Source organism: Mordavella massiliensis (genome assembly GCF_016901695.1).
GTDB classification, from domain to species: domain Bacteria; phylum Bacillota; class Clostridia; order Lachnospirales; family Lachnospiraceae; genus Claveliimonas; species Claveliimonas massiliensis_A.
Genome location: NZ_JACJKS010000005.1, coordinates 112,510 through 168,629, shown reverse-complemented (window position 1 = coordinate 168,629; position 56,120 = coordinate 112,510). Strand labels below are relative to the sequence as shown.

Genomic DNA, 56,120 nt, shown 5'->3' with positions numbered 1-56,120 from the left:
TCTCCCTCATTCATGCCGGAGGGGAGCGGATAGCCGGCGATCATGGCGATGGCCGGGTCGACGCCCAGGCAGAGCGCAAAGGGCATCTCCTTCCCGATCTCCTTCCACTGGGCATAGATCTTCCCCATGTCCTGGGTGGGGATCACAACGCCGGCGATGGTGCGCGGGCCGTCCAGCATGGCCCGGGAGATGGCCCAGTTCACCCACTTTCCGTCCGGCGTGGCTGCGATAAAGATGCCGTATGTATTGATGTAGCGCCCGCCGTCCCCGTAATGGATCCAGGGGATGGGAAGCTTCGTCAGGTCGATCTCCTCCCCGGACAGCTTATTCTCCTTGCAGGCTCCCGTCTCCACCTGTCTGGGCGGGATGGGCGTTACGTCCGGCAGCCCGGACCACTCCTCCACCAGCTTCGGGCCGGCCATATCCGCCGGAAGCCCAGGGACAGCGCCACCCTGCGGAAGGGATGCTCCCTGTCCGGGCTCAGTCCAACAGGCGCCCCCAGCACCCGGAATCCCGGCGTGCAGCCCTTCACGTTTGTAAACAGCGGCGCGGGGGCCGGCAGGTCGTACGCATGCCTCGTGATGGCGCTCATCTCCAGATTCCAGTCCACCTCTTTTTCCACTGTCACGATCTCGCCGCAGGCCTGCAGCTTCTCCACGTATTCTCTGAAACTTTTGATCATCGGTTGTTCCTCCTTCTGACATTTCCAAATCGTATCTCCAGCATACCACAGGATCCTCTTTTTTCCAGCCTGCTTTCCGGATAATACGGCACATATTTCCCGTCCGCGCCGCATATGCTGGAGCAAACGCATCACAGAAAGAAGTCCTTCCATGATCCCGCGAAAACAGCTCCTGTCCCTTCTGAAGATCCCCCTCCTCCTCGCCGCCGCTTTCTTCGCCGGCCATACGGCAGCCCAGGTCACAGACTTTGTCACCGCCGGGGAGGCGGCCGCCTCCGCGGAAGGGAACTGGGGGCTCGGGTTCCGGGAGGAGGGCCAGCCGCCGGCGGGAAACGCCGCCCCCGGGGAACTGGCGGAGTACGACGCCCATTACCTGGGGGATACGGGGAAGAAGACCATCTACCTGACATTTGACGCAGGCTACGAGAACGGAAACACAGCCCCCATCCTGGATGCGCTGAAAAAGCATCACGCCCCGGCCGCCTTTTTCGTGGTAGGCACCTTCATCAGGGATCACCCGGAGCTGATCCGGCGCATGGAGAAGGAGGGACACACCGTGGGCAACCACACGTCCACGCACCCCGATATGTCCCGGATCTCCACACTGGAAAGCTTTCGCGGGGAACTGGAAGGCGTGGAGGATGCGTACCGGGAGGTCACGGGAAAAGAGATGACCAGATTCTACCGGCCTCCCAGAGGGATCTACAGCATACAGAACCTGAAGATGGCCCGGGAGCTCGGCTACCACACCTTCTTCTGGAGCCTCGCCTACGTGGACTGGAAGCAGGACGCCCAGCCCACAGAGGAGGAGGCCTTCGATAAGCTGCTGGGGCGCATCCATCCGGGCGCCATCGTCCTGCTGCACAGCACCTCCTCCACCAATGCCCGCATCCTCGATAAGCTGCTGGAAAAATGGGAGGAGATGGGATACGCCTTCGGCTCCCTGGAGGAGCTCACACGCAAGACAGCCCGCGCCGGCACAGCGTGATGCTGTCTGCCGGCGCGGGCCGCCTTCTCATGTATGTCTCGTTTGAAAGTCCCTACAGGATGTCGATGTACTCTCCTGCCAGCGCCTTGTTCATGCTGCGCACGGCACAGAATTTGCCGCACATGCTGCAGGTGTCGCTGTGATCCTCCTCCGGGCTTCTGCTGTCCCGGATGGCTTTGGCCGTCTCCGGATCCAGGGCGCAGGCAAACTGCTCGTCCCAGTCCAGCTTCCGCCTCGCCTCGGCCATGCGGTCGTCGATGTCCCGCGCGCCGGGAATGCCCTTGGCGATGTCCGCCGCGTGGGCCGCGATCTTGGAGGCGATGATCCCCTGCTTGACGTCCTCCACATTGGGCAGGGCCAGATGCTCGGCAGGCGTCACATAGCAGAGGAAGGCCGCGCCGTTCATGGCCGCCACCGCGCCGCCGATGGCGCCTGTGATGTGGTCGTAGCCGGGGGCGATGTCCGTCACAAGGGGCCCCAGCACATAGAAGGGCGCACCCATGCAGATGCTCTTCTGCACTTCCATGTTGGCCGCCACCTGGTCCAGCGGCACGTGGCCCGGTCCTTCCACCATCACCTGCACGTTGTGGTCCCAGGCACGCTTTGTCAGCTCGCCTAAGCGCACCAACTCCTCGATCTGGCACACGTCCGTCGCGTCCGCCAGACAGCCGGGACGGCAGGCGTCGCCCAGGGAGATGGTCACATCATACTCCTCGCAGATATCCAGGATCTCATCAAAATATTCGTAGAAGGGATTCTCCTCCCCTGTCATGCTCATCCAGGCAAAGACAAGGCTTCCCCCGCGGCTTACGATGTTCATTTTCCGCTTGTGCCTGCGGATCTGCTCGATGGTCTTGCGGGTGATGCCGCAGTGCAGGGTCACAAAGTCCACGCCGTCCTCGGCGTGCAGGCGGACTACATCGATAAAGTCCTTCGCCGTCAGGGTCGCCAGGTCTCTCTGGTAATGGATCACGCTGTCGTACACGGGCACCGTGCCGATCATGGCCGGGCACTCCCGCGTCAGCTTCTGCCGGAACGGCTGGGTGTTGCCGTGGCTGGAGAGGTCCATGATGGCCTCCGCGCCCAGGTTCACCGCGCTCATCACCTTCTGCATCTCAATGTCGTAGTCCTTGCAGTCCCTGGACACGCCCAGGTTGACATTGATCTTTGTGCGGAGCATGCTCCCCACTCCCTCGGGATCCAGGCAGGTGTGGCGCTTGTTGGCGCAGATCGCCACCTTTCCCTCTGCCACAAGCTGCATCAGCTTCTCCACCGGCATATGTTCCTTTTCTGCCACCGCTTTGATCTGCGGTGTCACAATGCCCTTGCGGGCGGCATCCATCTGTGTGGTGTACGTTCCCATTTGTCCTACCTCCGTCTTTTTCTGTTTTTTCTGGCGCCGGCCATGGAAACAGGACAAAGGGGCAACGTACCTTGCTCCCTCATCCGGATGCCGACGCCTTCACCCATGTGCGACATGGTGATCATCATAGCTGTATCTCTCCTTTTATTTACAACCAGATTTTTCTATAGCGGCGGAAAGTGGTGTCCCCGGTCCGCCGCTTTGTCAGAGGGATACCCCCCTGATGCGCGTGTTTAATTCGCCGCCCGAAGCTGGCCCATCACGCCGCCCTTCTCCAGCACCGTGATCAGGATAAACGCAAGGATGCTTCCTGCCACCGTGGATACAAGGAACGGGACGACATAGACGAAAAGTCCCGCCGGCTCCATCCCCATCAGCAGCTTGGCTGCCGGATAGGCGCACAGCCCGCCGAGGATGCCTGTCCCCAGCGCTTCGGCCACACAGGTAGGCGCGAGCTTCTTCCAGGCCGCATAGACAAGACCGCAGCAGAGCGCTCCCACCATGCTTCCGGGAAAGGCGAGCAGACTGCCGATCCCCAGGATATTCCGGAGCAGGCTTGCCGTGAAGGCGATGCCCACGCCCCAGCCGGGTCCCAGCGTCACGGCTGCCAAGATGTTGACCATGTGCTGTACCGGCGCGCACTTGCTCCCCGCGATGGGGAAGCTGATCAGACTCCCGACAACGGCCAGAGCCGTCAGGACTCCCGCCATGACCAGTTTCTTTGTCGCTGTATTCTCTCTCATAAGTACACAGCTCCTTTCTGAAATTCTGACCGGAAAAACAGTTCCTGCCGGATAATCACCGGAAGTGCCAAAAGGCACATTCCGGGATTGTAAGCGGTCGCCAAGGTCTCGGGCAGGCCCGGACTTTGGCTCGTCGCCAATACAAAAAAAAGAGACGCCGCAGGGCATCTCACTCATATCTTCCATATGGCTTCGCATATGGCTCCATCCCTACGTTGGCATTATCCAAATCAGGTTGCGGGTCGGGACCATGCAGTCCCCTCTCAGCCGGCTCCAGGCCAGCTCCCCGTGTCGTATTTATTTTTCCGATCGCTCTCTATTATAGACCTGTCCGTTTCCATTTGCAAGTCTTTTCGCGCGCGGTCGCCTGTCCATCCCCTGTCTATCCTCTGTCAGCCCCGCTCTCCTCCACCCGGATCCTCGGCAGGTTCCAGCGGTACCGCGCCGCCAGACAGCGGATCAGCACAACAACGGCAGCCCCTGCAAACATGGCGGCCGTCATGCCTGTGACCCGGCCAAGCGCGGTGCAGAGCACAGCGCCCGCGATCGACGCGCAGGCGTAGATATGCCTCACAAAGATGTATGGAGGGACGCCGGCCATGACATCCCGCAGCAGGCCTCCTCCCACGCCGGTCACTGTCCCGGTAAAGATGAGGAGGAAGGCGTTGCCGCCATACCCCTGCTGTATGCCCGCGTTCACCCCCACCACCGTGAAGATGCCAAGTCCCACTGCGTCCATGAGCAGCATGGCTGTCTCGTACAGCCTGCCAAGCCGCTCGTCCGAGAGCCGCCTCCGGAAGCACATGGCGGCAAAGACCAGGCAGGAGACCGCCACCGCCAGCAGCGCGTAGACCGGGTCCCGAAACACATTGGGCGGGATGACGCCCATGACCACATCCCGGATGGCGCCGCCTCCCACTGCGGTGATCACGCCCAGCACGCACACGCCGAATATATCCATGGATTTGCGGATGCCCACCAGCGCCCCGGAGGCCGCAAAAGCCACCGTACCTATGATCTCAAGCGCAAATACCACACTGTCCTGTACACTCATCATTCAAGTCCTCGCTTCTCGTTTTTTAAACCGCTCCGCATTATAACACATGCAGTGCGCCAGTGTACACAAATAATGCCATAAAAAAACCTTATACATACTGCTCTGTTATTGACAAAGGCAATATACATAAGGCTGATAAGACAATGTCAGTCTGTTTTCCCCCGGATCGCCCGAATGTTATGAAGCCCATAAAGGATAAGAGATAGGAGCATCATACCCACGCACACGGTGATCACGCCTGCCGACACGGATCCCGGGATGTCGTACCAGAACACATGCAGGATCATCATGGCGTAGAGCAGCCAGGTCGTGACTTTGCCATGCCAGTCAGCGCCAAAGACATGACCTGTCCTGCGGATGACCATAAGTCCGGTGATGCCCATGAAGCACTCCTTGACCACCATGACGGCCAGCGGAACGGCCATGAGCGGAAAGCGGGTCAGCAGGCAGAAGAGCATCGACGCCTGGGTCAGCTTGTCCGCCACCGGATCCAGCACCTTGCCGAGATTGCTGGTCATATGGAAATGCCTCGCCACGAATCCGTCCACTGTGTCTGTCACACCGGACAGGATCAGGATCACGCCTGTCCACACAAAATTTTTCTCTGCACAATACAGCCAGACAAAAACCGGGATCAGGCAGAGCCGGAAAAGCGACAGGATATTCGGTATCGTCACGATCCTGTTTTGGGAGTCATCTCTTTTATCTCTGTATTTCTCTGCCCGGATCATACGCATCTCCTCCTTATGTGCTATCATAACACGGTTCCTGTTTTCCCGGTAGCCCAAAATGGCCGGTTCAGCTGATCTGCCACCGGACATGGCTTCCCTCCTCGTCCCTCGTGACGATGAGCTGATCCTCGATCTCCTGCTTCAGCTCCGTCACGTGGGAGATAATGCCGATGAGCTTCGACCCTTCCGCCATATCCTGCAAAACGCGTACGGCCTTGTCCCTGGCATGCTCATCCAGGGAACCGAAGCCCTCGTCGATGAACATGATGTCCAGATGCACGGCGGAGGCGCCTGCCTGGATCTGATCCGCCATGCCAAGCGCCAGGGAGAGCGCCGCCATAAAGGACTCGCCGCCGGAGAGCGTGCGCACCTCCCGCTTTTTCCCTGTCACCGCGGACCATACCATCAGGTCAAGCCCCCGGTTCCTGCCTTTGCCCGCCCGGTCCAGATCGCACATGCAAAGCTCGAACTGACCGCCCGACATGACGCGGAAGCGGCGGTTGGCCGCCTGCAGGATCTGTTCCAGGTAATAGCGCTGGACAAAGGTCTCCAGATCCATGCGGGAGCCGGAGACATTCCCCGCCAGCAGGCTGTAGAGGCCATCCAGTTTCCTGTACTCCTCCATCACTTTCCCGCGCTCCGCGAGTACAGGTTCCAGGGCCCGCCGCACAGCCTCGTTGCTGCTTTTGCAGGCGCTGACTGCCTGCAGGGCGGCATTGCGCCGCTCCATCTCCTCCCGGGCTGCGTCCTGCTCCTGCTTTGCCTTCTCGGGATCCGGTCTTTCTCTTTCTCCCACTGCCTCCTTCGCGGCGTGGTAGCGGCTGGCCGCGGCGGCCTTCCGGGTCTCCCATGTATGGACCTGCTCCTGCAGGCGGTCTGCCTCCTGCCGGCCATAGCGTTCCGTCAGCTCCCTCCAGGCTGTTTCCTCCGCCTGTTTCTCCTCCAGAAGAGCCTCGTACTCCTGCCGCCGCAGGGCGGACTCCCGCTCCAGATCCGGAAGCTGCTGCCGGTACTGCTCCGCCCGCGTCAGGGCCTGCTGCAGGGCGGTCCCGGCCTTCTCCGCTTCCTCCTGCGCGCCGGCGGCCGCCTCTTCCGCCTCCTTCCGGCGCGCTTCTGCAAGGGCGAGACACTCCTTTGCCTCCTCCGCGCTCTCGTACGCGCCGGAGGTGTCCATGCTCTCCAGGGCCGCCCGGCCGGCGGCAAGCTTCTCTGCTGCTTCGCTCTCTCTTTTGGCCGCCTCTTCCGCCTCCTTCCGGCGCGTCTCCTTTCGCCTGTCCGTCTCCTCCAGCTCCTTCTCCAGCTGCCGGAGGGTGCGCACATCCCGCTGCGCGCAGTCGCCTTCCCGGGCAAGGGCCGCCAGGTGGTCCTGCAGCTTTTCTCCTCCCCTGGCCAGTTTCTCTTTCACCGTCCACTCTTCTGCAGACGGACTGTCTTCCTCCTGCCCGGACACGTTCATCCAGATGCTGTCCGCCATCGCCTGCAGCCGCTCCTTCTGCTGCGCGGCCAGCGCGCCCGCCTCCCTGGCCTGCAGGGCGGACTGCTCCTGCCGGTCGCGCAGTTCTCTTGTACGGTCCTCAAGCTGGTCCAGATAGTCCCGGGTGATCTCCCGGTGCTCCTCTTCGATCCTGCAGGGGGCCGGATGGTCGGTGGAACCGCAGACCGGACATGGCTCCCCGGGCCGCAACTGCTCCCGGGCGATCCACCCCGCCTGCAGGTTGAGGAAGATCCGGCGCGCCCCCTCATACTCCGCAAAGCTCTGCTCATAGGCGGCGCTTTGCGCCCCGTAGGCCTGCTGCAGATCCCGGAGGCGCTCCTCCTGCTTTTCCAGCTCCTGCTCCAGCCGCCGCGCCTGCGCCATTTCCTTCTCCAGGGCGTCCGCCTTGTCCTTTGCGGCCTTCCACGCCTCCAGCCGGGCGTCTGCCGATGCAAGCCGCCGGATCTGCCGGCCCAGCTCCCGCCCGGCCTCCTCTTCCTCCGCCAGCTTCTCTTTCGCTGTGCGGGCTGCGGCGGACGCCTCCCTCGCGGATGTCTCGGCCTCTTTTACCTGCTTCCTGGCCGTCTCGATCCTGGTAAACAGGGCAAGCGCCCGGGCTGTCCGCTCTGAAATCTTTGCGTGCTCCCGCACGCAGGCATCGGCGCTCTCCCGCGCCGTCTCCTGCGTCTTCTTCGCCTCCCGGGAGGCCTGCTCAAGACCCGGCAGCGCCGCCTCCTGGACCTGAAGGGCTTCGGCTGTCTGCCGGCGCCTCTCCTTCGCCTCCTCGTACTGCCGGAAGACGGAGCGGATCTCCCAGGCGCTGCGGATCCGGCCGGACAGGTCCAGCGCCTCCCGCATCTCCTTTTCCCGGGCATCCAGGGCGGCGGCCTCCTCCCCGGCCTTCTCCATCTGTCCGAACAGGGCGGCCAGCTGCTGCGCGCCGGTGCAGGCGTCCCGCCTTGCAAGATAGCGCGCTTCCGCTTCCGCATATGCTTTTGCGGCCTTTTCTTCCGCCTCCTCCAACACGGCAAGAAGGCCGGACAGGGCGCCAAGGAACGCCTCCATATCCGACACGGAGAGCCGGTCCGACCGGAGGATCTGCTCTTTGAGCTCCTCCAGCTCCCCGGCGGCCTCATAGTCTGCGGGAGCCTGCGCGTGGGAGACCTCGTTCTGGCAGACCGTGCGGATCCGCGCCATGTCCTGCTGCTTCTCCCTGCGCCTGCGCCCCAGCTCCTCCACGATCTTTTCGTACAGTTCTGTGTGGAACAGTTTCCGGAAAATGTTCTTCTTGTCGTCAGACTTTGCGCGCAGCAGCTCCATAAACTCCCCCTGCGCGATCATGGCCACCTGCATGAACTGGGCCTTGGTGAGGCCTACGATCTCCTCCAGCTTCCGGTCCGTCTCCTTCGGCGGGTACTCGGTGCCGTCCGGCAGGATGAGCGAGACCTTCCCGCTCTCCTCCCGGAACCCCTTCCCTCTCTTTAAAGGGCGCACATGCCGGGGCGAGCGGCGCACCGTATACACGCCGCCCTCCTCTTCCTGCCCGTCTGTAAATACGAGCTCCACGAAGGGCTCCGCGCCCGCCTCCGCGAACTGGCTCTGCAGCTCTGTCCCGTCCTTCCGGTTGACGCTGGATCCGGCCTCCCCGTACAGCGCGAATACGATGGCGTCAAAGATCGTTGTCTTGCCGGCGCCCGTGTCTCCGGTGACAAGGAAGAGATTCTGGTTCGTCCGGTCAAAATCGATCTGCGTCTTCCGTCCGTATGACCCGAAGGCCTGCATGGTAAGTCTGCGCGGTCTCATCCTACATCACCTCCTGCACCGTGCGGATCACGTCCGCCAGGAGCTTTTGCTCCTCCCCGTCCGCACCACCCAGAAACGCGCAGCACAGCTCCAGGGGATCCAGATCTCCCGGACGGCCTCCTCCCGCCTCCGGCTTTGCCCGGCGCTGCGTCTCCCTGCGGATCTCCAGCAGCTTAGGGAACGCGTGCCGCAGCCTGTCCTGCACATCCGGTATATCCAGTTCCCCCCGGTCTGTCAGCACCACCGTCACATAGTCGCCGCATGCCTGCCCGAGGATCTGCGCAAAGTCCCCGCGCAGCAGCCGCACCTGCCGCAAAGGTTTCAGGGGGAGGACGGTCACCTTCCGGTCCCCCTTTTGCCCCAGCTCCACCATGACAACGACCTTCTCCTGCCCCGCCTCGCTGACCGAGCAGGCCAGGGGCGTGCCGCAGTAGCGGCAGAAGGGACTGCCCACCTCCATGGGCTTGTGGATGTGTCCCAGGGCCGCATAGTCGAACCGCTCCAGGAAATCCCCCCGCACCTCATCGATATTTCCCACCGTGCGGATCTCGGAGTCCATCCGTTCCACCTCCGCTGCCGCCTTTCCGGCCGGCAGATAGAACTGGTGGCTCACCAGGACAGCTCGCCTGGACGGGTCGATCTGCTCCCGCCCGATCAGCCGGTGCAGGGCGTCGTTGTAGGAGAGGGGGCCCTCCTGCTCCCCCGCCACGGCCCGGCGGACCATGGAGGGCCGCACAAACGGCAGAAGATAGAAATCCACCGGCCCCCAGGCGTCCGTGAGGGTCACCCGTTCCAGGCGCTCCTCCTCCGTCTGGGGCGGCGTGCCGACCATATAGACATGCTGCCTGGACAGGATGCCCCGGAAGCAGTTCAGCCTGGGACCGCTGTCATGGTTGCCGCTGATGAGCATGATGGCCGTGTCCGGCAGCGCCTCCGCGAGCTCCCGGATGAAGCGGTCAAACACCTCCACCGCCTCCGCGGACGGCATCGCCTTGTCGTAGACATCCCCCGCCACCACGACGGCGTCCGGTCTCTCCCGGACGGCCAGGTCCGTGATCTGCCGGAGGATGTACTCCTGGTCTTCCTTCAGGTCCCGGTTCATGAGCCGCAGTCCTATATGTAAATCTGAAAGATGAAAAAACTTCATGGAGAACCTCCCTTGTCCGATGTAGCTTCATTCTACTACACCGGACAGGGAAGGCGCAAGGGCCGGCTCCGGGTCCAGCACGATCACGCAGTCGTAACCGTCCGCCCCCTCGGCCGTCTCCTTCACATCCACGTGCTCCGCCCAGAGGAAATAGCGGAACACGTAGCCCGCTTCGCCGCTGGATACCTGCCCTCCCGCATCGGAGGCCACTACCAGATACCGGCGCGGATCCGCCCTGCCGCCCGCCGGCCAGCGGTCCCCCACAAGGGCCCGGGCCCGACCCGGAAGGGACGCCTCATAACTGCTGCGGATGACCAGCAGGCCGCTGTACTCCGAGTAGAGGAAATTGACGCCCACAAGGATGGTCGCCAGGACGGCGTACTGGTACCTGCGCTTGGCAGCCGGGGACGAGTAGGCCCGGTATGGCCCTCTCTCATCGATGTCCACCGCAAAGGACCCCTCCATATCTGTCACGGCGCACAGAAGAAGAAGGCCGGCAAAGAGGGTCGCCGCGCTGCAGGCATACCGGTCAAAGCCGGCCAGCTGCAGGGCCTCCTCCTCCGGCATGGTAAACAGGTACATGTACAGCATGCCTCCGTAGTAGGCTGCCACGGCAGCCAGCGCCGGCAAGAGGACCCATCCCACCTTCCACCTGCGCCGCAGCGCAAGCCGGGACCAGAGGGCTGCCGCTAGGGCAAGGAGGACGGCAAGGGCGATCACCTGAAAGGCCCTGTCCGCGGGATCAAGGAACGCCCGCAGGAAATCCTCCGCGATCTGCGGGCGGAGCCGGGCCCTTGCAGCCTCTCCCGCGCCTGTGCCCGCGCCGGCCTGAAACTTTCCCTCAAAATCGGCCAGATCCGTCTCTACATGCCGCTGCCACAAAAGCGCAGGGGCAGCGGCTCCCGCCAGCGTAAGCAGGGCGGCAGGCAGGCATACTGCCATCCTTCGCCCCCGTTTTCCCCCTGTCCCCCGCGCATTTTGAAACAGCCGCCATACGGCGTACACGCCGGCCACACCGGCAAAGAACAGCCCGGTCCCCTTCACGATCCCCGTAAACCCCAGAAGCGGAATCTGCACCGCGCACAGCCTCCGGTTGTCCGTCTCCCTGTAAGCGCACGCGACCGATGCGAGGGCGAGAAGCGGAAGCAGAAAATCCACCAGCAGGTTGTTGATGCGGATCGTCAGGTTGAGGTAAGAGAGCATGGCGCAGCCCATCCCCAGAAAAGAGTACAGAAGAAACCGGCGCCTTTCTTTCACGATGCCGAACATCGCCAGAAAGCAGGACAGGATCACACTGTTCTGGGCCAGCAGCATCATGCCCTGGGAATGCCCTGCATACCGGCATACATAGAAGAGAATTAGGCTCATCCCCGGCGGATAGTCCCGGAACGCAAGGAGCGCATCGCCCGCCTGCGGCAGCTCCTCTGCAAGGAGCAGATATTTGACGATCAGCGCCCAGTGGGAGAAATTGTCGTAGTGGGTCAGCCGCAGGCGCAGGCTAAGAAGGGCAAAGACCGCCATCCCCGCGCCGATGCACACGACCTCGGCCCGCCAGCCCGGCAGCCGGATCTTCCCTCTCCACGCACAGGCAGAAAAATACAGAAAACAGAGAAGGCCGCCTGCCAGCACAAGTCCGGACATGTCTGCCAGCCGCCCCGAAAGCGCGCCGCCAAACAGCGCAAGACTGATCCCGGACGCGCAGACAAGGGGCGCCCACCAGAACGGAACGCCTCCTTTGCGGCACAGGACAAAACAGTAGCCCCACAGGGACAGGACCATCAGGATCCCCACCGTCTTCTCACCTTCCTTTCTTCCAGCGCACAAGCGCGTTCTGCCGGATCTCATCGTAGACCGTCATCCATGGATCCAGCTCCCGGGGCAGAGAGTGCTCCCTGTCATGGATGATCTGCAGCCAGTGCCGGCGGCTCTCCTCCCCTTCCGGCTCCACCGTGGCCGTGAGCTTCCCCTGCCCCGCATACACGCACACAGCCTGCAGGCTCGCCCGGTAGTGGGCGGTGCAAACCCGGATCCGGAACCGGCTGCCCTTCTCCGGCAGGTGGGGAGGCGTCCCGCCAGCCTCCTGCCCCGGAAGCCGCAGCGCGATCCCCTCCTCCGACACGTCTTCCGTCACAGCCGGAAAGCTTCCCCCGTCCGTCTCCACCTGTGCCTTCTCCCTGGCGCCGATCCGGTCCGAGATCCGCCTGGACTCCCGCCCCAGCATGAAGAAGACCGCATAGAGAAGCCCCAGCAGGTTGTAGCCGAGCCAGAAGAGGATCACACTGCTGTACACAAGCGCCATCCCGTATTTTCCCCGGATGAAGCGCAGGATCGCCGCCACCGTTAAGACGATCAGGATGCCGTGGGGGATCAGGTACCAGAAGGAGGCCGTCCGCTCCCGCCGCTTCTTTTTATCTGTCACCTTGAACGTGCGCTGGCGGATGCCGGCGGACTCCAGCAGCACCGGCCAGATCAGATACGGCGCCAGGATCGTGTCTATGATCTGACTCCACCTGGCGCTGCGGATGTTGGTACCAAGATACAGCATGGCAGCCCGGTTCGAGAGAAAGGCCGGCAGCCAGAAGAAAAGCAGCTCCCAGAACCCGCACACCACCAGGCGGACGTCAAAGAGGGCAAAAAGGACAGGCGCGAGGATGAAGATCATCCGGCACAGAAACGACCACCAGTAGAGCCAGGCGTTCAGATAGGACAGCCTGGCCGGAAGGGACAGCTTCCCCGTCCGGAGCGCCCCGGTGTTCCGGATGCTCTGGATCACGCCCCTGGCCCAGCGGATCCGCTGGCTGATCATGCTGGCCACCGTGGTGGTGGACAGCCCTGCCGCCAGCACTTCCGATGTGGCGTAGGTGATGTACCCCGCCTTCTGGAGCCGCAGGCTCGTCTCAAAATCCTCCGTCACCGTATCGCAGGGAAAACCGCCGATCTCCTCCAGGGCGGACCTAAGGATCACCGTGTTGCTCCCCGTGTAGGCCGCCGTGTTGGTGGCGTTGCGCAGGATGTTGATCTCCCGGGAGAAAAAATCCTGCTCGTTTGGGATGCCTTTCTCCGCATAAAGGTTGAACTGGAACAGGTCCTGGTTGTAAAAGCTCTGGGGCGTCTGCAGAAGCCCCAGTCGCACATCCGGGAGGAGGAAATAGGGAACCGTCCGCAAAAGGAAGGTGCGGCGGGGGATCATATCCGCGTCAAAGGTGGCGATCAGGGGCGAGGATGTCCGGGCCAGGGCATGGTTGTAGTTGCCCGCCTTGGCCTGCCGGTTCTCCCGCATCCCGATGTACCCCGCCCCGAGCCGCTGCGCCAGGGCCCGGACGCTGTCCCTGCCCCCGTCGTCGCACACGTAGATGTGGACCTTTGCCGGGTCCGGATACTCCAGGAAGGTGCAGGCGTTGACCGTCTTGTAGAGAAGTTCCGGCGCCTCATTGTGGGTGGCGATAAACACGTCCACATCCGGGAAATCCTCCGCCCCTGCCTGTTCCGGAAAGGGGATCTGGCGGCCGGCGCCCTGCATCCTGCTGACCAGAAGCTCCGCCGTGCCGAAGGCTGTCACCAGCTCCGCCAGGACAAGCAGGATCCCCGCCGCAGCCGGCCAGAATCCGTCGTCCCACGGGATGGTAAAGAAGATCCGCCAGAACAGGTATACCGCTGAGAAAAAGACCGCCAGCACAAAGACCGTATTTCTCTTTTTTACACTGTTATCTGCCATCGGACCGCCCCTCTCTTTTGCTCCCCGCAAATACCCACTTTTTCTGCATCTGGTAGGAGAGAAAGAACAGCGCCGCATCGCAGGGGATCTTCGCCGCCTCCGGGCGGATCCGCAAAAGCCCGGAGGAGGCGGACACGCAGAGCGCAGAGGCGGCCGCCGTCCCCGTGCCAAGCAGCAGGTAGCGGAGCGCGCTGTCCGTCCGCGCCGGCCGCTGTTCCCGGAATACCCAGCCCCTGTTCAGCGCATAGTTGCACGCGGCCGAGAGGATCCGCGCCCCGGCTGTCGCCAGAAAGATCCGGCCAAACCCGCCGTACAGGGCGCCCTCCCGCCCCCGGAGCAGATGTTCCAGGCAGGCGAAGGCCGCCAGATCCACAAAGGCGCACAGAAAGGAGGAGACCGCGAACCGGACCGGCCTTCGCAGAAACACGGCCAGCACCTGCAGGCTGTCCCGGACCGGGCGGAAGTGGGAGCCCTCGTTTCCATCCACATAGACCGTCCCGATCCGCTCTTCCAGCACGGGGACGCCCGCCCCGGTGCAGGCAAGGAGCATCTCCGTCTCGTACTCGAACCGCTCCCCCGGCACCTCGCACATCAGATCCAGCAGGCTGCTGTCAAAGGCCCGCAGCCCGGTCTGCGTATCCCCGATGGAACACCCCGCCGCCCTCTTAAGGATCCAGGAGGAGATCCGGTTGCCGATCCTCGATCTCCACGGCACATGGGCCCCGGAGAAGTCCCGCGTGCCGAGGATGAGGCTGCCCGGGCGTTCCTTTGTCTTCTCAAGCAGCCGGGCCCCGTCCTCTGCCAGGTGCTGTCCGTCACAGTCCATGCACAGGATCCGCGCCCCGCGCGCCCCACAGGGCCTCTCCTCAAGCTGCATACGCACAAAGGCAAACCCGCTCTTCAGCGCCCGCCCTTTCCCCATATTCTGTGCGTGGCGCAGCACGGTGCAGCCCTCCACGCGCTGCGCCTGCCCGAAGGTCTCCTGGTACGCCGGCCCGGACCCGTCGTCTATCACAAGGACCCGGGCGCCTGTGCGGGCCCGCAGTTCCCCGATCCACCCGGCCAGCCCCGGCGCCGGTTCCAGCGCCGGGATGACAATATAGGTCTCTTCCATCTGCCGTCACTCCCCCTTTCCCCGCAGGATCCGGCTGCGCGGGCAGTCAGCCCGGCAGCCGGTGCACTCCCTGCGCATGCACCGGATCTTCTGCCCGTTGATGTAGTACCGGTCCCTCCCCATATACTTGGCGATATAGAGCGCCGTGTCCGCGCACTGGTACAGTTCCCCGTAGTCCCGGAGGCTGCCGTCCACCGGCACGGCGCCTGCGCTGGCAGACACCTGGTACTTCCCGTAGTTCTCCCCCATGGAGGAGCGGATCTCCCGGAACAGGCCGCGCAGCTTCTCTTCCAGCGTCCCGGCAGACAGCCGGCGGGTGAGCAGTACGGCGAACTCATCTCCCCCCAGACGGCCCACCACATCCTCCCTGCGGAACGCCCCGGACAGGCAGCGGGCAAACTGCACCAGCAGGCGGTCCCCCGCCGGGTGCCCTTCCATGTCGTTGACCAGCTTGAAATGATCCAGATCAAACAGGAGCAGGACGCCTTCTTCCTCCGACTTTTCCAGAAACGCCTCCGCCTGCCTCTCGAACCCGTTCCGGTTGTACAGTCCGGTGAGCCGGTCCAGGGCGGCCTCCTGCCTGGCGTCCGTCAGCTCTCCCGCCATCCGGTCCATGCCGGCTGCCTTGTCCGCATAGCCCTGCTCCAGCCGGGAGATCATCTCCAGAAGCGGCCTCAGCTCCGGCAGGGCGCTCTTTTCCTCCTCCTGTATCTCCCCGCCCTGCAGGACGCGGCGTATCCCCTCCTGCACCTGCTCGAAACGGCTGAACATATAGCGCCGGATATAGCGGCGCACCACGAAGATCGTCACCGCGCTGATCACAGCCGCCGCGCCCGCCGCAATGACGAACGTGGCGAACACATCCGCCATCACCTGGTCCATCCCTGTAAACGCAGCCAGATACATATCGTGCCTCTCCCGCACGACCACGCTCTGCCATGCGCCGTTGATGCGCAGGACGACCGGCTTCCCCTCCGGAAGGGCGTCCATAAAGTCCACCATCTCCTGCCCTTCCTCAACCTGCGCGATCTCGATGTCCTGCCGGTTGTTCTCCGTGATCCCGATGATCAGGCCCCGGGCCTTCCCGGCGGCGAAAATACTCGTGCCATACTCCGTCGTGGCCTGCCCAAGCGTCGCCCGGACACGCTGCGCGCCGCTTGTCAGCCCCAGGCGGGACATATCCCCGTCGATCCGAACAGCGGCAAACTGCGCAGACTCTGCCGGCACGACCACGTAAAGGTACGCCGGCTGCTCCCAGAAATCCGGCTCGTCCACCCGGACGGCCGCCGCGCTTTTTGCCGGTGCCTCCCGGATCTGCTCCATGACAGAGTCCTCCTCCTTTGTCCCCTGCAGGCTCTCTTTCGTGCTCAGGATGATCCGCCCCCCGTCGTCCAGCAGGGATACAGCGCCCACATCCAGCAGTTCCCGCAGGGTTTCCAGGGCGGGCACTTCCACCTCCCCCTCCCGGGCCAGGATGTAAGCCGCCTCCCTGGCGTGGGTCGCATACGTGTCACAGAGCCGCCGGACGGCATCGTCGTACGCCTCCTGGGCCTCGTCCAGGTTGCCGTCCACGCCTCCGAGGAGCTGATACAGATAGTATCCCTTCTCCTCTCTTCCGCGGATGTAGAGGCTGACTGCAAAGAGAAGGACAAACAGGAGCGCGGAGGCAAGATAGACGAAAGCCAGCCGGCGGTACAGCCGCCTCATGCGTTTCTCCCCCTGTCCGGCAGCCGTTTCCCCTCCGCCCTGTACCGGATGTAGCGCTCCTTTGTGAGAGGCGGCGCATAGTAGTACCCCTGCGCCATCCGGCACCCGTGCTCCAGCAGAAAGGCCGTCTGCTCCCGCCGCTCCACGCCTTCCGCCACCACCTCCATACCAAGCCCGTTTGCCATGGCAATGGTGGAGGTAAGGATCTTCTCCGCCTTCTCCTCCCCGATGCGGCTCACGAAATACCGGTCCAGCTTCAGGATGTCGAAGGCGATCTGGTGGAGAGTCTTCAGGGTGGAGGTCCCCATGCCGTAGTCGTCCATGGCGATCCGAAATCCCTTTGCCCGAAGTCTCCCCGCGAAATCGCGCATCTGCCTTTCACTGCCCTCCGGATCCGCCGTCTCTGTCAGCTCAAACAGGAGCCTGTCTGTGCGCAGACCCATAGCCGCGCAGGCGTCCTCCACACCGCCGGCGCGGACAGTAAGACCGGCGTGCAGGCGGGTCAGGTTGACAGAGACAGGGCCGAGGCAGACGCCCCTCTTTTCCGCCTCCTGCATATCGATGCAGACGATCCGGAGCACCTCCCCGTCCAGCAGGGGCATCAGCCCCCTGTCCTCCAGCGCGGGGATGAACTGGCCTGGCAGGAGCAGGCCGTGGACCGGGCTGTGCCACCGCACAAGCGCCTCCGCGCCGGCGATCCTCCCCGTCTCCATCTCCACCTGCGGCTGGTACCACACGTGAAACTCCCCGCGTTCCAGCGCCTTTGCAAGCTCTTTTCTGATCTCGTCCAAAGTCCCCGTATATACCATCTCTGTCCTCCGTGATGCTTTCTGCCTGTTTCCGAATTAGCATGCCGCAAAAGGCGCCGGAATATACTGAAATTTCCCCATTGACGAAACCGCCGATCCGTGCCATGATTGACTTGCTGAATCTGAACGCAACGGGAGGAACCTTTATGAGGGAAAAAGACTATAACCTGGAACTGGTCCGGATGGCATCGTTCGTCCTGGTCATCGCCATACATGTGAGCAACTACTTCTGCCGGGCTTACGGGGAGATCCCGGACGGGGAATATCTCTTCTCCCTGGCAGTGGACACATTCGCCCGGGTGAGCGTGCCCTGCTTCTTCATGATCTCCGGCGCGCTCCTCCTTGGGAGGGACGAGCCCCTTGAGAAGCACTGGAAGCGGATCCGCCGGTTCTTCCTGGCTCTCGTGGTCTGGAGCGTCATCTACTATCTCTGGAACACCTTCTACATGAAGTCGGACTTTGACCTGCGAAAGATCTTCTACGTGCCCGCCGAGGCGCACCTCTGGTACCTGTACGCCATGATCCCCATCTACCTGGCCCTGCCCTTCCTCCAGGTAATGTGCCGGCATATGGGCCCGAAGCTGGAGAAAGCCTTCCTCATCATCGCCACCTGCGCGGTGCTGGCAAACGACCTGCTCTGGCTGCTGGGCGGCGAGCTCTACTACGACCTGCCCCTGGTGGGGGACCGGGTGTATGCCTACTACCTGTATATCGGATACTACCTTTACAAATACCGGGATAAGATCCGCCTCAGCCAGCGATCTGCCGCCCTTTTGTGCCTGGGCGGCATGGCCGTATCCTTCGGCGCGACCCTGGCCGTGACCGTTTGGCGGGGCGACCACTACGAGGGCGCCCTCACCTACGGCATGCCCTTTGTCGTCCTGTCGGGAGCCGCCTTCTTCCTGTACATGCTGCGCGTAAAAGGCGGCCATTTCCAGCCAAAAGAAAGAGCCCGCCGGGTCATTGACCTCTTTGGCGGACTCTCTTTCGGGATCTATCTGATCCACATCCTGTTTCTGGACAATTATAAAAAACATATGGAACCCAGTGCCCTCTCCGCGTGGATCGCGGTGCCGGGGCTTATCGTAACGATCACGGCCGTCTCCTTTGCCTGCGTCTATGTGATCCGGCTGACGAAGGTGGGCAGGAAGATCACCTAGAACAGCGAGATCCCCATCTTCTCCGAGAGATACTCCAGGATCTTGATGCCGCCGGCGCTGTTCCCCTTCTCGTCGAGGGCCGGCCCGAAGACGCCGATGCCCATCCGTCCCACAAGGGGAACCGCGATGCCGCCGCCCACGCCGCTCTTCGCCGGAAAGCCGACCGTCATGGCAAACTCGCCGGAGCCGTCATACATGCCGCAGGTCAGCATCAGGGCGCGGATGGCTTTCGCGTACTGGGGCTCGATCAGCTCCTCCTGATCCAGCGGATCCACGCCGTGGTTGGCCAGCACGAGGCTCATGTACGCGATGTCGTGGGCCGTCACATTGACGGAGCACATCCGGAAGTAAAAGTCCAGACACTCCTCCACATCCCCCTCCAGAATGCCGGAAGCCTTGAGATAGTAGGCAAGGGCCCGGTTCCGGTCGCCGGTCTCCCGCTCGGACAGGTACACCGGCTCATTGAGGGCGATCTCGTCATTGTTGCACAGTTTGCGCGTAAACTCCAGGAAACGGTCGAATTTCTCATCCGCATTCCCGCCCCGGATGCAGCTTGCCACCGTGATGGCGCCTGCATTGATAAAGGGATTGAAGGGCCTCGTCTTTGTCTCCAGCTTTACGATCGAGTTGAACGGATCCCCCGTGGGCTCCACTCCCACCTTCTCATGGAAGAGATGATCCGCCCCGCAGTCCCTTATGGCCAGGATCAGGGACACCAGCTTGGAGATGCTCTGGATGGTAAAAGGAACCCTTGCATCTCCCGCCTCGTACGTATTCCCCTCCAGATCCATGGCGCAGATCCCGAGATAATACTTATTCACATCCCGCAGCTGGGGAATGTACTGCGCCGTCCGGCCCAGTTTCGTGAACGCCTTCCCGTACCGGACGGCGTCTTTCAACAGTTCTTCTGTCAGCATGCTCTCCCAACCTTTCCCTCATACAATTCCTGCTCTTATCATAGGCAAAGGACAGGTCCCTGTCAACACGGAAGATCACAGTCCCGCCGCTTTCAGCTGCCGGGCGCACTGCCGGCGCACGAACCAGAAGCAGACAGCCTGCATCGCGATGGTGGCGATCCAGGAACCCGGGTAGGAGATAAAGAGGAAATAGAGCGATCTGTGGTGAGGGAAGAACACGTAGATCCAGAGGATCCTCGTGCCCACTGTGCCGATCACGGACAGGACCATGGGAACCGCGGACCTCCCCATCCCCCGCAGGGCGCCGGGCAGAAGATCCATGATGCCGCACAGGAAATAGGGGACGGTGGTGATGGAGAGGATCTCCAGCCCGCACCGGATCACCGCATCGTCCGACGTGTAGATCCCCAGGAGCCGGGACCCGAACACATAGGCCCCCACACCCAGCACACCCGCCGCCCCCACGGAGAGGATCAGGCAGTCCAGGAGCACCCGGTCCATGCGCTTCTGCTTGCCCACGCTGTAGTTCTGGCTTGTAAAGCTCATGCAGGCCTGGGTGACCGCATTCACGGACACATAGAGGAATCCCAGGATATTGTTGGCCGCCGTGTAGCCTGCCATGGCTGTCGCGCCGAAAGAATTGACGGAGGACTGGAGCATGGCGTTGGAGAAGTTGATCACCGTGCTCTGGATCCCGGCCGGGATCCCCACCTGAAAGATCCGCTTCAGGTGCACGGCGCGGATCCGCAGCTTTGAGAACCGCAGCTGATAGCTGCTGTCCGTCTTGTACAGGCACCGGAGCACAAGCACGCTGGAAACCATCTGGGAGGCCACGGTGCCGATGGCCACGCCCGCCACATCGAGGGGGATCACCACCACCAGAAGAAGGTCCAGGGCCACATTGGCCATGCCGGCGGCGGCCAGGAAGAGGAGGGGCCGCTTCGTGTCCCCCACCGCGCGCAGGATGGCTGCACCGTAGTTGTAGAGCATGAAGAAGGGCATGCCCATGAAATAGATCCGCATGTAGAGCACGGACTGGTCGATCACATCCGCCGGCGTGTCCATGATATCCAGCGCCAGGCGCGACATGGCGACGCCCGCGAAGGCCATGACAACCCCGCTTGCGAGCGCCAGGGCAATGGCCGTATGTACCGCCTCGGACATCTCCCGGTCCCGCCCCGCCGCGTAGTACCTGGCCGCCAGCACATTGGCGCCCAGGGAAATGCCGATGAAGAGATTGGTAAATATATTGATCAGGGCTGTGGTGGAGCCCACCGCCGCCAGCGCCCCGCTGCCGCTGAACCGCCCCACCACGATGATATCCACCGCGTTGAACATCAGCTGCAGGATGCTCGAGAGCATGAGCGGAAGGGAGAAGGAGATCAGCTTGTCCATGATCGATCCGTTGCACATGTCTATTTCATATTTATTTCGCTTCACCGCACAGTTCCTCCTGTCGTTTTTTGCCAACGATTATCTTACTGCTTTCTCCCTGCCGCGTCAATGCGTTTCCCATTGTTTTAGGGCAGATTTTCCCTTATAATCTAAGGCAGGAGGTGTAAAAGGCATGATCTATACCATCACCTGCAATCCATCCCTCGATTACATCACCGGCACGGAAGGATTCCGGCTGGGAAAGACGAACCGGACCACATCGCAGCTGCTCCTTCCCGGCGGCAAGGGGATCAACGTATCCACTGTCCTTCACAGCCTCGGCATTCCAAGTACGGCCCTTGGCTTTACCGCCGGCTTCACGGGCGCCGAGATCCGCCGCATGGTGGAGGGGCTTGGATTTCAGAGCGAATTTATCGATGCGGGGGAGGGGTGTTCCAGAATCAATGTGAAGATCAAAGAATTCGACGGGACCGAGATCAACGGGCAGGGACCCCGGATCCGCCCGGAGGCTGTCAGGCAGCTGATGGCGCGGCTGGAGAAGCTGCAGGCGGGCGACTTCGTGGTGCTGGCCGGCAGCCTCCCGTCCGGCCTGCCCGGCACCTTTTACCGGGATATCATGAAGGCTCTGGGCGGGCGGGGCGTCTCCTTCGCGGTGGACGCGGAGCGGGATCTCCTGCTGGATGCGCTTCCCCTGCATCCCTTTCTCATCAAGCCTAACCACCATGAGCTGGGAGACCTCTTCCATGTCACACTGACGGAAAAGGAGGAGGTCGTCCCGTGGGCCCGCGCCCTGCAGGACCGGGGCGCCAGAAACGTGCTCGTCTCCATGGGCGGCAACGGCGCTGTCCTGCTGGACGAGAGGGGTGCCGTGCACATGCTTTCTGCCCCGCAGGGCCGGCTCGTGAACGCGGTGGGCGCCGGGGACTCCATGGTGGCCGGCTTCCTGGCCGGCTGGCTGGAGCGGAAGGACTACAGCCACGCGTTCCGCCTGGCCGTGAGCGCGGGGAGCGCCAGCGCCTTCTCCGAATTCCTGGCTGACGGGGCGGCGATCCGCCGCCTGTACCGCACGATATCCAACGAACAAAAAGGAAGGGAGGAATAAGATGTACTACAAAGACTTTAAAGGAAACAAGATCTCTGCCCTGGGCCTGGGGAGCCTGCGTCTCCCCACCATTCCCGGAGACACCGCGAAGATTGACCGCGCCCCGGCCATGGAGGTGATCGACCAGGCCTTTGCCAGCGGGATCAATTACTTTGACACTGCCTTTACCTACCACAAGACCGACTCGGAACAGTTCCTCGGCGAAGCGCTCTCCCGCTATCCCCGGGACAGCTACTTCCTGGCGTCCAAGTTCTACGTGGAGGCGCGGACAGACCTGGAACATGTATTTGAAGAGCAGCTGGCGCGCTGCCGGACAGATTACTTTAACTTCTATCTCCTCCACAGCGTGCAGGAGCAGTTCTTCGACGCCTACATGGATCCCGCCCGGGACTACATCGGCTATCTCCTGAAGCAGAAAGCCGCCGGGCGGATCCGCTATCTGGGATTCTCCTCCCACGCGGCGCCGGCGGGCCTGAAGCAGTACCGGAAGCTGCGGGAACAGGGCCTCTAGAATCTCCTGATCTTCCTTGTGGTCGTCTTTTCGAACTCGGTATCACGCACCACAAGGCTGTAGATCTTTTTGTGAGGAGCAGCCCCTCTGTTGTATGTGTCGATCACATCCTGGAGGGCCGCTCTTATATCTTTGATCTTTTTCTTCTTCACATAGTCCTGATCCGGGTAGATCTCCGCCTCGATGACGCCTCCCTTTTCCCGTACAAGCACCTCGCCCACCAGGCGGTTCATGCCAAGGACATTCTCCAGCTCTTCAGGAGAAACATTTTCCCCGTTTTTTGTGATGATCAGATTCTTCTTCCGGCCGGTGAGATAGACGAAGCCGTCCCCGTCCACGTAACCGAGATCGCCTGTCTTCAGCCAGCCGTCCTCCAGCGTCTGCGCCGTCTCCTCCGGCATCTTGTAGTAGCCCTGCATGACGCTGCTCCCCTTTACCCAGAGTTCGCCGTCCACCGTCTTCGCCTGGCAGTTCGGGAGAAGCTGTCCCACCGAGTCCTTGCGGATATCCCAGCTCTGGTTGACGCTGATGACCGGCGCGCACTCGGTCATGCCGTAACCCTGCTGGATGGTGATATCATACTTCTGAAACAGATCGATGTAGGACGGGTCCAGATAGGCGCCGCCGCTGCAGATAGTGTGGAACTGCTTCCCGAACACCTGGCTCTTCACGATCTTTGCAGGCAGAAGGGAAGCCTCCTCCAGCTTCCTGGCCATGGTCTCGATCATCAGCGGCACCATCAGGATCATCTCCGGCTTAAAGAGCTTGATGTTCTTCGCCACCCGCAGCAGCGAGTCGTTGATGCAGATCACAGACCCCAGGGAGACACCCTTTAAGATATCCATACTCAGGCAGTAGGCGTGATGGATCGGAAGCACTGTCATGATCACCGTGCGCTCCGGGATCTTCATATCCAGACAGGTGGCGTTCTCCGCCACATTGCGGTGGGTCAGCATGACGCCCTTGCTCTTTCCGGTTGTGCCGGACGTGAACATGATCGTGCACAGCTGATCCGGCCGGAGTTCACATGCAAAGGGACCTTTATGTTCCTCCAGAAGCTTCCGGAAGGAGCAGGCGTGATCTTCGTGCTCCTCCTGCTGCATGGAGATGAGAGTCCGAAGCTGCGGACAGCGGTCTTTGGCAAGGGCCGCCACGTCTCTTCGGATCTCGTCGTACACCAGCACCGTGGAGTCGGAGCGGGCGATCAGGTCGCACACATCCTCCGCCGGCAGGTTCACATCCAGGGGCACGATGACGCTGCCGCTGTCCACAGTGCCGAAATAGGTTACAAGCCACTCGTAGGAGGTGGCGCCGATGACAGCGATATGGCCCCCCTGCTCCCCCAGATCCCGGAGTACGCAGGAAAAGCTTTCGCTGTCCTCAAGAAGCTGTGTGTAGGATTTTGCGGCAATCTCATTCTTACTTACTTTATATCGGATCGCGTCCTCCGGGCCGTACTTCTCCTCCGCGGCGGCCAGGATTTCGCGGACAGTACTGCAAAGCATAGTTCCCATCCTTTCCCCGGGGCGTCTTACGCCTCAGCCATCAGTTTTTCCAGGTAGTCGGCCGCCTCCTGCACAGTGCGGATATCCGCGGCCTTCGTCTGCTCGACTTCCACGTCGAACTCGTCCTCGATCTCTCCGAGCATGCTCATAAAATCAAAGGATGTGAATCCCAGATCCTCCATGAACCGGGAATCAGGACGGATATTCTCCGGCTCCACTTCCACGTAGTTGCAGATGATATGTACCAGTTTCTCAAACATGATCGTTTTCCTCCTCTATCTTCTTCTTTTTCCTTTATACCAGTCTGATGATCTCGCCGATGGTCAGATCCGGATTCTCCGCCCCCTTGAACATGATCCTGCACAGATAGTAGTACAGGTACTCCAGTTCCTCCCGGGAGTAAGCCTTGACCTGGTGTTCAAAATTGAAGTCCAGCCCGTTGTCTTCCGGCCGGTGCATGACTGTCAGATACACGCCCTGAGGGCAGGTGCCGTTGGGATACCATTTTGTCTTGTAACGGATATCGCCCAGCTCGGTGAGGCCGTTCTCCTGCAGCGTCATAGGCTGATAGGTCAGGGAGATGGGCTCGTAGCCAAGGCCCGCCCGGGGCTGCGGATAGCACCTGGAGCGGCAGGCAAAATAGGCGGTCGGGTCGTAGTTGGCATGACGGAAGATCTCATTTTGCTTGTCCCGGATAGCAAAGACGCCGTCCACGAACTTCATATCCTCAGGGAACACCGTGCGCAGCGGAAAGGAATGGATCCTTGTGCCGCCGGATTTTTTCTCCTTCAGAGTCGCTCTTCTTGCGATGGCGTTGTTGATGGACACATCTTCAAAGCCGTTCATCTTCTGGTAATAGGTGCGCAGGCCCATGAGGAGCAGGCACGCCAGCGACACGTGGTATGTCCCGCAGAAGTCCATCAGCCGCTTCGTGGGCTCCGCCTCCAGATGGAAGATGTCAAGCGCGGAGGCAGTGTCATCGGATGCGTTGAAGGCGGTGCGCAGCTGCGGGTTCCCGAACATGGCCCTGGCCGCCTCCAGCCTGTCCCTGCCGTGGAGGCCATTGTAGATGGGCTCGCCCCCCTCTCTGATCTCCTTTTCAAAGAAAGCAATGTCCCTTGCCTGGGCCCTGCTGCCCGCCTCGTAGGCCAGATCCTTCTCGAGCTGCTCGATGTAGGAGGCCATGTCCTTCGGATAGGGGACACCCTCATACTTCTCATGGCAGTAGAGCTCGATGATGTCCTTCAAGAAGCAGATCAGCGACTGGGCGTCCACCACCATGTGGTGTCCCAGGAAATAAATGCCGTTAAACCCGTCCGGCATTTTGATCATGACAACTCTCGTCATCGGCGAGTCCGCCATCTTAAAGGGAACCGTGGTCCACTTCTGCATGACCGCTTCGGCCTCCTCCATGGTGCCGCCGGAGAAATCCGCGAACTCGATCTCCTTCTCCTCCGGATCCGCCACGTACTGATACCAGGTGCCCTCTTTGTCTTTGGCAAAACGGATCCGCATGCCCTCGCTTCTTGCGTACGCCTTATTGATGGACGTTGCAAGCAGGTCCCAGTCCAGCTCCACCTCGATGGTCAGGCTTGTGCCGATATTCAGCACCGCCGCCGAAGGGCAGAACGGCAGGTAGTACAGATGGAATTTCTGCGCCACTGTCAGCGGATACACCTTATGTCCTTTTCTTTTTCTCATCATTTCATGATCCTCCCGATAAATGAATCCAAAGCCTTCTCGTAGCCTTCCGTGTCCTTATAATAGCTCTCGCCGTGCCCTGCGCCTCTGACGATCAGCTTCGTCTTTGGAGAAGCACAGTTCTCATAAATCTTCTCTGTCATCCAGCAGGGGACGAACACGTCGTCTGCGCCGTGGATAAAAAGGAAGGGCACGGTGGCCTTGCGCACTTCCCTGGACGAGTCGCAGTCATCCAGCCCGTATCCCACCTGCTTTCTGTTCGCCCGGTCCGCGATCTGCAGCATGGGAAAGGCCGGGATATGGTACATGCTGTGAAGTACATGCGTGAAAACATCCTTCATGGATGTGAAGGCGCAGTCGGAGACGATCCCCTTCACCTGGGGCGGCAGCTTAAGGCCGCTCATCATGCAGACTGTGGCGCTTCCCATGGAATTGCCGTGAAGCAGGATCTGCGCGTCCCCGCCGGTCTTCTCCACCATCCAGTCCACCCACCGCACCCCGTCAAAGCGGTCCATGCTGCCGAATCCGATGTGCTCTCCCCCGCTCTGCCCGTGAGCCCGCAGGTCCACCAGCAGCATCCGGAAGCCCCGCTTCAGATAATAGTCTGAGAGGCTGCCGTAATCGTTCAGTCCCTCGCTCGTGTACCCGTGAAAACAGATCACGGCCCGGTTCCCTTCCCCGCCTTTAAAATATGTGCCGTGGAGTTTCAGGCCATCGTGGGATGTGATCCACACGTCCTCGTGGGGCTGCTCCATCATCCACTCCCGGCGCGCCTTCATCATGGGGATATATTTCTCCCAGTCCACGCCGGACATCTTCATCGTCCGTTCTGTCTTCGCATTGCAGCGGATCATCGTCCGCCTGTACAGGTAGGCGCTTCCGCCCGCCTCCGCGGCAGCCAGCACTCCCAGGAGCGCCGCCGCCCCCTTCATGATTTTTCCCATTTATTTTCCCTTCTTCTTGCTGTCGATGAGCTCCCTCAGTCTCAATGCCTTCTCGATATTTCCTTCCACTTTCAGTTTCCCGAGCGTCACTGCCAGGATCGGATCCGTCTTGCCGTCCGCGATCTTAAACAGTGTCTCCGCAGAGCAGGTAAACATGGCGTCCCTGTCAAAATACTCATAGGGCTCCACATACAGCTGTCCGTCCCTCACCTCGGCGTAGAAGATCCCTTCCGCCTCACCGGTGATGTTGAACTGATAGGCCAGATGCTCGTGCAGATCGCTCACATCCGCGTCCATCAGCATGCCCTTTACCTTTGCAAACATATCCGCGTAGGTCATAGCTACCTCCTTCTCGACCGATTTCTACATTTTTGACCATCGGTCATATTGATTACTCTGTAAGAGTATCATTTTTTCGGCCGTCGGTCAATTGTCTTTACACGCAAATTCACCGTGGATCACGGCCTGCTTTTTGTGCGATTTTCCAGTTGGCGGTCTGTGTTCTGATGTGCTATAGTAGATAGGAAATCTTTCCCTCCGCAACAGACGGGTGACGCATAGAAAAGAAAGGGGATCTGTATGCCGAAACAGGTGAAATATGACAGAATACTGGACGCTCTTCAGGAGCTTTTGAGACAGCAGAACCTGCAGGCCATCTCCGTCAGCCAGATCGCACACACTGCCGGGATCGCCAAGGGCAGCATCTATTACTATTTTCCGTCCAAGGACGCGATCCTGGACGCGCTTGTGGAACGCAACTACGAGAAGCCGCTGCAGACTGCAAAAGAACTGGCATACCAGACCGGCATCTCCCCCTTTACCCGGATGGCCATGATCTTCCAGGCATGCCGGAACTCCTCCGCGGAGTTCATGAAGGCAAAGGAGGGGGATGAGGCGGACAGCCAGGAGAGATCCTTCCTCCATCAGAAGTATCTCAATCATATCATCACAGAGTTAAAGCCCGTTCTGGCCGAGATCATCCGCCAGGGCATTGAGGCGGGGCAGATCCGGTTCGACGCTCCGGAGGCGCTGGCTGAGATCGTGCTGATCGTGCTGACCGTCAAGCTGGACAATACGCTGATCCCCTCCACCGCCGGGGAGATCGGCGAGACGATCGGCGCACTCATCTCTCTTCTGGAAAAGGGAACGGAGAATCCGCCCGGATCGCTGAATTTTCTTATGAGCCAGCTGTCGTAGGAGACAGATAGAAAAAGACAGATGCAGCCATCAAAAGCCTGCATCTGTCTTTCTTACTTTCTCTTGCTCATCTCTATATTCAGATCCACCGGTCCTTCAATCCCGTCCACTGTCCCCTCGTTCGTGTACTGCCACATGGCAAAGTGGTAGGGCGTCTGGGGAAGGGGTTCATAGTCCGCATACCAGACGGGATAACCCTCCAGTTCCTCCAGGTCCAGCTCAAACGCCTCCCACAGCATGTTGCTGTAGATCATGGGCTCATATCCCGCCTCCCGGATCCTCTCGCAGAACACCTTCGTGTTCTCCGTAAACTGTTCCCCCGACACATGATCTGTTCTGGCCTCGTCATACAGGATGTGCTCCGGGTCATAGACGACCGGCATCTGCAGCTCGCTTCCCTGCAGAAGCTCCAGCACAAAGTCCGCCTCCTCCAGCGCTTCCTCCCTGTCAACCGCCTGCGAAAAAAAGTACACGCCCACATCAAGTCCCGCATTCCGGGCATTTTTCATATTGTCCTGAAAGCAGGGATCCGGGTTCAGCGTGCCCTCTTCCCCGTATCCCCTGTACCCGATGCGGATCATGGCGAACTCGAAGCCGTCCGCCTTCACCTTCTCCCAGTCGATCTGCCCCTGGTACTGGGACACATCCACGCCCGGCCGGGAAAGATACGTTTCGTCTTCATAGGCGGCCCTGCCGTCTGTGCGCGAGAACCCATCGTCCCGGTACTCCTTCTTTGGAACCGACGGGTTGATATCCATCCGGTATGTCTCCCCGTACACATCGACAAAGTCCAGCGTCCCGGCCTGCCCTGTCCCTGCTTCTTCCTGCGCGGCCTCCTGCGGCTTTTCCTCCTGCGGCTTTCCCCCCGGCGCACAGCCGGACAGGCTCAGAACAGACAGAGCCGCCGCCATGAGACAAAGCAAATATCTTCTGTTCTTCCTTACCATTTCAGATCCACCACACAATCTACATCCACTTTGGTCCCGTCATCCAGCAGGATCCTCTTCCCCTGCGCATCCACCTTCCGGATCCGGCCGCAGACCGTGCGGCTAAGTCCCCCGTCCTTTCTCTGATCCGGCACAAAGTACGTAAGGCGGACCTGCGGCTTTTCCCCCGGCATGGAGCCAAGCGCCCGCAGCTTATAGTCCAGTTCCTCCTTCTCCTCGTCCGTGAGCTCCGGCCTGCCCTCCGTGAAGCGGGCGCTCTCCCGGATCACATCCCCGTAGCCCGTCAGCGCCGCGAAGGGCGCGAACTGGGCCGCCCGGTTCTCCCGGGACATCTGCGGATGCCGTGCAGACACGTGATGCGGCAGATGAATGATATCCTCGTAACCTGTCATGCCTTATGCCCTCCGATCTGTCTGTTGCGGTCCCTGGCCGTCGCCCCTTCCTGCAGGTTCATGCCTTTGAGGACCGCATTCTTCCCATACTTCTTCTTGATCGCCAGCAGAGCCTCCTGCACGCTCCGCTCTCTGCCAAGCTCCTCCTCCTCGCGCGCTCTTTGCCTGCTGCGCACCGCGTAGTCGGTAAAGAGGTCCAGCTGCTCAAACTGCTCTTTCTCCGGGATCTCCGTCTCCGGGATCACATGGGTGGCGGCCATGGTGATCCGCCGCACCAAAAGATCCGCATCCACGATCCGGTCAAACAGCTCTGTCACCGCCTTCGTGATCCGGCGGGTGGAGGAGGTGTACTGATCCAGGTTGGCCGTGCCGTGCGCGTGCACCGGCACGGCCCGGCCGTAGCGGTCTGTCCTGATCTTCCCCCGGTACTGCTGACGCCGCCCCTGATCCCGCAGGTTTTCGATGTCATACCCGACGGTGAGGACAACCTGGTCCGTGACCAGCCTCTTATCCACCAGATCCAGCACCAGCAGATCCGCCATCTCCTGCGCCACGAGCCTCGCCTTCTCAAAGGGATAGGGGCAGTGCAGGACCTGACCGGACCCGACGCTGCTGCTCCGGGGCTTATACGCTTTGATATCGGCCATGGTGCACGGCTCCCAGCCCCAGGCATGGTCGATGAGAAGCTCCGCGTTCACCCCGAACAGGCGGTAGAGCAGCTCCTCATTATAGTACTCCCCCGGCTTCCCGACAGAGCAGCGGGCAATGTCACCCATCGTGAAGAGGCCGTACTCTTCCAGCTTCTTCGCATAGCCCCGCCCCACTCTCCAGAAGTCCGTCAGGGGCCGGTGCACCCACAGAAGCCTCCGGTAGACCGCCTCATCCAGCTGCGCGATCCGGACGCCGTTGCCGTCCGGCTGGATGTGCTTGGCCACGATATCCATCGCGATCTTTGCCAGGTACAGGTTCGTCCCGATCCCGGCCGTCGCCGTGATCCCTGTCTCGGCCAGCACTTCCAGTATGAGCTTCATGGCAAGATCCCGGGCAGTCATCCGGTATGTCCCCAGATAACCGGTAGCGTCAATGAACACCTCGTCGATGGAGTAGACGTGCATGTCCTCCGGCGCAATGTATCGCAGATATACTTCATAGATCCTGGCGCTGATCTCCATGTAGCGGGCCATCTGCGGCGGCGCCACGATATAGTCCACCGCCAGGGCCGGATCCCGCTTCAGCTCCCCGTCCAGCACGGAGCTGCCCTTCAGCCGCCCGCCGGGCGCCTGCTGCCGCCGCTTTTCATTGACCTCCCGCACCTTCTGCACCACCTCGAAGAGCCGGGGCCTTCCGGGGATCCCGTACGCCTTGAGGGACGGGGATACGGCCAGGCAGATCGTCTTCTCTGTCCGGCTTTCGTCCGCCACCACCAGGTTCGTCTTCATGGGATCCCGCCCCCGCTCCATGCACTCTACGGAGGCGTAGAAAGACTTCAGGTCAATGGCGATATATGATTTCTCCGTCATGTCTTCCTCCTTGTTTCCTACAGCATACCACAAAAGCGTGCATCGAACAAGTGTTTGTTTTTACCAGTTTTCAGTTTTTATCGTCATTTTTATACGTGGCATTTTGACTTTTACATGGCGCGGATAAATATTTTTGTACCTGTATATGCTTAATACGATCCCAATGAGCCCGTATGAAACAACAAGATAACTTCCACCTGCAGATAAGAACGGGAGAAATGTCGCGGTTGGAGGAAGTGCTCCCAGATTTTCCAATATATTGATCAGAAAACTTACAAGGAAAACCATGCCGCATCCACATCCCATTATCATCCCCAATTGGTTTTTCTGCTTCATGGCTGTCCCAAAAACAGCAGCGATCAAAGCAGCCAGAACACAGCATACAAGGATGGCTGCGATCATTCCGTACGTAGATGATAAGTACGTCAAAATATAGTCTGCGTTAAAAGCAGGCAAAGATCCCGGTATATCCGCCCCGCTGCTTCCTATCAGTTTATTTGTTGTCAAAAAAGAGCGCAGCATTTCAGTCACATAACTGACATCTCCACTGCCGGAAACAAATGCCTGTATACGCGCCTTCTGGTATGAATCCAGAACATTTCCAACATACATCCCGCAGAAAGCTACAAGTGGAAGAGCTATAAAAATGCTCCAAAGCCCAGCCAGTGTTTTTTTCTTCGATACCACAAACCAATCCTTCCAAACGGCGATTGTCAGCATAACGAGCATGGATATCAACATAAGGCCTGCCGTCATCATTGCCGGTATCCTGCAGACAAGAAGAACCGGCATGACCATCCACGCAACCGTTTTCATCAATCCCCTGTAACCCAGTCCATGATATGTATAGATCACTCCTCCATAAACCGGAACATAGAACAGCATCAATGCCTGTATGGATATCAGCCTCCCGCCTATCATCATACAGTAGGTGCCATTTACGATGCCGCCAAAAAGCAGGGTCAGTAAACAGACCGCAAGCAATGCAGCGGCAATCAGTTTGGAAGATCTGGCCAGTACTGTATAATCCATAAAATATACGCCCGTCATAACTGCAATTCCCACTATAACATGCATCACATATCTGCCGGAAGTATATGCATCACCCCCGTCGATGTGTCTGGTCATCATGGTATGCGTCATAATACCTACTACACTGATCAATGCAATGATAAGAAGCAGCTTCCACGCAATCTGGGGCTTGTGGATACGGTCAAGCGAAATGCCCGTCTCGACCGGATCTCCCATATCCTTCACAGCCGCTTTTTCCGCGCTTTCGCAGTCCATGCCGGCATGCATGTTTGCCTCGATCTGCTCTTCCATATGGTCCTGCAGCTCCTGTCGTATATAAGGCCGGGCTTTCCTGCAGCGGATCTGTTCCAGTACTATCTTCAGATATTCATCCATCAATCACACCTCCAATGCCAGAACATTCGATACTGCTGCCGAATACTCTCTCCATTCTTCCGTTTTCTTCTCCAGCAGTTTCCCTCCCTGGTTTGTCAGACTATAATACTTTCTGGTTTTTCCGCCAGATTCCTGTTCATATACGGTTAATAAGCCTTTCTCTTCCAGGCTGTGCAGCAATGGATACAGCGTTCCGGCCTTTAATTCAAACACATTCTGAGACCTCCGACGCAATGTGTCGATCATCTCATAACCGTACATATCCTTCTCAGACAACAGTTTTAAAATAAGCATGGTCATGCTTCCAGAAACTAATGATTTTTCAACAGCCATATGAATCATCCTTTCTTATATAGGCAGTCTATATATCGTTTATCTATATATAATACATATCTACACGACACGTCAAGTCTTTTTTCGCGATTACAGGGAAAAGTAAGGACCGCCGCTCCAGAAGAGCGGCGATCCTTTTCATCACCATTCCATCAAACAGGATTTGTTCTTGCTTCATCTCCGCAAAAAACGGGAAGTTATTTCATTTCCACAACAATGGAATCTGCCATTACAGCTCCGTCCGCGAATGAACTGCTGTACATACTTTTTGATACGTCTTCATATGAAAGAAACTTGTTTACACAGTCTCAGTTTTGCATGCAATATACTAATTACATCTTCTGAAATATTAATTCATCATCTATCTTTAATTATCCTTTTCCAAATATTTCTTCACTGCATCTACAAATTTCTCCGCTTTCTTATACTGTTCCACAGCATCATTTCCAGACACCAGAAAGAAATCAGCATAGTCACAGTTGTTCCTGATCTGAAAAGCACTGCTTATGTATTTGGAATATTCTTTATCAAATTTCCCAGTCTTTACATATTCCTTCTGAAAATAAGCAATTACTCCTGCGTGTTTGGAGAAGTCTACTTTATCCAGTGCAAGGATAGCTCTGATAGCTGAAAACATGGCATAGTATGATCTTCCGATGGAATCCTTATATTCTCCGGCATCAAGCAATATCTTAGCGGAGTGAAGTTTTTCTTGAGTAGACTGTAAACGATATTCAACAAGTTCTTTCTGATAATCAGGCACTCAGCTTTACTCCTTCCTGTGCGATATTTCTGTAATAGGGGAGTATATCTTTATAAGCTTCAAATTCACTATATGGGATTACAGTCGGGGAAATGATTACCTCATAATCTAATTCCAGATCCGAAACGATATCCCATATTTGCTTTAATTGATTTTGTAGTTCCTGTCGTTCACCTTTTACGATTGCTACAATATCAATATCTGACTCTGTGTTATAATCTCCCCTCGCATATGAACCATACAAATATATATCACACAAATTCTGATCATAAATACTGCGGTATATTATAACGATTTTTTTCAATATTTTTTCAAGATCGTTCCGTGTACACATATTATCCGATCCCCTTCCAAAAATAAAAGTATAATTTCTATGCCCGAAATGCTTATATAAGTATTATACCTGTAACTTATCTTTTAAACAATTACTTTATTTGGAAGTGTAAAATACATATCATCGTCCAGTATAATTTTTTCAAATCGTTCGTATTGTTCTTTTGTCCATTCCATTTTACGCCCCTCCTTCCGCAACAGGTCTGTTTGTCGTTTTTCTCTGTCTGTGATTTTCATATTATCCTTAAAATAATTAAGGTCGCAGCAAGACTATTTTTCAATAGTCGTGTCGAGACTTCTCTATAATGGAGAAAATTAAGGGAAGTAGAGAGACATGATATTTGAAAACATTCGTAATCTCCGGGAAGATAATGATAAGACACAGCAGGAAATTGCTGATTATCTGAATATAAAACAGACAACATACTCCAAGTATGAACTGGGAAAGATCAATATTCCGATTGAAGTTTTTATCAAACTGGCGGACTATTATAATGTATTTTTGGATTATCTGACGGGAAGATCAAAGAACAAAAAATAAGGATCATTGCTTTTGAAAGAGCAGTGATCCTTTTCTTCATACCATCTTTTCTTTATGTATCGCGCAATAGATATTTTCGGACAGGAGCATACGCGCAAGATTTCCTCCTTATATTTATGTCCGTGAGGTAACACCAGGTAACACGAACATTTGATTAAATATCGGCTGTTTGGTGTCCGAAAACCTATATTTTTGCATGAAAAAATCGGAGTGACAGGATTTGAACCTGCGACCTCTACGTCCCGAACGTAGCGCTCTACCAAGCTGAGCCACACTCCGTTATAATTGACCGGAACTTCCAGTTGTATCACTGAGAAGTTCCAGCGCCCCTGCCAAGGAACTACGGATAGAGGACTCGAACCTCTACTAACAGAGTCAGAGTCTGCTGTGCTGCCATTACACCAATCCGCATCGTCTGTAGTTCTCTATTCGTTTTGTTCAGCGAACAAATATTATTATAGCAGGCTTTTCCAAAAAATCAACCCCTTTTTTGATTTTTTTACTGGTTTGACAAAAAAATATCGCACCCATTTCTCACCCGTGCATTTGTTTCAATTTTTCGAATTGTATGATGACCGGATCCATCTATTTGTCCCATAAACAGAGCAAACTGACATCGCAAATTGTATCTGCGCGCATCACAACTAACACAATTCCACACCAGTACAAGCAATTGCGGACGTAATACTTTTTAAAAGTATTACGTCCGCAATTACGTCCGCAATTACAATTGCTACATCTTCTTGATCCGCTCTATCGCCGCCACCGTGTTCTCGTAAGAGCCGAAGGCGGTCAGCCGGAAGTATCCCTCGCCGCTTGGGCCGAAGCCTGAGCCCGGCGTGCCGACCACGCCGGCCCGCTCCAGCAGATGATCGAAGAACTGCCAGGAAGTCATGCCCTTCGGTACTTCGAGCCAGATATAGGGAGCGTTCACGCCGCCGGATACGCTGTAGCCGGCGTCCTTGAGGCCCTGGAAGATCACCTTTGCGTTATTCATGTAGTAGGCCACCTGCTCCCGGAGCTGCGCCCTGCCAGCCTCAGAGTAGACCGCCTCGCCGGCCCGCTGTACGATGTAGGGCGCGCCGTTGTACTTCGTGCCGTGGCGTCTCGCCCACAGGGAGTGGAGCGTCACATCGCCGGATCTGATATCCTTGGGGATGATGGTGGCGCCCAGGCGTACGCCGGTAAATCCCGCGTTCTTGGAGAAGCTGCGCAGCTCGATGGCGCAGGTCCTGGCCCCCTCGCACTCGTAGATGCTGTGGGGCACATCCTCCTCAGAGATGTACGCCTCATAGGCCGCGTCGTAAATGATGACCGCGCCCACTTTGTTGGCGTAGTCCACCCACTCCTGCAACTGGGCCTTTGTGATGGTGGAACCGGTGGGGTTGTTGGGGAAGCACAGGTAAATGAGATCCGGCGTCTCCTTCGGCAGCTCCGGCGCGAAGTTGGTCTCCTTCGTGCAGGGCATGTAGATCACGTCGCTCCACGTCTCCGTCTCCGGATCATACGTGCCTGTGCGGCCTGCCATCACGTTGGTGTCCACATAGACCGGATACACCGGGTCGCACACGGCCACCTTATTGTCCTTTGCAAAAATCTCCTGGATGTTTCCGGAGTCGCTCTTGGCCCCGTCGGAGATAAAGATCTCATCCGCCCGGATATCGCATCCCTTCGCCTGGTAATCGTTCTTTGCCATGGCGCTCCGGAGGAACTCATAGCCAAGATCCGGCGCATAGCCGTGGAATGTCTCCGCGTGCGCCATCTCGTCCACGGACCTGTGGAGCGCGTCAATGATGGCCGGCGCGAGCGGCTGGGTCACATCGCCGATGCCGAGGCGGATGATGGATTTCTCCGGGTTCGCCTCCTGGTAAGCCGCCACCTTTTTCCCGATCGTGGAAAAAAGATAGCTGCCCGGCAGTTTCAGGTAATCTTCATTTACTTTGAACATCGCTTCGTATCTCCTTGTCTTTTAAATCTCGCCGTCAAACACATGGACGGCCGGTCCTGTCAGCCAGATCTCTCCGGTATCATCCCGCCACTGTACCGACAGGTCTCCTCCTATTAATTTTACAGTAACATCCCGGTCTGTCAAGTCATTTAGCACACCGGCCACCGCCGCGGCGCAGGCTCCCGTGCCGCAGGAGAGGGTCTCCCCGCTCCCTCTCTCCCACACCCGCACCCTGATGGTCCCGCGGTCCTCCACCTGGACGAACTCCGCGTTGACCCGCCGCGGGAATCTGCCGTGGTACTCGATGGCCGGCCCCAGATGCTCCAGATCCAGCCCCCGGATGTGCCTTCGGAAAAGAATCACATGCGGATTTCCCATGGATACAGCCGTCATCCGGTACACATCGCCGTTTACGCAGACCGGCTCATCGACCATATACGTATGCTCCGATATGGCGGGCACCTGGTCTGCCTCCAGCACCGGTTTCCCCATGTTCACCCCCACGGCCCGCACCTGCCCGCGCCCCGGCCCCTCCAGGCCAAGGAGCTTAAGCGTCCGGATACCGGAGCGGGTCTCCACGGTCAGCTCCGTCCGGTCCGTAAGCCCCCGGTCATAGACGTATTTCCCCAGGCACCGGATACCGTTCCCGCACATCTCGCCGGGCGAGCCGTCCGCATTGTACATCTCCATGGCAAAATCCGCCCTCCCGGAAGGGCGGATCAGGATCAGACCGTCCGCCCCGACCCCGAAATGCCTGTCGCTGAGCTCTTTCGCCTTTCTCTCCGGCTCCAGGACTGTCTCCTCCAGACAATTGACATAGATATAGTCGTTCCCCGTCCCCTGCATCTTGGAAAACCTCATCACCCTCGCCGCTCCTTCCGGCAGACGCTCTCTCCTATATATACGGCCGGCAGATCCGTTTTAGAAGATGTCCGGAAAAGAAAGGCGGAGGCCTGTGCCGCCTCCGTCTGAAAAACTATACTTTTGCCGTCAGTGTCTTTGCCGTCACGCCGGGCGTCATGCCCAGCTTGCCGGACAGGGCGCTCGTGACAGGCCCGGGCGCGTCCATGACCACGCTGATGATGGACACCTGCCTCTGCCGGTAGGGGATCCCCATCCGGCCCACAATGTAATGCCTGTACTCGTGGAGCAGTTCATTGACTGCAGCGGCTGCCTCCTCGTCCCGGACGATGATGCTGACCACCACGACCCTGCTGTCCTCTCCCGCTGCTCCTTCCCTTGCCTTCTCCATCCTACATCGCCTCCGCGATCTGCTGCGCGAACGCGTCAAGCTCCGTCTCCCGGCCATTCTGCAGGGCAGAGCGGATGGAGATCCTGTTCTCCAGGACGGTCATGTTCTTCATCTCCTCCAGCTTCGCGCTGATCAGCCGTCCGGAGGCCGCTGCCCAGGTGCCGTTCTCCATGAGGGCCACCGTCTTGTTCTGCACGGAGAGGGCCTTCATATCCTCCAGAAGGTCCGCCATGGGCGGGTAAATGCCCCCGTTGTAGGTGGAGCATGCCAGCACGATATGGCTGCAGCGGAAGATCTCTGCGATCAGTTCAGACACGTGCGTCTGGGAAACGTCATACATCTTCACATCCTGCACGCCCTTCTCCGTCAGCCGTGACGCCAGGGCGTCCGCCGCGTTCTCCGTGTGTCCGTAGATGGAGCCGTAGATGATCACCACCGCCTTGTCCTCGGCTTCATACCGGCTCCACTTGTCATACTTGCCGATAAACCAGCCAAGATCGCTCCTCCACACCGGCCCGTGCAGGGGGCAGATCATCCGGATATCGAGGGCAGCCGCCTTCTTCAGCAGCGTCTGTACCTGCATGCCGTACTTCCCGACAATGTTGGTGTAGTACCTTCTGGCGTCAGCCAGCCACTCGCCCTCAAAGTCCACTTCATCGTTGAAGAGCTTTCCGTTCAGGGCTCCGAATGTCCCGAACGCGTCCGCCGCAAAGAGGACCTTGTCCTTCTCGTCATAGGTCACCATGACCTCCGGCCAGTGCACCATAGGCGCCATGGCAAAGTGGAGCGTATGGGCGCCCGCACACAGGGTCTCCCCCTCCTTGACCGCCACCATGCGCTCTCCGGCGTCAAACGCGCTGGCATCGTAAAACTGTCCGATCATCTGCAGCGCCTTCACGCTGCCCACGACCTTCGCCTCCGGGTAGCGCTGCATCACCTCTACGATCGTGCCGCAGTGATCCGGTTCCATGTGCTGCACCACCAGGTAGTCCAGGGCGCGCCCCTGAAGCGCGTAGTCCACATTCTCAAGGAACTGCCGGGAGGCCGCGCTGTCCACGGTATCCATCAGCACCGTCTTCTCATCCAGAATCAGATAGGAGTTGTAGGACACTCCGCGGGGAATGGGAAACAGGTTCTCAAAGAGGGCGAGCCGCCTGTCGTTGCAGCCGACCCAGATGATGTCGTCCGTTACATGTCTTGTGATCTGCATATACTAAAACCTCCTGTTTGTGTATATCAATTGTACCTGCGAAGCAGGGCAGCCCGCTGCCGGGCTGGATTGCACTTCGTGCAATCATTATACCATACTCCCGCACCTGTGTATGCCGGAATTTTGCACATTTTTTATCCCTTATATACCTCCAAAAACAGCCTGTATGAATAAAAAGGCTGCCGCCCGGACAGTTCAGGGCTGCAGCCTCGGTCTTCTTTATAATATTACTCTTCTTCCGGGAAAAGATACGGCGCAGGATCTACCGCAGTACCCTGGATCTCAAGCTGGAAATGCAGATGGTTTCCCGTCGACCTTCCCGTCGTGCCGCTCAGACTGATCTGCTGTCCTTTCTCAACCTGATCTCCCTTTTCCACATACATTTCGCTGTTATGGAAGTACTTGGTCACCACACCGTCCCCATGGTCGATCGCGATCCAGTTGCCTGCCGACGCGTCATAGCCGACGCCGGCAACCGTACCGGCCGCCGCTGCATAGACAGGCAGGTTCTCCTCTCCTGTTCCAAGGTCAATGCCGTAGTGGTAGGAATGACTCCACTCACGCCATCCAAACGTGCTGGTCACACTGGAACCCGGACAGGGATCCACGAACTCGTCAAGAAGGCTCTCATACTCTCCCAGAGTCATCCTGTCCAGTCTGTAGAGATCGTACGTCTCCATCTGATAGATCAGACTTTCTCCGTAGTCGCGGTCTGTGGCCCAGCGGCCCGCGATCCGCATGGCGAATGTGTTCGCGTCGTGCACGCCCCCGATCAGATCGCTGTAGACCTCCTTCAGAAGTTCCGCCCGGTCCTCCATACTCTCCGTATATGTATAGTATGCCCGGAATCCGGCAGTGGTCATATACCTCTGCCCAAGCACGGTCTCCTCACCGGTAAGCAGATCCACTGATCCGGCCGTACCGGTCCCCTTGATCCCGAACAGATTGTTATACTGGTAAGCCAGGTAGGAAAGTCCTCTTCCATCCTCGCCTCCGGGTCCGTATGTGCCGTATCCTGACTCCTGGATGATCTGCGCGATGGTGACAGACGCCGGATAGCCGTATTCATCCTGCACCTTCAGGGCGCCTGTGATCATCTCGGACGTGATAAAGGAAGGGATCCCTTCCAGCGGCATATCGGTCTCATACTTGGTCCGCAGTTCCTTCGGAAGCAGGTACTCGGACGGCCTCCAGGAAAGTTCCGGAAGAACCTCCATCGTAAAGCTGTTCAGGGGCACATCCTTTTCCTGCATCTGCGTCCCTGCCGCGCCCGGCGTCTCAGGAGATTCCGGCGCCGCCGGGGTCTCCGGCTGTACCGCCTCCGGTTCTTCCGCCTCCGGCTCCTCTACATCCGCCTCATCATCCTCTGGAACGCCGTCCTCTTCAAGTGCATCGTCTGCATCTGCCTCGCCGTCCGCCGGCTCGCTGTCCTCTTCCGGCGCATCGTCTGCATCCGCCTCGTCATCCGCCGGCTCGCTGTCCTCTTCGGGCGCATCGTCTGCATCTGCCTCGCCGTCCGCCGGCTCGCTGTCCTCTTCCGGCGCATCGTCTGCTTCCGCCTCGTCATCCGCCGGCTCGCCATCCTCTTCGGGCGCACCGTCTGCATCCGCCTCGTCGTCCGCCGGCTCACCGTCCGCTTCCGGCTCTTCAGATTCCTCTGCCGGTTCCTCTGTCTCCTCCGGTGTCTCCGGCTCTGTTTCCGGCGCAGGATCCGGGGTTGGCTCTGTCTCCGGCTCCGTCACAGGCTCAGGTGCAGGCGTTGTCTCCGCCTCCGGCGCCGATTCGGATGCCGGCGTCGTCTCCGGCTCCGGTGCTGGCGCAGGGTCCGGGGTTGACTCCGCCCCCGCTGCCGGCTCTGTCTCTGCTGCCGGCTCTGTCTCTGCTGCCGGCTCCGGCGCAGGTGCAGTCGTCTGCCCGGAAGCCGGGTCTGTCCCTCCCTGCAGCGCCGTCTCCACTGCTTCTCCTGTATCTGCCGCCCAGCCGTCCACGACGCCGGCGCGGACGACCGGCGCGGCTATGATCACAGCCGCCGTCACTGCCGAGAGCAGCCGCCATCTGTTGCGATATTTTTTCTCTTTATCCAACGGGCTCACTCCTTTCTCCTGAATGATCGTGATCTCGTATCCTGTCAGTCCCATTCGGACTGATCGTGATAAGTACGCGAAGTACAAGTATTATTATATCGTATCTTTCCCCGTAAGTCTTCCTTTTTCAGGCATTTTTTAAATTTTTGTCTCCTGTTTCTACATAACTTTATACGTAACCGCTTGATTCCGGCTGTTTCTGCCCATATACTATATAGTAGGCAAAAAGAAAGGAGTCCCTATGTACCGAAGACATTGGATCCGGCGTCTGTGTCTGGCCTGCGCCTTCCTTCTGCTGCCGCTTATGCTTTCCGGCTGCGGGGAGCAGAAGGCAGGCGTGGAAGAAGCGGCGGCGGCAGAAGACGCTTCCCCTGCGGGAGAACACGGAACCCGTCCCAGCGAGCCCACCGTATATGAGCCTGCCGCCCCCCAGACGCAGGTGCTCGGGACAGACACGCTGACTGTGGACATTTCCAACACAGACCAGGGCTACGTCATGGCGCGCTATACCGGCAGCTCCGACAAAGTAAACATCCAGATCACAGGTCCTGACGATGTGGCGTACAAATATTTCCTCACACCGGGCAGCGCATTCAGCGCCCTCCCTCTGACAGGCGGGGACGGGACTTACCAGATCGACGGGTATGAGCATCTGTCGGACAGCAAGTATGCGGTCCTCTTCCGGGAGACAGCGGATGTACGGCTTGAAAGCAGCCTGCTTCCCTTCCTGTATCCCAACCAGTATGTGAATTTCACCAGGGATTCCCTGGCCGTCTCGACTGCCTCCGAAGCCGTCGCAGACGCGTCCTGCGACCTGGACGCGGTCTCGGATATCTACCACTATGTGATCGCCCATGTCTCCTACGATGAGGAGAAAGCTGCCGGCGTCACAGCTAACTACCTGCCGGATGTGGACGAGACGCTGCGGACCGGGACAGGCATCTGCTTTGATTACGCCTCCCTGACCTGCGCCATGCTCCGCTCCCAGAACATTCCCGCCCGGCTGGAGATCGGGTACGCAGGCGACATCTACCACGCCTGGATCAGCGTCTACACAGAGGAGACAGGCTGGATCGACCGCCTCATTGAATTCTCCGGAAACGGCTGGACCCGCATGGATCCCACCTTCGCTTCCGGCAACGGCAACAGCGACACTGTTTTGGAATATATTGGCGACAGCGCCAATTACCGGACGCTCTACGTCCGCTGAGAAAGGAGTCCCATGAAAGCATTAACCAACCCTGAACTTATCTCCTTCTGCCGGCAGGCAGCCCTGCTGCTGCGCTCCGGCATATCCGCCGCGGAGGGGCTGTACCTGATGGCGGAGGACACGCCGCAGGAAGAGGGAAAAGAACTCCTCTCCTCCCTCTCCCGGGAGCTGGAGCAGACCGGCAGCCTTGCCGGCGCCCTGCAGGCCGCGGCAGTCTTTCCCTCCTATATGTGCGCCATGGTCCGGATCGGGGAGGAGACAGGCCGGCTGGACGATGTGATGGAAGCCCTGGCCCGACATTTTGAGCGGGAGGACCGCCTCTCCCGGAATATCCGCAGCGCCGTCTCCTATCCCCTGGCCATGATCGGCATGATGCTCGCCGTCATCGTCATCCTGCTTGTGAAAGTCATGCCTGTCTTCCAGCAGGTCTTCTCCATGCTCGGCGTAGAGATGGACGGCGTGTCCGGCGCGCTTCTGGAATTCGCCTACGCGCTTCGGAATTACAGCGCGGTCATCCTCCTTTTTGTGCTGGCTGTCTGCCTTGTATTTTTCTGCCTTTTTTTTACCCGGACAGGGCGAAGCAGGCTTCTGGCCTTTTCCCACCGTTTTATCCTGACCAGACGGCTCTCCCGGAAGATCGCCGGTTCCCGTTTTGCCGCAGGCATGTCCCTGTGCCTTGCCAGCGGTCTGAATGTGGAGCAGAGCCTGGAACTGACAGCCCCGCTCATCGCCCACCCGGAAGTGCGCGGACAGATCGAGGCGGTCCGGCAGGCCGCCGCCTCCGGGGAGAGCTTTGCTGACGCTGTGTCTGCTTCCGGGATCTTTCCCTCCATCTATGCCCGGATGCTTTCCATCGGAGCCAGGGCCGGCGCATCCGACGAGGTGATGCGGCAGATCGCCGACCGGTGTGCAGATGAGATCGATGAGAGTCTGGACAGTATCGTCTCCAAACTGGAGCCGACGCTGGTCGCCATTCTCTCCGTAGCAGTCGGCATGATCCTTCTTTCTGTCATGCTTCCGCTTATGGGCGTGATGACCGGCATAGGATAACTTATGCTGTCATGTAAATTTTTGATCCGGAGGTGTAAGATCAGCATGAACCGTTTTGAAAAAAAGCGCGGCAGACTGCATTCTGTCCGCCCGCTGCTTCCCATCCTGCTCTTTTGCGCAGTCATCGCCGCCTTCCTGGCAGGCCTGTCCTCCGTCTCCGCGTCGGCGTCAGAGCAGGAGATCAGGAACCTGCGGGGAGCCGTCCTGCGCGGCGCGGTACAATGCTATGCGCTGGAGGGATTTTATCCGGAAGACATCTCCTATCTGGAGGAGCATTATCATGTCGCATACGACCGGGAAAAATACGTGATCTCCTACGAGGCCGTCGGCTCCAACCTGATGCCGGACGTGACGGTGATCCCGCTGTCCGGGGACGGAAAGGGGGACGTCTCATGAGACACAGACACAGCGCCGGTTTTCTCTTTCCCCTGTCCCTGTTCTGCATCTTCACCATATGCGCCTTCCTCGTTGTGATGACCGGCGCGGGCGTATACCAGCGCATCGCCGGAAATATGGAAGATACGTATTCCACGGGGACCGCTTTCGCCTATGTGGCGGAGAAGATCCGGCAGCACGACGCCAGCGGACGCATCGCCCTGACAGAGATCGGCGGCAGGCCGGCTCTTGTGCTGGCAGACGAAACTTCCGGGAGCTCCTATCAGACGTACATCTACCCGCTTGGAGACGCGCTCTGCGAGGCTGTGGTAAAAGAGGGGACGTCCGTCTCCGTCTCGGAAAAGGATGCTGTTCTGACAGTAACTGATTTCTCAGTAGAAGAAAAACCGGGCGGCTTTCTTCTGCTGTCCGCCACGGACGCTTCCGGGAACCGGGCCGCTTATCTTGTGTATGTCCGGTCCGGCATCCGGCATCTGACAGAGGAGGAGGCGATACAGCCATGAACCATACCAGTCATTCCCGCTCCGGCCTGTTTCTTCTGGAGCTGATCATCGCGATCCTGTTCTTTGCCCTTGGAAGCGCCGTCTGCATCCAGGTCTTCGCCCGCGCCCATCTGACCAGCCAGGCCGCCCGGGATCTGTCCTTCGCTTCCCGGCAGGCTCAAAGCGCGGCTTCCGTGCTCCGGAGCACAGGTGGTTCTCTGGCTTCTCTTGGGGACTATTACCCGGAAGCGGAGATCTCCGGCGCGGATGCCGTCGTCTGCTTTGACGCGGACCGGCAGCCCTGCGCCCCGAAGGAGGCAGACTGCACCATGACCGTCCGCAGCAGGGATACGGAGGGCCTGACGGAAGCCGCCATCACGGTCGCTGGCAGGGACGGCAGCGTCATCTATGAACTTGCGCTCCGCTTTCCGTCACAGCCGGGCGCAGCCGGAGAGGAGGCGCAGCCATGAACGAGAGATCCTCCCGCTCCTTCCGCAGTACCGGCATTGCCTCTGTCGTCCTCATCTTCGTCATGCTGTGCCTGATCACCTTTGCCGTGCTCTCCCTTATGACCGCCCGGTCCGATCTGGACCAGAGCCGTCGCCTGGCCGACAGGATCACCGTCTTAAATGAGGCCGAGAATGCCGCCGGCGATATCCTGCTGTCCGTCGTACACTGCATCGATTCCAACCTGGACGCCGCAGACTCGGACGCCTTTTACCGGGCAGTCCGCAGCCAGCTTGAAGGCGCAGACGGCATCGCATTTACAGACGACGCCCATCTTTCCTACGACGTACCCTGCGGGGAAGAACAGCGGCTCCATGTCGCGGTGGAACTCTCCTACGAGAAGTATCCGGACGGCAGCCGTTACCGGATCCTTGCCTGGAACACAGAAGTGGCCCACGAGTGGGATCCGGATACCCCCCTGCCGCTGTACGAACCGGAATAGCCGGCCGGCCGGAGCGGATTATCTATCACAGAAAGGAACTTTTCTCATGAAAGCAATTGATTTTCTGACAGAGACTGCACATCTGGGCGCCTCAGACCTCTTCATCGTGGCCGGGCGTCCCCTCTCCTATAAAAAAGACGGCAAGATCCTGACCCTGAATGAGGAGTGGATCATGCCCGACCAGACAGAACTGCTGATCCGGGAAATTTATCAGATGGCCGCGGGCCGGGATATCAGCCGTTTCCTGAAGCGGGGCGACGATGATTTCTCCTTCGCCGTGCCAGGCCTCTCCCGCTTCCGCATCAGCGCCTACATGCAGAGGGGATCCATGGCCGCTGTGATCCGGGTGATCTCCTTCGATCTGCCGGACGCCGCCTCCCTTGGCATTCCGGAGCAGGTGACCGGACTTGGGGATTTAAGCCACGGTCTTGTGCTTGTGACAGGCCCTGCAGGAAGCGGCAAGTCCACGACCCTGGCCTGCATCATCGACGCCATCAACCGCGCCTATGAAAAACATATCATCACGCTGGAAGACCCGCTGGAATTCCTCCACCGGCACAAGAAGAGCATCGTGAGCCAGCGGGAGATCAGTTCCGACACCAGGAGCTATGTATCCGCCCTGCGCGCTTCCCTGCGGCAGAGCCCCGACGTGATCCTCCTTGGCGAGATGCGCGATCTGGAGACGATCTCCATCGCCATGACGGCGGCGGAGACCGGGCATCTGGTCCTCTCCACCCTGCACACGCAGGGCGCAGCCAACACCATTGACCGGATCATCGACGTCTTCCCGCCGGACCAGCAGCGGCAGATCGCCGTCCAGCTTTCCTCCGTTCTCCGGGCCGTCGTCTCCCAGCAGCTCATCCCCGTCAGCGGCGGCGACGGTCTGTTCCCCGCATTTGAGATGATGACGGTGACGCCCGCCGTGCGCAATATGATCCGCGAGAACAAGATCCATCAGATCGACGGGCTGATCTACTCCTCTGCCTCCGACGCCATGTTCTCCATGGACGTGAGTCTGCAGAAGATGTGCGCCAGAGGCCTTCTCTCCCCGGAGGAAGCGCTGGCCTACGCGTCCAACCCGGAGATGCTGAAAAGAAAACTGCAGGCATAAAAGGGCAGGCGCGGCTCAGATCTGAGCCGCGCCTGCCCTTTTCCATATATGCTGCGTCTAGTCTCTTCTCATCCGCACAGCCGCGCCGTGGAGCGCCGCCGCCAGCACCACCAGCGCCGCCGCCGTGATCCTGCCCGGGAGCGTCAGCACCGCCGCGAACAGGCCCGGCGGCCCCGGCAGGGTAAAGACCACCTTTCCCAGATAATATTCATAGGAAACCGGGGTGACGTCTTCCTTCTCGTTGGCATCCCCCTTTGTGACCAGCTCGCCGGAAACGACCCGGTTTTGCACCACCCGGTGGGTGATGACCGCACCGGACCCTGTCGCGCTGTAAAAGGCGATCACATCGCCCTCCTGCGCCTGGGAGGGCTCCGTCTCCTCCACATACACAATGCTGCCGGTGGGGATCGCCGGCTCCATGCTCCCGCTGACCACCTCAAAGATCTGCAGCCCCGCCAGACGCGGCAGGGTGAGGGGCACATAGCACAGGATCACCGCCAGCACAAGGAGTAATCCGGTCACATCCAGAAAGAGCGCCGCCGCTCCCCCCGGACGTCTGCCCCGTGTCTGCTGCCTGTCTCTTCGTCCGCCCATCTTATCTGCGTCTCCGGATCAGCAGGAACGCGCCCGCTCCCAGCGCCAGGACGGCCGCCGCCGCGATGCCGATAAACAGGGGCATATTGCCGGCCGGCCGCTGCGAGGCTTCCTCCGCCTCTTCACCGGACTCATCCGGCAGATCCAGATTGCCAAGGGGCGTCTCCTCGTCATCGATATCCACGATCTCCTGCGGTTCCCGGGGCTGCGCTGCCTCGTCCTCTGCTCCGGCGTCCGGCTCTGCGGCTCCGCCTTCGTCCGCCGCGCCTGCATCTGCTGCGGCAGTCCCGCCGTCTGCGTCAGGCGCGGCTGCATCTCCTGCGCCGCCCGCTGCCGTGCCGGGCGTAGCTGCCGTACCGCCGGTGCCGCCTGCTGCTGTGCCGGGGGCAGCCGCTGTGTCGCCGGCGCCGCCTCCGGACGTGTCTGTGCCTCCGGCCGCCGTGCCTGCGCCGGCTGCCGGCTGTTCCACCGGCGTGTAGGTGAAGGTGAAGATGTTCTCCGCCTCATTGCCGGAGAGAGTGCCGGTCAGATTGTAAGCCTGGGGCTGGTAGCCGTCCACATACTGGAACGCCACCACCGGCCGGTCTCCCACCGCGCCGTAGAAGGTCTGGCTCTCCAGAAGGGTGTTCCCGTTCTGATCCTGGTAGTTCACCCGGTAGGACACCATATTGCCCCGGATGCCGTAGGCGATCACATACTCCCTGTCCGAATCCACCATAAAAGAGGAATTGCCGACTGTGTTATTGTCCCGGCCGCTCTCGCGGATCCCGCGGACATAGTATTTCGAATCCTCGGGGAGGGATACCATCCCGGACTGGGGACTGAGCGAGATCCGGTCGCCGTAGTTGAGGCCCGTGATGCGGATCTGTCCGCCGTCCTGGTAGGTCACGCTCCCGCTGCCGCTCACCTGCACGCCGGACGCGCCCGCGAAAGAGCCCTGCCCGCCGGCCAGAAGGGTCACCGTGTAGGTGTACTTCGCGTCATTGCCGCCCACATCCGCCCTTGCGGTGGCGGGGACGATGGAAAACAGGAGCGCGGTCCCGCAGGCCGCCGCGAACATTTTCCTTACTATGTTCCGTATCTTCATCTGCTCCCGTCCTCCTTTCTCCTGCTCCCGCGTCTGTCCCGGGTGCGTCTCACAGCGCCCTCCCCCGCCGGAGCCTCCTCCTCACAGCGTCTTCCGCTCAGGATCCGGTACACGGCGAAGCACAGAAGAAAAAGTCCAAGCGCCAGAGTGAGCAGCGTCCAGATCAATACATCCGACGTATCGCCCGTCCTGGGCGCCCCGGGCCCCGGCGTCCTGCCGCCGGGCGGGGTGTCGGAATCCGCCGGCTCCACCGCGAAATTCATCTGCAGCCGCGCCAGCGTATCCTGGTACGCATTTCCCTGCGTCTCGCCCTCCAGATGCACCTGCAGGGTGATCTCCCCGGACTCTCCCTCAGAGAGGGTATCCAGGTAAAAATACTCTTCCAGCGAGTCGGTGGCCTGGTGCAGACCCTCGCCGCTCTCATTTACCGTATCGCCGCCCACGTTCTCACTGCTGTAGAGGACGTCCGCAGCGCCGTCCGGCCCGTAGTAGGTGAGGGTGTAGCTGTAGGCGCCGCCCTCCGCCACGTCCTGGCTGTCCTCCAGGGTCCGCAGCACCTCGTTTGTCATGTACCACCAGGTGTCGCCCGCGTAGTCGTTGCGAAGTTCCAGGCGGATATCCGCCGTGTCCCCCGGCTGCATCTGGTAGATCGTATCGTCGATCTGGGCGTTGGTAAACGTACTGTCTAAGTTCTCCCCGTCGAACACGACCCGCCAGTTGTCCCCGCCGGAGAAGGTCTCCGCATGCGCGGTGGCCGGCACGGACACAAGGGCCGCAAAAGCCACAGCCGCCGCTGTCATCATTCTTTTTTTCATGCCGCTTCCTCCCCTCTACCTGGCCAGGCTCAGCGAGCCGTCCGCGCCCACATTCACATCTACGCCCCAGGCGCTTTTGATGGCGTCCGCCGCGTTGTGGGTCTGCACCGCGTCCACTTCCGCCTCGATGTTAAACTGCACGCCGTCGTAGTTAAATGTAGTCGTCGTAGTCGTCACACCGTTCTCTGTCTTCGTCTCCGTGGTCACCTTGGATGTGATGGAGCTGTCGATGGCCAGGGTGTCCGTAAAGGCCGGTGTGGCCGCGCCCACCGGCAGGACCTGCGGCCAGTAGAGCACGGTGCGCTCCTCCGTGGAGGCCTCCTCGTCCACGATCCATCCGCTGTCCGTCAGGTTCAGGTCGATGAGGGCCGGCGCCAGCTCCTGCTCCCGGCTTCCGTCCTCTTTCGTCCAGTATCTGTAGAGGCGCACCCGCACATACTCGTCGATATTGCCGCTGTTGCGCACCGCCAGCTCTTCCGTGTACTTCCGGCCCGGGAGCAGCCTCCCGTCCGTCTCGTCCAGCATATCCGCAAGAAGCGCGCCCCGGGATTCCTCCCAGACGTCGCCGCTGCCTGTATAGTCGCGGCTGCTGATGTCCTTTGTCCCGGCGGCCGACGTCTCCGTCAGCGTCACGCCGATGTCGTACATCTCCACCTGGGCCGTGTAGTTCTCACTGAAGTAGGTCAGCGCCGCCCGGGCGCTTCCAACTCCGCTGGCCCCAAGAAGGAGCACCGCCGCCGCGAGCAGGATGTAATTCACTTTATCGCTTCCGCGTCTGTTCTTCCGTCTCATCGTGTCACTCCTCCCCGCCTGCTGTTCCTATATCCGTGGTGGTGTCCGCCTCCCGGTCCCAGTCGGCGTACGGCTGGCCGTCGTCGCCGTACAGCACGGGCGTGCACTCCTGCACCACGATGATGTTGAAGGTCTCCTTGTACTCTTCCGGGATGTTCTCTATGGCCGCCAGCAGCACGCTTGTCTTCTCTCCCACCGGGAGGATCTCATCATAGTACCAGTAGCCGTCGTCCGCCAGGGTCCATCCGCCCTCCTGGCTGAAGGACACGGGGAACTGGATTCCGCTGAAGACCTTCACCCGCACATAGCAGTCGCTCTCGCCTGTGTTGGCGATGACGATGTGCTTCGTCATGTTCTCCACTTCCTCCTCGATCTGCGTCTCATATCCCAGCGTGACGGGGTGGCCTCCCGCCGCCGTCACATAGGTGGTAAAGTAAGCCATGGCCTGCCCGGCCCCGGCGCTCCCGAGAAGAAGCAGGGCTCCGGCCGCCAGCCAGGTCGTTTTCTTTCTGATCCAATCGTGTTTCATGCCGCGCCCTCCTTACTCCTGCTCGCCGCCGTCCAGACGGTTCCACGTCCATCCGGCGTCCTCGTCGTAATCAAACTGGTTGACCGCGCCGTAGCCCGGCACCAGACCGTCGTCGTAGGTATTGGTAAATGTCATGCCAAGCTCCTGGTCTGCCGTGATCAGCCCTTCCTGCGTCCCCTGGGAAACAAGCTCGTAGCTGGCGCCGCTGTAGACCTCTGTCACCGTGACGCGGGTTCCCGCCGGGATCCGCTCCGCCACCGCGTCCACCGTGCCGGCGCTGCTGTGAGTGGTGGCCGCCACATTGCTGTAAACCGTCTCGCCGTTCTCATCCGTACCCTCGATCTGGAAGACGAAGGTCACCGGTCCCAGGGATTCATTGAAGGAGTCCAGCGTCTTGCGGATCCTGAGGCTCCCGTACCGGGGCTTTTGCTCCGGCTTCAGGGACGCCGTCACATCGTAGGTCCAGTCCCCGCTCTCCAGTTGCCGCGGAATAGTGATAAGAGACGGCTGGAACTGATAGGCGTGGGTCTGCGTCAGCGCGTCCTTTGGCAGCACCAGGTAAATGCCTGTGGCAAGGCCGTCTGCCCGCCCGGTCCCGTTCTCCAGACGGATCTGCACATCCGGCTCCTTCACATCCTCCCAGGAGCCGTCCGCCTGCCAGCCCACGACAGCCGCCGCCTCCAGGGCCAGCGCCTCTGTCTCCTGGGCTGTCAGCTCCTCCGCCCCGTTGATCTTCTCCGTCACGGCCTCAAAGCCTTCCTGCGCCGTGCAGGCCCCCTTTACATCCATGGAGGCGATGCGGTACACATATGCGTCCCAGGAGACTGCCGCCAGCTCCTGGGCGTACACGCTCTCCGCCCCGACGCCAAGGGTCAGGGAGCAGCTCCGCCCTGTGTCCACCTGCTGGACGGCGAAGCTTTCCATCACCGCGGATCCGAACGTGATCCCCGCCGCAGGCACGGCCACCGCCAGCGCCGCCAGGAACCCTGCCAGATATTTTTTATTCCATCTTGTCTTTTCCATCTTCTTCCCTCCTGGATCTCCCGGTCTTTTTCCTCTTCCTGCTCCGTATCAGGCCCACTGCCGAGGCCAGCAGCACAAGGACTGCGGCGGCCAGCAGCGCGTACAGCATCGAATAATCCTGCAGGGACTTCAGCATGCCCGTCTCGCCGCTCCCTTCGTCCTCCCCGTGGTAGGCCACCCGGTGTCCCCGCACAAGGAGACGGTGGCTGTTCACCCCGTAGGGCGTGCAGGTAAATAATGTCACATAGTCTTCGCCTTCGGTCTGCTGCATGAGACCCGTCAGCTTCTCTGTATCATCCTTATCCACCATGTCTGCGATCTGGTCCACCTCGTAGGCCAGCACCTCGTCCAGCACATGGATGTAAAACTTATCTCCCTCTTCCAACTGATCCGCGTCCGTAAACAGCCGGGCGCTGGGAAGGCCCCTGTGGCCCGCGATCACACTGTGATTCCCCTCGCCGCCGATGGGGAGGTTGGTCCCGTAGATGTGTCCTGTCCCCACCTGCAGCACCGGGTCTGAGGTGCCGTGGTAAATGGGGAGCCGCTGGCCGATCTCCGGCAGGGAGATGTATCCCATGATGCCGTTCTCCCCCAGGTTCAGGACCGCCCAGTATGGGGTCTCCCGCAGGTTCTCCTCCTCCTGGTCAAAAGCGTCGTGGCTGAACGTATTCTCTTTGATCGTGTCGTTGTAGGCTTCCGCCTCCTGCCAGGCCCGCTCGTACTCCTCCTCGCTTAAGTCTTCCACCGCCTCCTGGTAGGACGCGATGGCCCGGCTCTGGTGCAGCCTGTTCCACTGCTCCGAGAGGGTTGGGTAGGCAAAGATCCCCGCCCCGGCAAGGAAGATGAGCACCAGGATCACCGTGGTCAGCCTGCCCTTCCTGCGCTTAGTCTTCATCTGTCAGACCTCCTCCCGCCGGCCGCCCGAAGAGCAGCCGTCTTATGAGCATCGCCGCCAGCGTCAGAAGCAGCAGAAGGATGGCGAGGGCGATGGCCACCAGGATCGTATTGACCTGATGGGCGTCCGCCGGCACGTAGTCCCCGGCGTCCGCGTCCGCCGTGCGCACGCCCCGCACCAGCAGCCGGTGGGAGTTGATCCCGTAGGGCGTGCAGGTCATAAGCGTCACGTAATCCCTGGCCGGATCGATGGAGAGTTCCTCCACTTCCCGGGGCTCCACGATGCGGATCTGATCCACCTGGTAGGTCATGGACCGGCCCAGCACGGTGACGGTAAAGGTATCCCCCTCCTCCATCTCATCCAGATCGGTAAAGAGGCTGGCGGAGGGAAGTCCCCGGTGGGCGGACAGCACGCAGTGGGTGCCGGCGCCGCCGGTGGGAAGGCTGGATCCCTTCAGATGGCCTGCCGCCACCTGGAGGACCGCGTCGTCCGTGCCGTGGTAGACGGGAAGCTCCACGTCTATCTTCGGAATGGTCACATATCCCATGATGCCTGTGCCGGACACGTCCAGCAGCTCCTCGTACCCATCGATCTGATCATAATTGACAAAGGGCATCTCGACGCCGAGCAGCTTCGCATTGTACGCCTCCGCCTCCTCCAGCATCCGGTCCCTCTCCTCGTAGTCCATGCTCTCCACCGTCTCATTGTAGGAGGCCACCGCACGGGACTGGGTCCTGGAGTTCCAGTAATCGCTTACGATGGGGTACAGCATCACGGAGAGCCCTATGATAAACACAAGTACCAGTATGAGGTTCATCCTGTCTTTCTTCATAACTCTCTCCCTAATGCTGTAAAAACCATAAGGCTTCCGGGAGGGGGCAGCCCCCTCTCCCGGAATGCCCAGGCTGTCTGAACTGTCTTATCTCTCAGAACGCTTCCTGCTGATAAGGATCACGGCCGCGCCGATCATCAGGATCGCACCTACTGTGTAGAAAATCTTTGTACCGATGCCGCCGGTCTCAGGAAGGATGGTACCCTTCTTGTTTTCTATTTCATGAGAAACGATACCTCTATCTGGGCTGGAACTTGATACATCACTTCCATCATTCAGAGCGATCGATAATGCTGCTATATTCCCATTCCCATCTGCGGTTTCTTCATGCTTTGCCTTAATTTCAATCTTGATAACCGGAACGTCATTATAGCCGTCCAGCGCCTTTGTCTCTTTCAGATAATATGTACCGTCGTCAAGTCCGCGAATCCTAAAATATCCTTCCTCGTCTGATTTCATCACAACACCAGTCTCATCCTCATTAGCGGGAACATAATATTTTCTCCCGTCAATTGTCTTTTCAACCAGTTTGATTTCCTGTTCTGCGTTCTCATCTGAATAAAGTCTGAACTCTACGTCTTTCAACGGGGTTTTGGCATTTTCTTCTCCAAGAGTATACTTGAGGGTATCCAGTTCATAGGTAAATACCCATACAGTATCCTCCTGAGTCGTTGTCATCTCACCAGTACCTGTTGTATTCGGATTTCTTGAAAACTCAACATAGGCTGCGTTAGGATTACCCGGCTCGCCAACGACCGCATCCTTTGTAACGATTGCCGTATATTCGATTGTTACAGTGTCGCCAGCCTTCAGATTTTTGCTGTTTTTAAGCTCCTCTGTTGTATGTGAGAAACTCTTTCCACCTTCACTATCACTCCAGTCTGGATCAATGGTCGTTCCTGCGGTGTCAGCATTTCCATAATATATTTTCATTGTGCCCGTTTTATATTCCAGGCCGGAAGACATTGTATCGTTAAATTTCAGATAATAATCTTTATAAAGATTATAGTTCTCTGCAGAAGGCAGTGTAGCGGTCAATCTGAACTGAACCTCATCACCGATGGCATGATCCGCAGTCTCGCCCCAGCCAGCGTCATTGGAAGAGTCCTGATCGTCATATACCTGCTTATCAAATGTTGTCTGCGCTGCCTTTGCCTGTACCTCGGTATCATCTGCAATCTTTAAAATAAAATCTGTATAACCGGCTCCTTCTGGTGCAGAAGTATTCTTGATAAAATAGTATCCGGGCGCCAGATCAGAAATTGTCACTGAAGTCTGGCTATCAGAAACTGTTGCAGTCGCTGTTGCAGTTTCCGCTAAACCAGCACCGATCTCATCTGCCATTTTCTGCGCATTGTCTGATGTTATTGTTGCCGCATATTCAGCCGCATTCCCTTTATCTTTTTTAAATTCTTCACTTACGCCATTGCCCCATTTAATATTGGATAAGGTGGTTTTATCGTTTGACAATGTACCTGTAAAAATCTGATACACTGCATAAATATTCCCCGCACTCGTATTTGTGATCGTAATGGAGCAGGGGTCTGCCGCTGACACGGTCATTCCCATTGCCAGCATCATGACCATGGCTGTCATGAATGCTAAAACTCGTTTGATCTTCTTCATGTTAATCTCCTTTTCCCTTATATTTTTTATATGTTTCTTTTATCTATCGCGGTCCGGCTTCGGCACAAAAGGCTGCCGAGAAAGAGACTTCCTTATCTTCTCCTCCTTTCCCTTCTGCGTCTCATCCGGTATCCGCCTGTCAAACAGGACGCCGCAGTCAAAATTGCGCCTCCTGCAAGGTAACCAGCAGGTCCGAATCCTCCCGTTCCGGGAAGCTCATAGGTTTCTTCCATCATAACCCCTACTTTCGGCGGTTCTGCCGTCAGTGTTGGAGCTCCTGCATCTGTTCCTGTATAGCGATATCCAAAACTGTTCCAGGCTATCTCCAGTGAGCCCGCATCATCCGCAATTTTTCCACCGTATTGTATGATCAGTGTTTCTTGTTGATTTAACTTAAAGTTGGAGTCCATTACAATCCGGAAAGAGGTATCGCCATCCTGCCAGGTATTATGCCAGTTGTCTGCATTTGCCCCTTCAAAATCGCTTTCGCTAAATGCCTGGTTTATCGGATGAGCGGAAAACTCTATGGTATACTCTCCTGCGTTCAGTCTGGTTCTGTTTCCATCGCTGTCAGTCTTATACAATTCAAGTCCTTCCGCCCAGCTTACTTTAAACTGACTTCCTCTCTGGTCCATGGTATTGACAACACCGATATCGTTTACATCCGGCAGCCTGTCGATAATCACCATGTCTTTGAATGATGTCTGGCTGATGTTTTGAATATTGTTTCTGTAAATCACATCATCTGCCGCGCTAACCTGAATATAATTCGCAGAACCTCCAGCTGTTGATCCCTCTCCGTGATTATCCGGGTTTCCTTTTTCTTCCACTTCCTTCCAGGCTCTGGATCCATAGGCGCCCATTGCATACACATTATCCGAGGCTTTCACCCCAACGGGCGTCCCGTCTTCATCATATACTACTTCACCGCGTCCATCCTTTACCTTGAGAGCATTAAGTTCTATGGGGTTTCCTGCAGCATCTTTAAGGTTCGGTAAAATGGTAGCTGTATTCATATAGGTTTTATAATTCGTCTCCGCACAGTAGGTATACAGCGTCAGCTCTGCATATTCTCCTGGTTCGATGGTGTAATTATCGTTACTGTCTGGAATAGAGATCTGATAAGTATTTTGGTTCTTATCGCTCGAAATCTCTTCGATCCAGGACTCAGATAATGCCATTGGATAACCTGTTTTTGACTTATAATATCCGTCCTGATTTCCCTGACCTCCGACAAATTCAAATACTTCGAGTAAATATGGATTATTGATCTCCTCTTTATTCGATTTTGTAAGTAATGTAAAAGGTGATGTCATGGTATCTTCGATGGTATAATCTTTCATATCCAAAGTACCATCATTATATATGGTGATTTTCCATTTAATAACGGCATTGGACGTATCAATGATCCCATCATCCCCTATTTCTTTAAAGTCTTCATGGCTTCCAACTTTGCGGTATGCAACTGCCTCCTTTTTAATACCTGGCACCAGTTGTTTGGTCGGCATGACAGATACGGATGAGGATACAACACGGTATTCATAGCCGCCCTTCTCTTCTGTTCCCATGTCCTCGGAAGAACCAATATTCTGAATGGCGTCATATGGCGTATTCCTGCTGCTGATGTCCTCGGCATCTCTGTAATAGACCCGTTCCCCATTTCTGCCTCTGGCCGCTACGGAAACCGTATTCGTCAACGCAACATTTTCTTCCAATTTATCAGCATCGATGGAACAAATCATTAGGAAGCTGAGGATACTGTCTTTATCTCCCTCGTGAGCCAATATCATGTATTTATTTTTTACCGATTCCTCATATGAGTATCCTGTTGTCTTAAAAGTGAGTTTACCCGTCGCATTTCCTATCTTATCGATGGTTCCTCCTCCGCGTTGAATGGTTGTATTTAACAAGTTTAATGAATCACTAAACAAACTCAATGTATCTTCTTCGCCGTCAAACATAGCACTGGCCTTGCTTGCCATTCCCACGTATTCCATGCCTTCCGGCAGAGTATCTATGATTTCTTCTATGATAACGTCCTGTTTTCCGGTATTGATCACAGAAATGTTATAAGAAATAAGATACTCACCGGTTCCAGGTTCGGCGGAGATCTCATCCTTACTGCTCAGAGGAGTTATTGTGTCTCCATTTTTCTCCGCAATACCAAAGACACTCTTCTGTATATCTATGGAAGCTTCCCCTTCCGGCCCATAGGTGTTGTTCAAGATTACGCT

At 58.5% G+C, this 56,120-nt stretch carries 56 protein-coding genes, 2 tRNA genes and 1 riboswitch (2 of these 59 only partly in view); of the genes, 13 read left to right on the top strand and 45 right to left on the bottom strand.

What is annotated here, in order from left to right:
* Positions 1-422 carry the 5' end (the start) of a UbiD family decarboxylase gene (locus H6A20_RS05400; protein WP_204906120.1) on the bottom strand. The gene continues 781 nt to the left of window position 1, outside the view, so the window shows 422 of its 1,203 coding nt (coding positions 1-422); the start codon lies at positions 420-422; its stop codon lies off the left edge, out of view.
* Positions 374-682, bottom strand: a complete 309-nt coding sequence (locus H6A20_RS13725; RefSeq protein WP_204906119.1) for a UbiD family decarboxylase domain-containing protein — start codon at positions 680-682, stop codon at positions 374-376. Before H6A20_RS13725 ends, H6A20_RS05400 begins: the two co-directional genes overlap by 49 nt.
* A 151-nt stretch (positions 683-833) precedes the next feature.
* On the opposite strand from H6A20_RS13725, the gene H6A20_RS05390 reads away from it, so the two are divergent.
* Positions 834-1,670 (top strand): polysaccharide deacetylase family protein, encoded by an 837-nt coding sequence (locus H6A20_RS05390; RefSeq protein WP_204906118.1) that lies wholly within the window; start codon positions 834-836, stop codon positions 1,668-1,670.
* Between the two features lie 52 nt (positions 1,671-1,722).
* Here the strand turns inward: H6A20_RS05390 and thiC are convergent, their stop codons facing one another.
* The 12 genes from thiC to H6A20_RS05335 form a co-directional block, all read right to left on the bottom strand.
* Positions 1,723-3,033 (bottom strand): phosphomethylpyrimidine synthase ThiC, encoded by a 1,311-nt coding sequence (gene thiC / locus H6A20_RS05385; protein ID WP_204906117.1) that lies wholly within the window; start codon positions 3,031-3,033, stop codon positions 1,723-1,725.
* Positions 3,034-3,038: 5 nt separating this feature from the next.
* Complete coding sequence (locus tag H6A20_RS13720) at positions 3,039-3,161, bottom strand: hypothetical protein (protein ID WP_275952117.1); 123 nt, start codon at positions 3,159-3,161, stop codon at positions 3,039-3,041.
* A 105-nt stretch (positions 3,162-3,266) separates the two neighbouring features.
* A complete protein-coding gene (thiW, locus tag H6A20_RS05380) occupies positions 3,267-3,776 on the bottom strand; it encodes an energy coupling factor transporter S component ThiW (RefSeq protein WP_204906116.1) in 510 nt (169 codons plus the stop codon).
* A gap of 190 nt (positions 3,777-3,966) precedes the next feature.
* Positions 3,967-4,075, bottom strand: a riboswitch (TPP riboswitch).
* An 83-nt stretch (positions 4,076-4,158) separates the two neighbouring features.
* On the bottom strand, positions 4,159-4,833 hold the full coding sequence (locus H6A20_RS05375; RefSeq protein ID WP_338106591.1) for a trimeric intracellular cation channel family protein: 675 nt from the start codon (positions 4,831-4,833) through the stop codon (positions 4,159-4,161).
* 146 nt (positions 4,834-4,979) lie between these two features.
* Positions 4,980-5,591, bottom strand: coding sequence for a CDP-alcohol phosphatidyltransferase family protein (locus H6A20_RS05370; protein ID WP_243426137.1), 612 nt, complete (start codon positions 5,589-5,591; stop codon positions 4,980-4,982).
* Between the two features lie 40 nt (positions 5,592-5,631).
* On the bottom strand, positions 5,632-8,841 hold the full coding sequence (locus H6A20_RS05365) for an AAA family ATPase (RefSeq protein WP_204906115.1): 3,210 nt from the start codon (positions 8,839-8,841) through the stop codon (positions 5,632-5,634).
* A gap of 1 nt (position 8,842) precedes the next feature.
* Positions 8,843-9,988: an exonuclease SbcCD subunit D gene (locus H6A20_RS05360; RefSeq protein ID WP_204906114.1), complete on the bottom strand. Its 1,146-nt coding sequence runs from the start codon at positions 9,986-9,988 to the stop codon at positions 8,843-8,845.
* Between the two features lie 27 nt (positions 9,989-10,015).
* Positions 10,016-11,833 carry a hypothetical protein gene (locus H6A20_RS05355; protein WP_204906113.1) on the bottom strand — a complete coding sequence of 606 codons (1,818 nt, stop codon included), beginning with the start codon at positions 11,831-11,833 and terminating at the stop codon, positions 10,016-10,018.
* Positions 11,787-13,703, bottom strand: a complete 1,917-nt coding sequence (locus H6A20_RS05350) for a glycosyltransferase family 2 protein (protein WP_204906112.1) — start codon at positions 13,701-13,703, stop codon at positions 11,787-11,789. Before H6A20_RS05350 ends, H6A20_RS05355 begins: the two co-directional genes overlap by 47 nt.
* The gene (locus H6A20_RS05345) at positions 13,693-14,817 is read right to left on the bottom strand and encodes a bifunctional glycosyltransferase family 2/GtrA family protein (protein WP_204906111.1); all 1,125 of its coding nucleotides are present in this window, start codon (positions 14,815-14,817) and stop codon (positions 13,693-13,695) included. The genes H6A20_RS05350 and H6A20_RS05345 overlap by 11 nt, the downstream gene beginning before the upstream one ends.
* Before the next feature lie 6 nt (positions 14,818-14,823).
* Positions 14,824-16,524, bottom strand: coding sequence for a GGDEF domain-containing protein (locus tag H6A20_RS05340; protein ID WP_204906110.1), 1,701 nt, complete (start codon positions 16,522-16,524; stop codon positions 14,824-14,826).
* Entirely contained in the window at positions 16,521-17,315 is a 795-nt protein-coding gene (locus tag H6A20_RS05335; RefSeq protein ID WP_204906109.1) for an EAL domain-containing protein, read from the bottom strand. Before H6A20_RS05335 ends, H6A20_RS05340 begins: the two co-directional genes overlap by 4 nt.
* 164 nt (positions 17,316-17,479) lie before the next feature.
* On the opposite strand from H6A20_RS05335, the gene H6A20_RS05330 reads away from it, so the two are divergent.
* Positions 17,480-18,493, top strand: coding sequence for an acyltransferase (locus H6A20_RS05330; RefSeq protein ID WP_204906108.1), 1,014 nt, complete (start codon positions 17,480-17,482; stop codon positions 18,491-18,493).
* Here the strand turns inward: H6A20_RS05330 and glsA are convergent.
* Complete coding sequence (gene glsA / locus H6A20_RS05325; RefSeq protein WP_204906107.1) at positions 18,490-19,410, bottom strand: glutaminase A; 921 nt, start codon at positions 19,408-19,410, stop codon at positions 18,490-18,492. The genes H6A20_RS05330 and glsA overlap by 4 nt on opposite strands.
* A gap of 75 nt (positions 19,411-19,485) precedes the next feature.
* Positions 19,486-20,850, bottom strand: a complete 1,365-nt coding sequence (locus H6A20_RS05320; protein ID WP_338106589.1) for an MATE family efflux transporter — start codon at positions 20,848-20,850, stop codon at positions 19,486-19,488.
* A 127-nt stretch (positions 20,851-20,977) separates the two neighbouring features.
* Here H6A20_RS05320 and pfkB point away from each other — a divergent pair, with 127 nt between their 5' ends.
* The gene (gene pfkB, locus H6A20_RS05315; protein ID WP_204906106.1) at positions 20,978-21,907 is read left to right on the top strand and encodes a 1-phosphofructokinase; all 930 of its coding nucleotides are present in this window, start codon (positions 20,978-20,980) and stop codon (positions 21,905-21,907) included.
* 1 nt (position 21,908) lies between these two features.
* The gene (locus tag H6A20_RS05310; RefSeq protein WP_204906105.1) at positions 21,909-22,418 is read left to right on the top strand and encodes an aldo/keto reductase; all 510 of its coding nucleotides are present in this window, start codon (positions 21,909-21,911) and stop codon (positions 22,416-22,418) included.
* Here the strand turns inward: H6A20_RS05310 and H6A20_RS05305 are convergent.
* Genes H6A20_RS05305 through H6A20_RS05285 form a run of 5 tightly spaced genes read right to left on the bottom strand, consistent with a single transcriptional unit; the run spans position 22,415 to position 26,907 of the window.
* Entirely contained in the window at positions 22,415-23,923 is a 1,509-nt protein-coding gene (locus tag H6A20_RS05305; RefSeq protein ID WP_204906104.1) for an AMP-binding protein, read from the bottom strand. The two genes, H6A20_RS05310 and H6A20_RS05305, sit on opposite strands and share 4 nt — an antisense overlap.
* 26 nt (positions 23,924-23,949) lie before the next feature.
* Positions 23,950-24,183, bottom strand: a complete 234-nt coding sequence (locus H6A20_RS05300) for an acyl carrier protein (protein ID WP_204906103.1) — start codon at positions 24,181-24,183, stop codon at positions 23,950-23,952.
* Positions 24,184-24,217: 34 nt separating this feature from the next.
* Complete coding sequence (locus tag H6A20_RS05295) at positions 24,218-25,624, bottom strand: condensation domain-containing protein (protein WP_204906102.1); 1,407 nt, start codon at positions 25,622-25,624, stop codon at positions 24,218-24,220.
* On the bottom strand, positions 25,624-26,568 hold the full coding sequence (locus H6A20_RS05290) for an alpha/beta hydrolase (protein ID WP_204906101.1): 945 nt from the start codon (positions 26,566-26,568) through the stop codon (positions 25,624-25,626). The genes H6A20_RS05295 and H6A20_RS05290 overlap by 1 nt, the downstream gene beginning before the upstream one ends.
* Positions 26,569-26,907, bottom strand: coding sequence for an SCP2 sterol-binding domain-containing protein (locus H6A20_RS05285; protein WP_204906100.1), 339 nt, complete (start codon positions 26,905-26,907; stop codon positions 26,569-26,571). It lies immediately after the preceding gene.
* A 240-nt stretch (positions 26,908-27,147) separates the two neighbouring features.
* Here H6A20_RS05285 and H6A20_RS05280 point away from each other — a divergent pair, with 240 nt between their 5' ends.
* The gene (locus H6A20_RS05280; RefSeq protein WP_204906099.1) at positions 27,148-27,765 is read left to right on the top strand and encodes a TetR/AcrR family transcriptional regulator; all 618 of its coding nucleotides are present in this window, start codon (positions 27,148-27,150) and stop codon (positions 27,763-27,765) included.
* A 53-nt stretch (positions 27,766-27,818) separates the two neighbouring features.
* Here the strand turns inward: H6A20_RS05280 and H6A20_RS05275 are convergent, their stop codons facing one another.
* The 7 genes from H6A20_RS05275 to H6A20_RS05245 form a co-directional block, all read right to left on the bottom strand.
* A complete protein-coding gene (locus tag H6A20_RS05275; RefSeq protein WP_243426136.1) occupies positions 27,819-28,676 on the bottom strand; it encodes a glycoside hydrolase family 25 protein in 858 nt (285 codons plus the stop codon).
* A gap of 29 nt (positions 28,677-28,705) precedes the next feature.
* Positions 28,706-29,104, bottom strand: a complete 399-nt coding sequence (locus tag H6A20_RS05270) for a YolD-like family protein (RefSeq protein ID WP_204906097.1) — start codon at positions 29,102-29,104, stop codon at positions 28,706-28,708.
* Positions 29,101-30,624 (bottom strand): Y-family DNA polymerase, encoded by a 1,524-nt coding sequence (locus H6A20_RS05265; protein ID WP_204906096.1) that lies wholly within the window; start codon positions 30,622-30,624, stop codon positions 29,101-29,103. The genes H6A20_RS05270 and H6A20_RS05265 overlap by 4 nt, the downstream gene beginning before the upstream one ends.
* Before the next feature lie 60 nt (positions 30,625-30,684).
* On the bottom strand, positions 30,685-32,031 hold the full coding sequence (locus H6A20_RS05260) for an FtsW/RodA/SpoVE family cell cycle protein (RefSeq protein ID WP_204906095.1): 1,347 nt from the start codon (positions 32,029-32,031) through the stop codon (positions 30,685-30,687).
* A 3-nt stretch (positions 32,032-32,034) separates the two neighbouring features.
* On the bottom strand, positions 32,035-32,364 hold the full coding sequence (locus H6A20_RS05255; RefSeq protein WP_204906094.1) for a PadR family transcriptional regulator: 330 nt from the start codon (positions 32,362-32,364) through the stop codon (positions 32,035-32,037).
* A 367-nt stretch (positions 32,365-32,731) separates the two neighbouring features.
* The gene (locus tag H6A20_RS05250) at positions 32,732-33,127 is read right to left on the bottom strand and encodes a HEPN domain-containing protein (protein ID WP_204906093.1); all 396 of its coding nucleotides are present in this window, start codon (positions 33,125-33,127) and stop codon (positions 32,732-32,734) included.
* Positions 33,120-33,461 (bottom strand): nucleotidyltransferase domain-containing protein, encoded by a 342-nt coding sequence (locus tag H6A20_RS05245; protein WP_204906092.1) that lies wholly within the window; start codon positions 33,459-33,461, stop codon positions 33,120-33,122. The genes H6A20_RS05250 and H6A20_RS05245 overlap by 8 nt, the downstream gene beginning before the upstream one ends.
* 333 nt (positions 33,462-33,794) lie before the next feature.
* On the opposite strand from H6A20_RS05245, the gene H6A20_RS05240 reads away from it, so the two are divergent.
* Entirely contained in the window at positions 33,795-34,001 is a 207-nt protein-coding gene (locus tag H6A20_RS05240; RefSeq protein WP_204906091.1) for a helix-turn-helix domain-containing protein, read from the top strand.
* Positions 34,002-34,206: 205 nt separating this feature from the next.
* Here H6A20_RS05240 and H6A20_RS05235 read toward each other — a convergent pair.
* The 7 genes from H6A20_RS05235 to H6A20_RS13530 form a co-directional block, all read right to left on the bottom strand.
* Positions 34,207-34,280: transfer RNA gene (locus H6A20_RS05235), tRNA-Pro, on the bottom strand.
* Positions 34,281-34,341: 61 nt separating this feature from the next.
* Positions 34,342-34,412: transfer RNA gene (locus H6A20_RS05230), tRNA-Gln, on the bottom strand.
* Positions 34,413-34,734: 322 nt separating this feature from the next.
* On the bottom strand, positions 34,735-35,949 hold the full coding sequence (locus H6A20_RS05225) for an LL-diaminopimelate aminotransferase (RefSeq protein WP_204906090.1): 1,215 nt from the start codon (positions 35,947-35,949) through the stop codon (positions 34,735-34,737).
* Positions 35,950-35,970: 21 nt separating this feature from the next.
* Positions 35,971-36,810 (bottom strand): diaminopimelate epimerase, encoded by an 840-nt coding sequence (gene dapF, locus H6A20_RS05220; RefSeq protein WP_204906089.1) that lies wholly within the window; start codon positions 36,808-36,810, stop codon positions 35,971-35,973.
* Between the two features lie 115 nt (positions 36,811-36,925).
* Positions 36,926-37,201 (bottom strand): TM1266 family iron-only hydrogenase system putative regulator, encoded by a 276-nt coding sequence (locus H6A20_RS05215; protein WP_204906088.1) that lies wholly within the window; start codon positions 37,199-37,201, stop codon positions 36,926-36,928.
* A 1-nt stretch (position 37,202) separates the two neighbouring features.
* Positions 37,203-38,411 carry an FprA family A-type flavoprotein gene (locus H6A20_RS05210; RefSeq protein WP_204906087.1) on the bottom strand — a complete coding sequence of 403 codons (1,209 nt, stop codon included), beginning with the start codon at positions 38,409-38,411 and terminating at the stop codon, positions 37,203-37,205.
* Positions 38,412-38,638: 227 nt separating this feature from the next.
* Positions 38,639-40,549 (bottom strand): peptidoglycan DD-metalloendopeptidase family protein, encoded by a 1,911-nt coding sequence (locus H6A20_RS13530; RefSeq protein WP_243426135.1) that lies wholly within the window; start codon positions 40,547-40,549, stop codon positions 38,639-38,641.
* 187 nt (positions 40,550-40,736) lie between these two features.
* Here H6A20_RS13530 and H6A20_RS05200 point away from each other — a divergent pair, with 187 nt between their 5' ends.
* Genes H6A20_RS05200 through H6A20_RS05170 form a run of 7 tightly spaced genes read left to right on the top strand, consistent with a single transcriptional unit; the run spans position 40,737 to position 45,693 of the window.
* Positions 40,737-41,705 carry a transglutaminase-like domain-containing protein gene (locus H6A20_RS05200; protein WP_204906086.1) on the top strand — a complete coding sequence of 323 codons (969 nt, stop codon included), beginning with the start codon at positions 40,737-40,739 and terminating at the stop codon, positions 41,703-41,705.
* Positions 41,706-41,717: 12 nt separating this feature from the next.
* Entirely contained in the window at positions 41,718-42,755 is a 1,038-nt protein-coding gene (locus tag H6A20_RS05195) for a type II secretion system F family protein (protein WP_204906085.1), read from the top strand.
* A 45-nt stretch (positions 42,756-42,800) separates the two neighbouring features.
* Complete coding sequence (locus H6A20_RS05190; RefSeq protein WP_204906084.1) at positions 42,801-43,151, top strand: hypothetical protein; 351 nt, start codon at positions 42,801-42,803, stop codon at positions 43,149-43,151.
* Entirely contained in the window at positions 43,148-43,654 is a 507-nt protein-coding gene (locus H6A20_RS05185; protein ID WP_204906083.1) for a DUF4860 domain-containing protein, read from the top strand. Before H6A20_RS05190 ends, H6A20_RS05185 begins: the two co-directional genes overlap by 4 nt.
* On the top strand, positions 43,651-44,103 hold the full coding sequence (locus H6A20_RS05180; protein ID WP_204906082.1) for a type IV pilus modification PilV family protein: 453 nt from the start codon (positions 43,651-43,653) through the stop codon (positions 44,101-44,103). Before H6A20_RS05185 ends, H6A20_RS05180 begins: the two co-directional genes overlap by 4 nt.
* The gene (locus H6A20_RS05175; RefSeq protein WP_204906081.1) at positions 44,100-44,582 is read left to right on the top strand and encodes a hypothetical protein; all 483 of its coding nucleotides are present in this window, start codon (positions 44,100-44,102) and stop codon (positions 44,580-44,582) included. The genes H6A20_RS05180 and H6A20_RS05175 overlap by 4 nt, the downstream gene beginning before the upstream one ends.
* A gap of 46 nt (positions 44,583-44,628) precedes the next feature.
* Positions 44,629-45,693, top strand: coding sequence for a type IV pilus twitching motility protein PilT (locus tag H6A20_RS05170; RefSeq protein ID WP_204906080.1), 1,065 nt, complete (start codon positions 44,629-44,631; stop codon positions 45,691-45,693).
* 57 nt (positions 45,694-45,750) lie between these two features.
* Here the strand turns inward: H6A20_RS05170 and H6A20_RS05165 are convergent, their stop codons facing one another.
* The 10 genes from H6A20_RS05165 to H6A20_RS05120 form a co-directional block, all read right to left on the bottom strand.
* Positions 45,751-46,287 carry a signal peptidase I gene (locus H6A20_RS05165; protein WP_204906079.1) on the bottom strand — a complete coding sequence of 179 codons (537 nt, stop codon included), beginning with the start codon at positions 46,285-46,287 and terminating at the stop codon, positions 45,751-45,753.
* A 1-nt stretch (position 46,288) separates the two neighbouring features.
* On the bottom strand, positions 46,289-47,374 hold the full coding sequence (locus H6A20_RS05160; RefSeq protein ID WP_243426134.1) for a MucBP domain-containing protein: 1,086 nt from the start codon (positions 47,372-47,374) through the stop codon (positions 46,289-46,291).
* A complete protein-coding gene (locus H6A20_RS05155) occupies positions 47,371-48,189 on the bottom strand; it encodes a hypothetical protein (protein ID WP_204906078.1) in 819 nt (272 codons plus the stop codon). The genes H6A20_RS05160 and H6A20_RS05155 overlap by 4 nt, the downstream gene beginning before the upstream one ends.
* Positions 48,190-48,204: 15 nt before the next feature.
* Positions 48,205-48,981 (bottom strand): hypothetical protein, encoded by a 777-nt coding sequence (locus H6A20_RS05150; RefSeq protein ID WP_204906077.1) that lies wholly within the window; start codon positions 48,979-48,981, stop codon positions 48,205-48,207.
* Between the two features lie 4 nt (positions 48,982-48,985).
* Positions 48,986-49,510: a hypothetical protein gene (locus tag H6A20_RS05145; RefSeq protein WP_204906076.1), complete on the bottom strand. Its 525-nt coding sequence runs from the start codon at positions 49,508-49,510 to the stop codon at positions 48,986-48,988.
* Positions 49,511-49,522: 12 nt separating this feature from the next.
* Entirely contained in the window at positions 49,523-50,533 is a 1,011-nt protein-coding gene (locus H6A20_RS05140) for a DUF5979 domain-containing protein (RefSeq protein WP_204906075.1), read from the bottom strand.
* Positions 50,511-51,428 (bottom strand): class C sortase, encoded by a 918-nt coding sequence (locus H6A20_RS05135; RefSeq protein WP_204906074.1) that lies wholly within the window; start codon positions 51,426-51,428, stop codon positions 50,511-50,513. The genes H6A20_RS05140 and H6A20_RS05135 overlap by 23 nt, the downstream gene beginning before the upstream one ends.
* Complete coding sequence (locus H6A20_RS05130; RefSeq protein ID WP_204906073.1) at positions 51,418-52,260, bottom strand: class C sortase; 843 nt, start codon at positions 52,258-52,260, stop codon at positions 51,418-51,420. Before H6A20_RS05130 ends, H6A20_RS05135 begins: the two co-directional genes overlap by 11 nt.
* Positions 52,261-52,347: 87 nt before the next feature.
* Positions 52,348-53,886, bottom strand: coding sequence for an isopeptide-forming domain-containing fimbrial protein (locus tag H6A20_RS05125; RefSeq protein ID WP_204906072.1), 1,539 nt, complete (start codon positions 53,884-53,886; stop codon positions 52,348-52,350).
* A 92-nt stretch (positions 53,887-53,978) separates the two neighbouring features.
* Positions 53,979-56,120, bottom strand: the final stretch of a protein-coding gene (locus H6A20_RS05120) for an isopeptide-forming domain-containing fimbrial protein (protein WP_204906071.1). Its footprint extends 4,098 nt past the window's final position; 2,142 of the gene's 6,240 nt are visible here — the last part of the coding sequence; the start codon falls outside the window, past its right edge — the gene reads right to left on this strand; it ends in the stop codon at positions 53,979-53,981.

Bases quoted from the DNA above. Each gene is read 5' to 3' on its own strand.
- H6A20_RS13725 (WP_204906119.1), bottom strand. From the start codon at position 682: ATGATCAAAAGTTTCAGAGAATACGTGGAGAAGCTGCAGGCCTGCGGC.
- H6A20_RS05390 (WP_204906118.1), top strand. From the start codon at position 834: ATGATCCCGCGAAAACAGCTCCTGTCCCTTCTGAAGATCCCCCTCCTC.
- thiC (WP_204906117.1), bottom strand. From the start codon at position 3,033: ATGGGAACGTACACCACACAGATGGATGCCGCCCGCAAGGGCATTGTG.
- H6A20_RS13720 (WP_275952117.1), bottom strand. From the start codon at position 3,161: ATGATGATCACCATGTCGCACATGGGTGAAGGCGTCGGCATCCGGATG.
- thiW (WP_204906116.1), bottom strand. From the start codon at position 3,776: ATGAGAGAGAATACAGCGACAAAGAAACTGGTCATGGCGGGAGTCCTG.
- H6A20_RS05375 (WP_338106591.1), bottom strand. From the start codon at position 4,833: ATGATGAGTGTACAGGACAGTGTGGTATTTGCGCTTGAGATCATAGGT.
- H6A20_RS05370 (WP_243426137.1), bottom strand. From the start codon at position 5,591: ATGATAGCACATAAGGAGGAGATGCGTATGATCCGGGCAGAGAAATAC.
- H6A20_RS05365 (WP_204906115.1), bottom strand. From the start codon at position 8,841: ATGAGACCGCGCAGACTTACCATGCAGGCCTTCGGGTCATACGGACGG.
- H6A20_RS05360 (WP_204906114.1), bottom strand. From the start codon at position 9,988: ATGAAGTTTTTTCATCTTTCAGATTTACATATAGGACTGCGGCTCATG.
- H6A20_RS05355 (WP_204906113.1), bottom strand. From the start codon at position 11,833: ATGAGATCCGGCAGAACGCGCTTGTGCGCTGGAAGAAAGGAAGGTGAG.
- H6A20_RS05350 (WP_204906112.1), bottom strand. From the start codon at position 13,703: ATGGCAGATAACAGTGTAAAAAAGAGAAATACGGTCTTTGTGCTGGCG.
- H6A20_RS05345 (WP_204906111.1), bottom strand. From the start codon at position 14,817: ATGGAAGAGACCTATATTGTCATCCCGGCGCTGGAACCGGCGCCGGGG.
- H6A20_RS05340 (WP_204906110.1), bottom strand. From the start codon at position 16,524: ATGAGGCGGCTGTACCGCCGGCTGGCTTTCGTCTATCTTGCCTCCGCG.
- H6A20_RS05330 (WP_204906108.1), top strand. From the start codon at position 17,480: ATGAGGGAAAAAGACTATAACCTGGAACTGGTCCGGATGGCATCGTTC.
- glsA (WP_204906107.1), bottom strand. From the start codon at position 19,410: ATGCTGACAGAAGAACTGTTGAAAGACGCCGTCCGGTACGGGAAGGCG.
- pfkB (WP_204906106.1), top strand. From the start codon at position 20,978: ATGATCTATACCATCACCTGCAATCCATCCCTCGATTACATCACCGGC.
- H6A20_RS05310 (WP_204906105.1), top strand. From the start codon at position 21,909: ATGTACTACAAAGACTTTAAAGGAAACAAGATCTCTGCCCTGGGCCTG.
- H6A20_RS05305 (WP_204906104.1), bottom strand. From the start codon at position 23,923: ATGCTTTGCAGTACTGTCCGCGAAATCCTGGCCGCCGCGGAGGAGAAG.
- H6A20_RS05300 (WP_204906103.1), bottom strand. From the start codon at position 24,183: ATGTTTGAGAAACTGGTACATATCATCTGCAACTACGTGGAAGTGGAG.
- H6A20_RS05295 (WP_204906102.1), bottom strand. From the start codon at position 25,624: ATGAGAAAAAGAAAAGGACATAAGGTGTATCCGCTGACAGTGGCGCAG.
- H6A20_RS05290 (WP_204906101.1), bottom strand. From the start codon at position 26,568: ATGGGAAAAATCATGAAGGGGGCGGCGGCGCTCCTGGGAGTGCTGGCT.
- H6A20_RS05285 (WP_204906100.1), bottom strand. From the start codon at position 26,907: ATGACCTACGCGGATATGTTTGCAAAGGTAAAGGGCATGCTGATGGAC.
- H6A20_RS05280 (WP_204906099.1), top strand. From the start codon at position 27,148: ATGCCGAAACAGGTGAAATATGACAGAATACTGGACGCTCTTCAGGAG.
- H6A20_RS05275 (WP_243426136.1), bottom strand. From the start codon at position 28,676: ATGGCGGCGGCTCTGTCTGTTCTGAGCCTGTCCGGCTGTGCGCCGGGG.
- H6A20_RS05270 (WP_204906097.1), bottom strand. From the start codon at position 29,104: ATGACAGGTTACGAGGATATCATTCATCTGCCGCATCACGTGTCTGCA.
- H6A20_RS05265 (WP_204906096.1), bottom strand. From the start codon at position 30,624: ATGACGGAGAAATCATATATCGCCATTGACCTGAAGTCTTTCTACGCC.
- H6A20_RS05260 (WP_204906095.1), bottom strand. From the start codon at position 32,031: ATGGATGAATATCTGAAGATAGTACTGGAACAGATCCGCTGCAGGAAA.
- H6A20_RS05255 (WP_204906094.1), bottom strand. From the start codon at position 32,364: ATGGCTGTTGAAAAATCATTAGTTTCTGGAAGCATGACCATGCTTATT.
- H6A20_RS05245 (WP_204906092.1), bottom strand. From the start codon at position 33,461: ATGTGTACACGGAACGATCTTGAAAAAATATTGAAAAAAATCGTTATA.
- H6A20_RS05240 (WP_204906091.1), top strand. From the start codon at position 33,795: ATGATATTTGAAAACATTCGTAATCTCCGGGAAGATAATGATAAGACA.
- H6A20_RS05225 (WP_204906090.1), bottom strand. From the start codon at position 35,949: ATGTTCAAAGTAAATGAAGATTACCTGAAACTGCCGGGCAGCTATCTT.
- dapF (WP_204906089.1), bottom strand. From the start codon at position 36,810: ATGAGGTTTTCCAAGATGCAGGGGACGGGGAACGACTATATCTATGTC.
- H6A20_RS05215 (WP_204906088.1), bottom strand. From the start codon at position 37,201: ATGGAGAAGGCAAGGGAAGGAGCAGCGGGAGAGGACAGCAGGGTCGTG.
- H6A20_RS05210 (WP_204906087.1), bottom strand. From the start codon at position 38,411: ATGCAGATCACAAGACATGTAACGGACGACATCATCTGGGTCGGCTGC.
- H6A20_RS13530 (WP_243426135.1), bottom strand. From the start codon at position 40,549: ATGGGACTGACAGGATACGAGATCACGATCATTCAGGAGAAAGGAGTG.
- H6A20_RS05200 (WP_204906086.1), top strand. From the start codon at position 40,737: ATGTACCGAAGACATTGGATCCGGCGTCTGTGTCTGGCCTGCGCCTTC.
- H6A20_RS05195 (WP_204906085.1), top strand. From the start codon at position 41,718: ATGAAAGCATTAACCAACCCTGAACTTATCTCCTTCTGCCGGCAGGCA.
- H6A20_RS05190 (WP_204906084.1), top strand. From the start codon at position 42,801: ATGAACCGTTTTGAAAAAAAGCGCGGCAGACTGCATTCTGTCCGCCCG.
- H6A20_RS05185 (WP_204906083.1), top strand. From the start codon at position 43,148: ATGAGACACAGACACAGCGCCGGTTTTCTCTTTCCCCTGTCCCTGTTC.
- H6A20_RS05180 (WP_204906082.1), top strand. From the start codon at position 43,651: ATGAACCATACCAGTCATTCCCGCTCCGGCCTGTTTCTTCTGGAGCTG.
- H6A20_RS05175 (WP_204906081.1), top strand. From the start codon at position 44,100: ATGAACGAGAGATCCTCCCGCTCCTTCCGCAGTACCGGCATTGCCTCT.
- H6A20_RS05170 (WP_204906080.1), top strand. From the start codon at position 44,629: ATGAAAGCAATTGATTTTCTGACAGAGACTGCACATCTGGGCGCCTCA.
- H6A20_RS05165 (WP_204906079.1), bottom strand. From the start codon at position 46,287: ATGGGCGGACGAAGAGACAGGCAGCAGACACGGGGCAGACGTCCGGGG.
- H6A20_RS05160 (WP_243426134.1), bottom strand. From the start codon at position 47,374: ATGAAGATACGGAACATAGTAAGGAAAATGTTCGCGGCGGCCTGCGGG.
- H6A20_RS05155 (WP_204906078.1), bottom strand. From the start codon at position 48,189: ATGAAAAAAAGAATGATGACAGCGGCGGCTGTGGCTTTTGCGGCCCTT.
- H6A20_RS05150 (WP_204906077.1), bottom strand. From the start codon at position 48,981: ATGAGACGGAAGAACAGACGCGGAAGCGATAAAGTGAATTACATCCTG.
- H6A20_RS05145 (WP_204906076.1), bottom strand. From the start codon at position 49,510: ATGAAACACGATTGGATCAGAAAGAAAACGACCTGGCTGGCGGCCGGA.
- H6A20_RS05140 (WP_204906075.1), bottom strand. From the start codon at position 50,533: ATGGAAAAGACAAGATGGAATAAAAAATATCTGGCAGGGTTCCTGGCG.
- H6A20_RS05135 (WP_204906074.1), bottom strand. From the start codon at position 51,428: ATGAAGACTAAGCGCAGGAAGGGCAGGCTGACCACGGTGATCCTGGTG.
- H6A20_RS05130 (WP_204906073.1), bottom strand. From the start codon at position 52,260: ATGAAGAAAGACAGGATGAACCTCATACTGGTACTTGTGTTTATCATA.
- H6A20_RS05125 (WP_204906072.1), bottom strand. From the start codon at position 53,886: ATGAAGAAGATCAAACGAGTTTTAGCATTCATGACAGCCATGGTCATG.